The organism is Massilia scottii (assembly GCF_030846495.1).
In the GTDB taxonomy this organism is placed as follows: domain Bacteria; phylum Pseudomonadota; class Gammaproteobacteria; order Burkholderiales; family Burkholderiaceae_D; genus Telluria_A; species Telluria_A violaceinigra.
In genome coordinates this window covers 1-57,671 of record NZ_JAVCWM010000020.1, presented here as the reverse complement: position 1 = coordinate 57,671, position 57,671 = coordinate 1, and the positions used below count along the sequence as shown (strand labels likewise).

The window sequence follows — 57,671 nt, the reverse complement described above, 5'->3', positions numbered from 1 at the left end:
CCGCCGCCACGCGCCCGGGCCATGGCGCCGCCAGCGGGCACAGGAAACTATTGAGCTTTTGCCACGTTGTGCGTAAAGTGGAAAACTTGTTAAATACTCACTTCGCGTCAGACAGGGAAAACAGCATCCATTATTTACCCAGACGACCTGCCAGCCGGGCCTGCCCAGACGCCCCGCGCCGTGCAGTTGCCGCCGCAATGGCCGCCGCAGCGTTGACGCAGGGGCCGGACGCCGTCCGCCCGCCTGCACCGCAATCCCCTTATCCCCACGGAGCCTCCAGCATGCGCAAGCCCTATCGCCAGTATTGTCATCCCCTCCCCGTTTCGCGCCTGACGCGCGCCGTCCGGCTGGCGCTCCACGCGGGCGCCGCCGCCGGCCTGCTGGCCCATGGCGCCGCCTCGGCCCAGATGCCCGAGGCGCCGATGCCGAAGGTGGAGATCACCGGTTCGGCCATCAAGCGCATCGAGACCGACACCCCGCTGCCGGTGCAGATCGTCACGCGCGAAGAGATTGAAAAAGCCGGCGTGACCACCGCCGCCGAACTGATGGCGCGCATCTCGTCGAACGTGGGCGGCCTGACCGACGGCGCCAGCATCAACGTGGGCGGCGACCAGCGCGGCTTCAACAGCGCCAACCTGCGCGGCATCGGCACCTCGTCCACCCTGGTGCTGCTCAACGGCCGCCGCATGGCCAACTTCGCCTCGCCCGGCGACGATACCGGCGTCGACCTGAACAACATCCCGGCGGCCGCCATCCAGCGCGTCGAGGTGCTGCTCGACGGTGCCTCGGCCCTGTACGGCACCGACGCGGTCGGCGGCGTGATCAACTTCATCACGCGCAAGGATTTCCGCGGGGTGGAAGCGAACGCCTATGCGCTCGGCACCAGGGAAGGCGGCGCCGGCAAGCGCGCCGCCACCCTGAGCCTGGGCACGGGCGAGCTGGAAAAGGATGGCTACAACGTCTTCGCCGTGCTCGACGTACAGGGCACCGAGCGCCTCAACACGTCGCAGCGCAAGTTCGTGAGCGAGCTGCGGATCCCGCAGCGGCTCGGCCATCTGCTGTCGAGCTTTACCAGCCCGGCGAATATCCGCCTGACCCCGGCCCAGCGCGACCACCTGCAGGAAACCGGCTTCCTGCTCAACGGCCGGCCGATCACCAACCGCCAGATCAACCTGTCGATCCCGGCCTGCGCGCCGCCGGCCAATCTGTACCTGCCCGATGGCACCGGCGGCGTCGATGCCTGCACCTACGACTACATGGGCGACACCGAGCTGTATCCGAAGTCGACCAAGCAGAACCTGCTCAGCCGCGGTGTGATCAAGCTCGGCGCCGATACCCAGGCGTATGCCGAAGTGGCGCTGAGCCGCTCGCGCACCAACTACGTCGGCTCGTCGGCGCGCGTGATCGGCTACATCGATTACCGCAAGATTGCGGCCCTGGCCAATACCGGCCTGGACCAGCTCGATGACGACACGCCCGGCGAAATCCAGCTGCGCATGCGCCTGAACGAAGCCGGCATGCGCACCAGTGAGCTGACCAGCGAAAGCCAGCGCTACGTGGTCGGCGTTTCCGGCGTGGCGGCCGGCTGGGATTACGACGCTGGCTACAACCACAGCGTGAACACGGTCAAGGACAGGGACACGCACGGCTACGTACTGCGCGACCAGCTGATGGCCGGCATCGCCGACGGCAGGATCAATCCGTTCGGCCCGTCCAGCGCCGAAGGCGTGGCGCTACTCAATAGCATCCAGGTCAACGATGTGGTGCGGCGCGCGCGCGGCACCATGGATTCGCTCGACTTCAAGGCCTCGCGCTCGCTCATGACCATGGCCGGCGGCGACCTGGGCGTGGCGGTGGGCGCCGAAGCGCGCCGCGAACGCACCGATTTCCGTCCATCGGCATTGCTGATGAGCGACAACATCAATAACGACGACGCGCCCGAAGGCGGCAGAGCGACCAGCGACCAGCGCAAGGTGGTCGCCGTGTTCGGCGAACTGCTGGCGCCGTTCACCAGGGAATGGCAGGGCCAGCTCTCGGCCCGCTACGACCGCTACCAGCAGGTCGGCGGCGCCCTGAGTCCGAAAATCGGCATGGCCTACACCCCGAACAAGGCGCTCACGGTGCGTGCCTCGGCCGGCAAGGGCTTCCGCGCCCCATCGATGTCCGACCTGTACCGCCCGACCGTTTACGGCCTCACCGCCATCCTGCCCGACCCGGTCTACTGCGCCACCGTCGAGAACAATTACGCCGACTGCGCCGACGCCTGGGATACGCGGCGCTACAGCAATGTGAACCTGAAACCGGAAAGCAGCCGCCAGTTCTCGGCCGGCCTGGTGGTCGAACCGGGCAAGCACTGGAATGCCAGCCTGGACTACTGGAAGATCAAGCGCACCGATCTGATCAGCGAGATCGGCGACGACATCATCCTCGGCAACCTGGGCAAATACGGCAACCTGGTGCACCGCGATGAAGATGGCGACATCGACTACATCGAGCTGCACAAGGAAAACCGCGGCGCCCAGCTGGCCAGCGGCCTCGATCTGGTGGTCAACCTGCGCAGCGTCAACACCGGCATGGGCCGCTTCGGCGCGCGCCTGAACGGCACCTACGTGCTCGATTCGAGCATCCAGACCAGCCCGGGCGACGCCTACATCAGCAACCTGGGCAAGTTCGTTACCGACGGCGTGGTGCAGCGCTGGCGCCACACGGTCAGCATGGACTGGGAACAGGGCCCGCTGTCGGCGACCTTGTCGAATACGTTTTCGGCATCCTACGACGACCAGAACTCGGCCATCAACATCGACGACGGCAGCGTGGTCGCGCCCAACCGCGTGAAAGCGTACTCGCTGTGGGACATGTCGCTGTCCTACGGATGGAACAAGAACCTGAAACTGCGCGCCGGCGTGCAGAACATGTTCGACAAGGCGCCGCCTTACTCGAACCAGGCCAACTTCTTCATTTCCGGCTACGATCCGACCTACACCGACCCGCGCGGCCGGCGCTTGTATGCGAGCGTGAATTACGCGTTCCGCTAGGAGCGCGAGGCGGCGCCGCTGCTTCCGGCGCGCCGCCTCAGCGTTTTCTCGTCAGGTACTGATAAATGAAGGCGCACACGAAAAACACCACGCCGATGGCGGCGCCGATTTCCGGCGCCAGGCTGGCGTCGAACGGGTCGCCGTACTTGCGCGACAGCGCGGCAATCATCACGCCGCACACATAGCCGCCGGCGGCGCTGAGCGCGCCGCCGAACGCGACCAGCAGGGCCGGCAGCATAGTCAGGCCAGCGAGCAGGACGCTGGTGGGCACGCGGCGCCGGGAAGGTGGAGTCTGGTCTTCTTCTGTCATGGAACGGTCCTTGAAAATACCGTTATCATACGGCACCCGTGCGACGCTCCACACGAACAGAAGCAGCATGATTCAAACGCCCCCCCTTCGCCAGCCTGTTCGTGGCCAGACTCCTTCCCCATCAACAAATATTTCCACGTGGACATATTATTCAGCTACACTTTCATCAATCTTAATATTGATGGAAGTGAATTTAATGAGCGATGTGAACGCTGCAGCCGCAACCCAGGCGTCCCGATTCTGGAAAATCTCTCATGGAAAAGCCGCGGTTCTGGCGAACCGCGATCACGCGTGGCTGATGGAGAACCATTACGTGGCGATCGGTTATGCGCCGGACGACAAGGAAGGGAAAGGCCAGGGACAGAAATTCGCCGGCATTCGGCAAGGCGACTATCTGTATCTGGTCCGCAATCAGAACATTGTGCTGTTCGGCCGTTTCACGACATCGCAAGCGGAACCGGTATCTCCACAATTGCCGACCCTGTCCGGATGGTGGGCGCGGCCTATCGAAGTCATCAGGAATATCTCGGCTACCCCTTACCCGTCGTCCCATATCCACGGCGGAGACGGATGGAAGCCCATGGCAAATACCACTGTGGCGGTGGTGCCGGACGACCAGCTGACGCAGTTCGCGGCGACCATACTCAAGCCCGCATTCGACCTCGATTTGATGGAACTGAACACATCGGGCAAGCAGGCCGCCTCCGTCCGGGCAGATAGCGCGCCGCTGAACAGCATCCTGTATGGTCCGCCCGGAACCGGAAAAACCTTTCACACCGTTACCCATGCGGTGCGGATCATCGACGGCACGCCGGCGCCTGAAACTGACGCGCAGTATCAGGAACAAAAGATCCGTTTCGACGCATTGCGGCGCGAAGGACGCATCGCCTTCATCACCTTTCACCAAAGCTTCAGCTATGAGGACTTCATTGAAGGCATTCGCGCCGAGGCGGCAGACGGGCAGCTTCGCTATGAGATCAAGGACGGTATTTTCAAACAGATGGCGATCGCCGCCATGTACAGCAAATTACGTGGACAGCCGTCCGGCATGCAAGCGCCGGGAGAGATCAATTTCGGCGATCTTTTTTCCGCGTTCATGGCTTGGATTGAAGACAATCCCGACGTATCGATGACGTCGGCAACCGGAAAAAAACTATCCTTCAAACCGACCTCTTCCGAAGACACCTTGTACGTCTCGCATGGGGCCAGTGAAAAAAGACATCCGGCGGGGCGTGAACGGCTCAGCAAACTCTACAAAAAATATCCTTCCCTGAGCGCGATGGACACGCTCAAGAACAAGGACATCATCACCGAGATTGGCGGCGCCAACACGACAGCCTACTGGGCAGTCCTGAAGGCTTTGCTCAAATACAAAGAGGAGCATCTGCCGGACTTGAAAGCCGCACGCGAAGAGCTCGCGCCCGAGGCGAATATCGACTACAAAGAGAAAAAGGCACGCGTGCGCGAGGCCGATGCTTCCGACTTCGGCGCCGGCCTGCCTTATGTGCTGATCATCGATGAAATCAATCGCGGCAATACCTCGCGCGTGTTCGGCGAGCTGATCACGCTGATCGAGGACACCAAGCGCGCCGGCGGCAGCGAGCAGGCGGAGGTCATTCTCCCGTACTCCAACGACAGCTTTTCCGTGCCAGACAATTTGTACCTGATCGGCACCATGAATACCGCCGACCGCTCGCTGGCCACGATCGATACCGCGCTGCGCCGCCGTTTCGACTTCACCGAAATGATGCCGGACCCGGACCAGTTATCCTCGAACGTCAGTGGCGTCGACCTGAAAGCCATGCTGCGTGCAATGAACGACCGTATCGAACAACTCTATGACCGTGAACATACGATCGGCCATGCGTTTTTCATGCGGCTCGATGCCAATTCCAAGGTCGGCGATCTCGCCCGCATATTCAACAACAAGATCCTGCCGCTGCTGGAAGAGTACTTTTTTGAAGACTGGGAAAAGATCGCCAATGTGCTGGGCAAGGCGACGATCTATACCATCAAGACGAGCGTTCATCTGGGATTCGAGGCCAAGAACAAGGTCTACCGCCGGGACGCGGCCGCTTTGCTTGACCCACAGACCTACCGCCGTATTTACCAATGAACGCGATCTGCATCCGCGAATTCGGACTGCTGATCCAGGGAGAAGCCGCCGGTCACGGGCTGGAGGTGGGCGGCATCGCAAGTTCGGCCGCGTGGGCTTTTCTCGAAAATCTGGCATTTTCCAACGAGAAGAAGAATCGCTTCATCGAGACAGCCGCGTTCAAAGGCCGCAAGGCTTTACGTGTGCTCAATTTCGTCGGCGTGATCACAACGCCCGACGGTACCCAGATCGAAATCCTGCCCAAGACCAGCGAGTACGAGCAAGACGTCAAGGACACCCGCCAACTGCTCTGGAAAATGCTGTGCCGGACAGAGAACCTGACCTACCTGGAAAGTACGGACGCGCAGCTGATGCTGCGCGAGCAGCGATTGCCGGAGGCGCTGATCTCCATTTTTCTTCACCATTGCGCCGCACTGGTGCGACGTGGCATACACAAGGATTACGAACGCATTGCGTCGGAAGAACCATTCTTGCGCGGCCGCCTGAACCTCACGTGCCAGCTACGTCAAGCGCCCGGCAGAGGGCACATGTTCCAGATCGAGTACGACATTTTTTCCGAAAACCGCGCGGAAAACCGGTTACTGCATGCGGCACTCCGGCAAATCCTCGGATGGAACACGTCGGAATGCCATCAACGGCTGGCGCGCGAACTGCGTGACGCGTTCGACCGGGTCCCGGTCTCAAGCGATCATGCCGGCGATTTCCACCGCTGGCGTACCGGCAGGGACATGATTCACTACCAGCCTGTGCTGCCGTGGATCCGGCTCATCCTGAACATGCAAAGTCCTTTTGCGATCAAGGACCAGCATGCCGGCATATCGCTGCTTTTCCCGATGGAGCAACTGTTTGAAAAATATGTAGCGCATATGCTGCGGGCCCAGCTGGCATCCCGGAATTTGCTGTTGAGAACCCAGTTGCGGGACCACCACCTGTCGCTGTCGCCGCTCGTATTTCTGCTCAAGCCGGACATGGGCATTTACTCGGACAAGCAGCTTGCGTGCATCCTCGATACGAAGTGGAAGCTGATCGATCAGGAAATCACCTACCGCAATGGCAGCACGGATCCGAAGTCCGGGATCAACCAGCCGGACATGTATCAACTGTATGCATACGGCCAACGTTACCTTGGCGGAAAAGGCCCGATGGCCTTGATCTATCCAAAATGGACCAGGTTCGATGCGCCGTTAACACCATTCGATCTTGGCGGCGGCCTCACGCTCTCGGTGCTGCCCTATGACATGCAAAGCGACGTATGCGATGGCTTGATGGCGCTGCTTTAGCCGGTTGGCGCTCCGCGTCGTCACCGCTGCGGCCGCGGCTCGCGTGAGGCGCCACCTGATGGGGGCACTTGCGCCGCAACTACCGCCCGCATGCCCGCCGGCGGCACGATCCCACCTTGTCGCTTCACCTTGTTCACGCAATCTCCTCTCGTGCGCGAGGTAGATTGCTATAATAATCGTCCGCGGTTTCCCACCCTGCCGCACCGCTTATTTATGGAAGATCCGGCATGCGCATTCAAAGCCGCAACAACGTCAAGGTGTGCGGGCGCGGCCCGGTGACGCTGGTGTTCGCCCACGGCTTCGGCTGCGACCAATCCATGTGGCGCTTCCTCGTGCCCTCGTTTGTAGAGCAGTACCGCATCGTGTCATTCGACTCCGTCGGCAGCGGCGCATCCGACCCGGCCGCTTACGACCGCACCAAGTACAACACCTTGCACGGCTACGCCGACGACCTGATCGAGATCGTTACCGAGTTCGGTTCCGGCCCGGTCGTGTTCGTCGGTCATTCGGTCGCGGCCATGGTCGGCGTGCTTGCCACCATCAAGGCGCCCGAACTGTTCGCCGCCCAGGTCATGGTCAGTCCATCGCCCTCGTACATCAACGATGGCGACTACATCGGCGGCTTTTCACGCGAGGATATCGACGATCTGCTCCAGACCTTGCAGGACAACTATCTCGGCTGGTCGAGCAATATGGCCCCGGCCATCATGGGCGCGCCCGACCAGCCCGAACTGAGCGAGGAACTGACCAACAGCTTCTGCCGCAACGACCCGGATATCGCCGCCCATTTCGCGCGCGTCACCTTCCTGTCCGACCACCGCGCGGATTTGCCGAAGTCGTCCACGCCGGCGCTGATTCTCCAGTGTACCGACGACATCATCGCGCCCGTGGCCGTGGGCGAGTACATGCACCGCACCCTGCCGTCGAGCGTGCTGTCGCTGATCGACAATATCGGGCATTGCCCGCACATGAGCGCGCCCAGCGCCAGTACGCATGCGATCACGGCGTTCCTGGCCAGGGCGCTGGCCTGACGCCGATGCGTGAGCGCACCCTCCCCTCGCCGGAGGAAGCCTTTGCCCAGGCGGCCTGCGGGCTGATGCTCACTGACGTTGCCGGCAACATCCTGCGCACCAACCAGACGCTGGCGGCCTGGCTCGGGTTCACCGACGCCGAAATGACGGCCGGCATGCGCCTGCAGGACTTGCTCAGTGTCGGTGGCCGCCTGTTTCACCAGACGCACTGCGCGCCGCTGCTGCAACTGCAGGGATCGGTAAGCGAGGTCCAGGTCGACCTGGTCCGCAAGGACCGCAGCCGGGTTCCCGCCCTGCTCAATATCGCCAGGCGCCGCTCGGGCGACGGCTTGGTCGATCAGGTGGCGGTCTTCATTGCCAACGACCGCCGCGCGTACGAGCGTGAACTGCTGCGCGCGCGCAGCGCCGCCGAAACCGCACTGGCGGCGCAAACGGGGGCCGAAGCCAGGCTGCGCCAGGCCAACGAACAATTGTCGCTGGCCGACCGCCGCAAGGATGAATTCCTGGCGACCCTGGCGCATGAGCTGAGGAACCCGCTGGCCCCGATGCGCAGCGGCGTCGACTTGCTCAAGATGCAGTTGCCGGACCACGCGCCGCAGCGGCGCATCGTGGACATGTTCGACCGCCAGCTGCGCCAGATGTCCCATCTGGTCGACGACCTGATGGAAGTGTCGCGCATCAGCCAGGGCAAGCTGGTCCTGCGCACCGAACCGGTCTGCCTGGCCGCCATCATCCAGGGCGCCGTGGGCGACATGCAGGCCCAGATCGCGGCCGCCGGCCATACGCTGAGCGTCACCTTGCCGGCGCAGCCGCTCACGGCGCAGGGCGACCCGACCAGGCTGACGCAGATGCTGGTCAACCTCCTGACCAACGCCTGCAAATACACGCCGGCGGGCGGACGCATTGCGCTGGACATGCGCGATGAAGGTGGCGCTGCCGTCATCTCGATCAGCGACAGCGGCATCGGCATCCCGCGCGAGGCGCTGGAAAGCGTGTTCGAGATGTTCTCGCAACTGGAACCCGCGCTGCAGCGCGCGCACGGCGGCCTGGGCATCGGCCTGGCGCTGGTCAAGGGCTTGGTCGAGCTGCATGGCGGCACCATCGGCGCCGCCAGCGAGGGGCCGGGACAAGGCAGCACGTTCACGGTCCGCCTGCCGCTCGTGCAGCAGGCGGCGGCCACGCCGCACGCGCAGACGGCGCCGCGCGCCGGCGCGCCGCTGCGGGTACTGCTGGTGGACGACAACCGCGACGCCGCGCAGATGCTCCAGGCCATGCTCGACCTGAGCGGCTATCCGACCGCCGTCGCTTTTTGCGGGGAGGACGCCACCGCCTGCCTGCGGGAGCATGAAGCACAGGCCTGCATCATGGATATCGGCCTTCCCGATATTAATGGCTACGAGCTGGCACGGCGGATTCGCGCGATGCCGCTGGCCAGGCAACCGGTCCTGATCGCCCTGACCGGCTGGGGGCAGCCAGCCGATATCGACGCTGCCCTGGCCGCCGGCTTCGATCATCATCTGGCCAAGCCGGTCGAGTTCGCGACATTGCAGCACCTGCTGGCCGGCGTGGCGCCGGGGTGACATCCGCGCTGGCGCAGTTCAAGCCGGCATCAGCCAGGCGGACACCGGCATCGCAATCGCCGCTCCCAGGCCGATACCGGCCAGCACGTCGCTGGGATAGTGATGCGCAGCGATCAGGCGGCACACCGCCAGCAGCGCCAGCGCGCCGGCGGCGATGGGGATGGTGGCGGGCGCCGCATGGGCAATCGGCACCAGCGCGGTGGTCAGGGTCATGCAGTGCCCGCTCGGGAAGGAATACTTGTCCAGCACCTTGGTGAGCGATTGCAGCGTCGGGTCCCGGTCGAACGGACGCAGGCGCGCCACGCTGCGCTTGAGCGTCCGGTAAAACAGGTGTCCGATCAGGGTGGACAGCAGCGCCGCCTGCAGCACAGCGACCGGATTGCGGATCTGCGAGAAGAAAATGGCGGCGGCCAGCGGCGCATACACCCACCCGTTACCTAGCAGATTGATGATGTTCGTTGTAAAGCGGACGATGCGGTAGCGCGCAACCGGCGCGATGCGTTGTACAATAATTAACTCCAGCCGCCCTGCCCGCACCAGGGTGCAGCGCCAGCGGCTGGCAGGCTCCAGCACGATTGTTTCCGAAGTTTGCGATTGCTTAGGTCGACGAAAAGGAAGAGACATTTTGATGCATCCTCACAAAGAAATGGAACTGCCAGACGCTCCCGGGAACGCCTCATCCGATCCCGCCAGCCGGGTCTACAGCCAGCGCTTCCACATCGCCCTGGACGGTAACGGCGCCAACGGCCTGGAAGGCATGGCCGGCGTGTGCCTGTTTCTGTTCGACGAAGTGTCGCAAGGCTACGCGTACAAGATTCGTTACTACGACGGCATCGCCGCCGGTCACGCGGTGTCGGTCAACCCGTCCGGCACCATCGGTTTCCTGGGCAACGCCGGCCAGCACCTGCTGTTCTACGACGCCCACACGCTCGACGAGATCGGGCGCGTGTCGACCCTGCGCTACGAATGTCCGCCCTCCTCGCTGCAGGGATCGACCCATCTGGTATGGATGTCGGACAAGGAATTCATCACCGTCATCGGCGCCCACTTCTACCGCTTTTCCGTCGATGCGCTGGAGCACGGCGAACGCCTGTGCGCGCACAAGCTCAAGCTGCCGCACGGCATGAAGCGCAGCGCATCGGGCCGCTACATCGTGTACGGCTCGATGGACAGCCCGCACGACGGCCGCCGTGGCGAAGCCTGCCACGTCGCCATCCTGGACCTCGAATCGATGACGGTGCGCGTGGTCGATCTGCCGGCCACCTGCTGGCACGTGGCCGCGCATCCGGCCGAGGACCGGTTCTACGGCGTCTCGTTCCGGGTGCTGCCGCAGGATCATGTCGATTATCACGAGTGGGCCATGGCCTTTCTGAAAGAATATGCCTTTGAAATCGATGCGGCCAGCGGCCAGGTGCTGCGCCACTGGGCGGCCGGGCGCGAGATCCCGGCGCACATCAATTCCGATGTCTGCCTGTCCGATAGCGAGCTGATTTTCTGCAACGGCGGTAGCCAGAACGTGATCGCCATTGACCTGGCCACCTTCGCCAGCTACCGCCAGCTGGTCGACGAACGCCCGGACGCCGCGGCGCAGCTGAACCGGGCGCGCGAGGTGGGGTCCCAGGTCGCTGACGTTTTCACGCGTGGCAATTTCTTTTCAAACAGCCAGCACTTCCTGGGTGCGCTGCAAGTGTCCCGCAAGTCCTTGCTCGATTCCATTTATGGCTGCCAGTTGTCGGCCGGCCAGTCGCTGCTGTTTACCGCCAACCGCGGACTGAACCACATCACGATCTACGACTACCCTACCGGAACCTTGCGCCTGCGCGTTGAGATGCCCCCGCTGCAGACGTATTTTTCGTGGATGTCGCCGCTGGCCGATCCGCGCCTGGGCTTTCACCACGCCTGGCTGCTAGGGTGACGCCGGCGGCGCCAGGGCCTGGCCCGGCGCTGGCGCACCGCTGAACCCGGCGGCGGCATTGATGGCCTTGGACAAATTGCGAGGGATCAGGGTCGAGACGATGTTTTCGACCAGGCTCAGAATCGCCGGTTCGAACGCGGCCGGCAGGCGGTTCAAAAATCCCGGCTTGAGCGTGAAGCTGCCGTCGAAGGTCACGCGGGTGCCGCGTCCCGCCATGGCCGGCTCGTAGCGCGTGCTGCCGCGGCATGCGATGTGCTCGGGCAGCACCGACGGCGTGATCGCCCATTCGCAGACGTGCGCGGCGTCGTCCCATTGCGCCCGGTCGACCCAGGAAATGAGCTCGCCCCCCAGCGCACCGCGCAGCATCGCCGGAATGGTTTGCCGGGCTTGCCAGCGGTTCACCAGCAGCAGGCGGCCATCGCTGCCGGTGCTGCGTTCGAGCTGCACGATGGAATCGAGATCGTCCAGCTGGACTGCCAGCTCGGCCAGATGATCGCGCATCACCAGCCAGATCTGGTCGACCGGACGCTTGACCATGGTAAAGCTATGAAAAGGTGTCATTGCAGCTCCTGGGTGGATGGCATGCCGGCGCGTGCACGGTGCGCGTCGTCGGCCAGGGTCATCGAGGTGCGCACTTCGCGGCTGATGTGCGGGCTGGCCGCCAGCCAGGCGCATGCTTCGGCCAGCGCGGCGCGGGCCGGCATGGGTGCGTAGCCGAGCTGCGCGATCTTCGCGTGCGCATACCAGTAATAGCGGCCGATCATGCGCGCCTGCTCGCGGCTGGTCAGCGGGGCGCGCCCTTGCAGGCGGGCACGCACTTCCTCGTACGACGCCGCCAGATAGGCCGCCGTGTGATTGACTTCCAGGCGCGGACTGTCGACGCCGCACAGGGCGGCAATGGCGGCATGGATCGCATTCCATTCCAGGTTTTCGGATCCGAGGATGTAGCTTTCGCCCGGCGTGCCGCGCGTGGCGATCAGCCAGTGGCCGTGCGCCACATCGCGCACCGACACGATGTTGCAGCCGCCCGGATAGGTCAGGCGCAGCGGATCGTTGAGGTAGGCCACGATGACGCCGTTCGACGGCCCCAGCACGGTCGCGTGCGGGCCGACCGACATGGTCGGACAGGCCAGCAGAATGTCGACACCGCGTTCGCGGCCAAGGGCGATGGCCAGCCGGTCCTGTTTGATTTTCGACTGGATGTAGGGCGGCTCCACAAACCCGTCATCCGGGCCGCCGCGCTCGTCGCGTACCAGTGGCGCCGTCGACGAACCGAACACGACGGACGACGAGGTGATCACCACGCGCCCCACCCCGGCCAGCGCGGCGGCTTCGATCATGTTGCTGGTACCGGTCAGGGCCGTACGGTCGAGTTCTGCCGCGCTGATGCCGCTGTAGGCGAAGCGCGCCGCCGCGTGAAAGACCACGTCGCAGCCGGCGCACAAGGCCGCCAGGCTGGCGGGCGTATCGAAAATGTCGCCCTCGACGTGTTCCACGGCCAGGCCGTGCAAGGCGCGCCTGTCGCTGCCGATGCGGGTCATGGCGCGCACCGCGCACTCGCGCAGCAGCAGTTCGCGGCACAGATTAGCGCCGATCAGGCCGTTCGCTCCCGTCACCAGTGCGCGCATATGCCCTCCCCTCAGGTGCGCGGCCAGAGCGCTTGCACGCTCTTGCCGAGATCGCGGGCGACAGCCTCGCCATAGCCCTGCCAGAAGCTGCCCACCCATGCGGTGAGCGCGTTCTGCGGCGCCGATGCGGCGGCGGGCGCCTCGAAATGGGCAAAGCCATCGTGGTCGATGTGCGCCTTGCCCGGCGCCGCCCCGGGCTGCAGCACGCCCTCGAACAGGGTGGCGGCAAGGTCGCCCAGGGTGGTCGCCAGCTCGGCGAGCGCGTCCACAGGGCGCGGCGCGCTGTCGTGCGGCGTGGACGGGACATGCCGGGCCATGCCGATGGCAATCTCGCGCCCTTCCAGCAAGGCTTCGAAATTGGAAAAGGTGCGGGCGAAAAAGGTGGAGTAAGCGTGTTCGGTCAGGCGGTCCCTGAGTTCCGGATAGCGTTCGAGCTGCAAGCTTTCCAGCAAGGGCGGCAGGGCAAACAGCTGGCGCCCGAAAATGCTCACGCGGGTACCGCCGCCGGTCGCGGAAAAAGTGATGATGCCGTCGTCGAACACTGCCGACGCGTTCTCGGAATGCACCGTTTTCCAGACCATGCGCTGTTCGTCATCCTTGTAGTGCACGCTCTCGATCTTGGAAACGTCGATTTCCTTGCCGCCCCACCAGGCGACGTAGTTCGGCTGCGGCAGGTAGACGTTGCGCTCGGCCTGGTGCAGCGGCCTGCCCTGCGCGTCGCGCGTGAGCACGCGCAGTTCGCCGCCGATGTAATCGTTCATGTACTCGATCGAGCGGGCGATGTCGACGCGGCTGGCAAAGTCGGCCAGCGGCACGGGAAACGCGCGCTGGTATTCGAACAGCACCGCCTGCTCGATGCGGCGCCAGCGCAGGGGGCCGGCGACCTCAGGCGGCGTGGCCAGCCAGCCGCGCAATTCGTCGAGCTCGCGCTCCATGGCGAGGAAATCGGCATCGCTGCAAGCGAGCGTGGCGGCGCAGAGGCGCGCGTCCTTGCGCAGGAGCCGGTCCTTGGCGCCACCGATGCGCGCCGCTTCCACCGCCGCCGCCCATGCCCCCAGGGCCCAGTTGGCGTAGACCAGCAGCGCCCTGGCGGACGGGTCGTCGTCCAGGCGACCCAGGCGCGGCGCGATGGCCTGGTTGCATTTGGCGTCGAGCGGATGCTTGAAGGGAAACAAGGCGGTGTCGACCTGCTGCAGCCACGGCGCGCTCAGGCGCATCAAGGTGGGCGAGCGCTGGCGCTGGCGCGTGGCATCGACCAGCATGGGATCGGGCAACAGAAAGCCGGGAAACGGGGCCAGCGAGCCGACCAGGCCCGACAGGGAGGGACGGCCCAGGCGCGCGATCAGTGCCGCGATCAGCGGCGAACTGGCGGGATCGGCGCCCATCTTGATGGCGGTGGCGCAGTCGACCGCCAGCACATCGTTGCCGGCGATAATGGCGTGCGTGGCCAGCGCACGCGGCGCCTGCAATCCGCCCGAGCCATGGACGGCGCCGCAGGCATCGACGATGGCGACGTGCGGCGCGCTGGTCTCCAGCAAGGGCAGCAGCGCCAGCCAGGGATCGGTGCGCAGCCGGTAATGATCATCCTTGTCGGCCAGCGGCAGCGCGTACAGCAAGGTATTCATGCACAGCGCCACGTTATCGTGCTGGTCGGTGCGGCACTTGGCGAAGACGATGCGCAGGTCCGCTTCGGTCCAGGCGCGCGAGAGGCGCCCGGCCCACTGGTCGTGGCCGGCGGCCGCCGGCACGTCTGGCAGCTGCTCGGACAGGTCGATGACATCGTACGGCGTGCCGCTGCCGGTCACGTACTGGTAGCCGAGCAAGTCCGCGAGCACGGCGACGTCGCGGTTCCCGAGCCAGGTGCTGGCGCTGTCGGCGCTGGAGGCAATGGCGAGGCTGGTCCAGCCATCGGCGGCGAGCAGGTCGAGCAGCGCTTCGACCAGCTCGCGGCGCACCACCACCGGGCTGTCGGACGCGAACGCGGCGAGGTCGAGCAGAACGATGGCACTGTTCCTGTTCGCGTCCGGCATGGCCGGCAGGCAACCCGCCTGCCGCAGCGCCAGGCGCAGCAGGTCGGCCGGGCTGGCGGCGGCATCGTCGGCAACGGCCACCGCCGGCCCGGCACGGACGGGGGCGCGATTGTTTGCCATCGCCGCGTTACTTTTTGCGGCCGGCTGATGCCGCTGCCGGCGCGTCGGACGCCCCGGCATCCGGCGCGACTCCGGCCGCAGGCAGCGGCTGGCCGACGCCGACCAGCGCACAGGCCCAGTTCATATACGCGGTGCCGAAGCGGATGGTGTCGTCCACGGCGCCCATCGCGCCGCGCAGCGCCAGCTCCACGCCGGTTTTTGCCACATCGCCGGCACCGACGCTGCCGCTGCCGAAATCGAGCAGGACTTGACCATATTCGACGGCGGAACGCCCATAGCGGTTGGCGGATGTCTGCAGCGACGTTTTTGCGGCATTCTTAATTTCATCAAGAGCGACGGCCATGATGCTCTCCAATATCAAAAGGGTGACCTGATGGAAGTGAAGTGTTAATTCGGGGCAATAGGGATGCACTGCTTACATGCTATCGGAAATAAGGCAGCCCAATCGCCAGCGACTGATGTCGATGAACAAGCATTGATCTGTGTCAAATTCTGCTGTCAGGCAAGCTGCGGATAGCCACACGCACGCGCCTCGTGGGCGAGCGCGCCGATGCGGGCGTAGTGGTCGTCGCCGCACTGCGCGAAGGCGCGGATCGACACAGCCGCCATCAGGCTGGCGAGTTCCGCCGACGGCGTCAGCAGAGCCCTTTGCAGGCACTGGCGCACGCAGTGCGGCACGGCGGCGCCGGTCACGAACGGCAAGGCGGGCGATGGCGCCGAATGGCACAGGATGGCTAAGCCATCGAGGCTGGACGGCTCTTCCCGGCGCAGATAGCCGAGCGTCACGCAATCGATGGCCGCCAGGTCGGCCTCGCCGGTCTGCACCAGCGACAGGCTGGCGCGGTGGCTGCCCGACCACCTGAGCGCGCCGAAAAACCGCCCGTCGCGTGCCAGCGGCGCCACGGCATGGCGCAGCGCGTTCATGCCGCTGTGGGAATCGATATCGTTAGCGGCGGCGACGCAGCCGCGCGCGTCGGCCAGCGCCCCGATGGCGCCGTCGGCGCGCACCACGATGGCGCTGGAATAACCGCTGCCCTCGCAGCCGGGAAACGCATACGCGGGCGTGGCGACCAATCCGACATGAGCGCGCAGCCCGGTGACGTAAGGATAGCCGCACGTCTGGCTGAGCAGCATGTCGGGACGCTTCCAGAAGTGCGGCAACGCGGGCGCGCGTTCGAGTTCGACGGCGCCGCGGAAGCCGTCCGCGCGCAGCACGTCGACCAGCGCCGCGCACAGGGCTTCGTACCCTGCCCTGACGCCGGCCGACACGTTATACATGGGGAAAGCGGCTTTCCACGTCATGGACTGACTCCGGCATATGAGGATGAACTGGCGGGTCGACCGGCGCCACGCCGAAGCGGCGCATCAGTTCGCCGTACCCGCGCACATAAAACCCGCCGCTGCGGGCGATATACGCATCGCGCCGCGCGTGATACACCCGCCCCAGCAGGTACCAGGGCAGCGACGGAAAATCGTGGTGCACCAGATGAAAATTATTGTTCAAGAATAACAGGCGGAAGACAAGCCCCGCTTCATTGAGCACGATGCGCTGCTTGTGCTCTTCGGCCGGACGATGCTCGTAAAACGAGCGGATCATCACCAGCGACTGGGCCGGATAGGAAATCGCCAGCACATAATAGAGTGCCGACACGCCGAACACCGCATCCACCGACCACAGCATGGCCGCGAGCATGCCCAGATGGCGCAGCCACATCGGCACGTTGCTCCAGTCCCCCCGCAGCGGCTCGCGCACGGCCTGCGCCCACGCACCGGCAATCGCGATGGCCGGCCCCACCAGCATCCGTCCCCAGAAGGTCTTGTTCAACCACAGCAGCGCCTGCATCGGCCTGCCCAGGCCGGCCCAGGTAGCCGGCGACACATAATAGCTTTCGGTATCGAGCGCCGGCATGGTCAGGTGGAAATCGACGTGATGGCGCAGATGGCTGTCCCGATACAGGCGGTAGGGATACCACACGGCCAGCGGCATGGTGCCGAACAGGCGGTTGAGCGCGGGCCAGCGGGTGGGATGGCCGTGGATCAATTCATGCTGAAGCGACATGTACCACGCGCACCACCAGACCATCAGCCCGGTGGCGGCGGCCGTACCCAGCTCGCGCCAGAACGCCAGCGTGGCCAGCCAGCCGCCGTGGATGACGGCAATCAGCAGCCAGGTCGGCCACTGCGCCCACCACAGCAGGCGCGCGCGTTCGCCGCGAATTTGCCCCTGCTGCGCCGCATCCATGTAGTTCGAGCGCGCCTGCCGTTCCAGTCGTGATTGCATAAGTCATCCTTGGTTGCTCACACTGGAATTGTGGGTGGCTGCGGCAGGTCAGATGTTGACCTGCCGCATCACCGACCCGCGCGCGGCGGCGCCGTGCGATCAGAACCGCGATTTGACGCGCAGGCCGACCGTGCGCGGACGCGCCATGAACAAGGTATCGCCGGGCTGGATGGCGATGCTGCTGGTCGTGACGTCGCTCACCTTGTTGCCGTTCGTGAGATTGGTGCCGAACAGCCCCACTTCGATGCCGCGCGTGAGGTAGGTCACGGTGGCGTTGAGCGTGTTCGATGATGGTATTTCCGCATAGCTTCCCTGGGCGGCGGCAAAATTGGTGTAGGCGCGGCCCTTGTAGGCATAGCTGGCCGCCAGGGCGATCGCATCGCTGCCGGCCAGCGGAATGCGGTAGCTGGCGCTGACGCTGGCCGCCACGCGCGGGGCGTACGGGGTGCGCGCACCGGCCGGGATATTCTGCGCCGCGATACCGGTGATCACGGCATCCCTGGCGTAGGCGTGGTTGTAGGCGGCATTCAAGCCGATACTGGCGTGCCGGGTCAGCTTGACGGACGTTTCCAGCTCCACGCCTTCGCTGCGGATCTTGCCGGCGTTTTGGGTGAAGTAATATGTGCATGGCAACTTGTTAAACACCTGCACATCGTTCCAGTTGGTGAGGTAGGCGTTCACATTGAGCGTCATGCGCTGCCCGAACAGCGTATTCTTGGAGCCGGCTTCGTAGCTCCACAGGCTGTCCGGCGCAAACGTGGCCGGCGCGTTCACGCCGCAAAAGTTGAACGGCACCGGCTGGTTGTTGCCGCCGTAGCGGAAACCCTTGCCCACATTCGCGTACAGCATGTGTTGCCGGTCGATGTGATAGGCGGCCGCGAAGCGCGGATTGGCGCCCTGGGCGGTGGCGCTGCTGCTGCTCGTTTCCGGGCTGCCGACCGGCGCACCGGGCGTCGCGCCCACCAGATTGCCGAACAGGCCGCTGAAGTGCAGGTCGAAATCCTGCTTGCCCTTGAACAGGCGCAGCCCGGCGGTCAGGTCGAGCTTGTCGAACACGGTGTAGGTGCCTTCGGCAAACAGCGCGACCTGATGCGAACGGGTATCTTGCCGGCCCGAGAAGTAGTTGTCGGGCGTGCTGGCCAGGTCGTTGGCCTGCGAGCTGTAGCCGGGGAAATTGCGGGTCTCGCCGAAGCGCGCGTCGAAGCCGGCGGTGGGCTGTTCCTGGCGCAGCTTGCGCTTGCCGGTTTCAAAAAACGCGCCCGCGGTCCACTTCAAGGGGCCGCCATGGCGCGAGTTCAGGCGCAGTTCCTGGGCCAGGCCGGTGATGGCATTGTCGATCGCATAAGCCGACGCCATCAGGGGATTCTTGCCGCTGAAGATGAAGGCGGTGGCCGGATACTGGGCCGACGTGGCGTACTGCGTATCGCGGTGCAGATACGAGGTCGACGACACCAGCTGGGCGCTGCCCAGATCGTAGTTCACGGCCAGGTTGTACAGCTGCAGCGCATCGTTGCTCTTTTGCGGCAGCAGCGCATAGGTGGTGAACGGCGCCAGCCTGGCGTAGGCATCGTTGATGCCGCCCTTGATGTTGGAGGCGGTGACGCTGGCGTCGACCACCAGGCCGGGCTGGGCGCGGATGCGCAAGGCGGCGCGGCCCTGGTTGGTCGAGACGGCGTTGGTGGTGGCGCCATTGAAAGCGTTGCGGATGTAGCCCGAATCGGCGCCGGTGTAGGCCGTCAGGCGCAGGCCCGCCACCTCGTCCCTGAGCGGCACGTTGAGCATGCCGCGCAGGTTGTGGTTGTTGCCGCCGAAGCCGGAGGTACGCGACCCGACCGCTTCCACCGAGCCGAACAGGTCGTTGGCATCGGGCTTCCGGGTAATCTGGCGCACCGCCCCGGCCATGGCGCTGGCGCCGAACAGCGTGCCCTGCGGGCCTTGCAGCACTTCGATGCGCTCCAGGTCCAGCACCCGCAGATCGGGGTTGCCCGATTTGAGCGTCACCGGCATGTCATCCACATACACCGCCACCAGCGACGAATCCTGGATTTCGGACGGCACGATCCCGCGCACCACCAGAGCGCGCATGGTGATGTTGTTCACGCCCGGCCCCTGCTCCTGCACGCTCATGGCGGGCACCAGGCTGGAGATATCGCTCAGGTTGCCCAGCCCGAATCTGGCCAGGCTTTCCGGCTGCAGCACCGTGATCGCTGCCGCCACCTGCTGCACGTCGACCGCGTTGACGGCGCGCGTGGCGGTGATCTCGACGCGGTCGATCTTGTCGGAATCGCTGGTCCCGGCGGCCTGGCGCGCGGCGGCGCGCTGCGCGGCGTCCCCGCTCACCTGCTGCGCCTGTGCCGTGGCGATAAGACCCAGCGACAACAGCGCCAGCGCTCCGTGTGCAATCAACTGCTTCCTCATCACTCTGTTCCAATCCGTTTATTGATACTGCAGGCAAAAAAAGTGTATCGACGCCATCCATGCCTGACCACGAAGATTACCGACTTTGCTTATCTGGAAATGTTAGCCAGGACCGGCGAGGCGGGCCCGGCCGCAGGCGAGCATCGCGGCGACGACTGTCGCTTGGAGGACCTGGAAAGGCGGGGGCATCGTCAAGGCGGGTCGGGCAGGAGGCAGGAACGGGCAACCGCTGCGCGTGCCGTTGCCTCCGGTCGTGGTCGAGGCGCCGGAATGATCGAACATTTCGACAACAATGTCAATTTTCACATTGTTCGTCGACGCCTCTCAAGCCTCGTCCGCACCGCTCCCGATGCGCCGGGCGGACGCCGGCAAGACGTGCGCACGGGTAGAATACAGCGATCGCTGCGCGCCGGACGGCCCGCAGCGGCCAAGGAGAAACGCGCGCAATGCACATCAGCCAGCACCCCACCCATACCCTCGACCTGCGCGTGCGCGAGCTGCGCCAGCTGTTTAACTCGCTCGATCCGGCGCCCTTCCTGAACAAGGACCTCGACCGTGCGTGCGAGGCCTACATCGAGAACTGGGCGCTGTCGCTGCCGCACGACTGCCACCTGCACCTGACCATCCATGTCGAACAGCTGCCGTCCGCGAGCGAAGCGGGCACGCTGGTGGGCGACGCCATCCACAACTATTACGGTTACAAGATCGAACTGGTGCGCGGCGAGCTCAGGCAACTGCTGCGGCTGGGCCGCCTCAGCCTGGGCGTCGGCCTGGTCTTCGTCGCCGCCTGCCTGCTGCTGGCCGAAGCCATCACCAGCTTCATGCCCGGTCCCGCCGCGAAAATCGCCCGCGAAAGCCTGACCATCATCGGCTGGGTGGCGATGTGGCGCCCGGTCCAGATTTTCCTGTACGACTGGTGGCCGCTCAAGGGGCGCATCAAGGTATTTGAAAACTTGCGGTTTGCCCGCGTGAGTGTGATCCAAGCCTGAGCCATGGCAACGCCTGGCTTATTTAACATGCAACTAATGTTGTGAATGCGCATCAAACCAGACCCCCGATTGCAACAAGAGTGGCAGCAATGCGGGCAATTTGATTCATAATCGACTATCCGTTTCCAGCGGCCGCCGGCAGCCTTGCCGGCGTGCCCATGCCCGGCATTGCTCCGCCACCGCCTCCATGTGGCCTTGCTGCCACCCACGACTTTCGGGTTGTTATGCCGCTTTTCTCCCGCCTCTTCCTGTGCCTTGTCCTCACTACCTGCCTGCCGGCCACGGCGCAGGCCGCATCGTCCGGGGATGAACGCATCCACGCCGAACTGGCGGCGATCCGCACGCTCTCGCGCACCTCGACGGCCGATGCCCTGCGCCGGCTCGACGCCCTGCGCGCGAGCGTCGGCAAGGACACGCCCTACCCGCTGCGCCGCGAACTACTGCGCACCGAAGTGTGGCTGCACGAGGACGCCGGCCAGCTCGAGCGCTCGTACGAGGCCGAACGGCAGGCGCTGCAACTGGCGCTCGAGAACAACGATCCGGCCTTCGCCGCGCGGGCCCGGCTCGGCGCCGTACGCCAGTTGCTCGACCAGAACCGTTCCAGCGAAGCACTGCTAGCCCTGGCCGGGATCCGCGCTGCCGTACCGGTCGACGCCCCGGTCGCCGTGCGCCACGCGCTCGAACACGTCCAGGGCGACGCCTACAACGGCAAGGGGCAGTTCGACAAGGCACTGGCAGCCTATCTGAAGTCGCTCAAGCTGCTGCAGGATGAGCCGGACGAGAGCGAAGGCCGCGCCACCGCCATGGCGCGCATCGCCCGGGTCTACAACAACATCGACAATCCGGCCAAGGCCATCGAGACAACCCGGCAGGCGCTGCTGGAGCGCAACGTGCCGATGCGCACCGTGGGGCGGCTGCAGTTCACGCAGGGCATCGCCTTGCTCAAGCTAAACCGGGGCAAGGAAGGCATCGCCGCGTTCAACAACGCGCTCGCAACCGCCAAACGCGGCAAACTGACCGGCCTGGAAGCCGAGGTGCGCGGCAACATCGCCGATTATTTCCTGCGCCAGCACGACTACGTGCGCGCCGAACAGGAGGCGCTGCTGGCCATGAAAGCGTCCGAGCGGGTGACCGACGTGAACATGATCCTCATGGCCAGGGCCAACCTCGGTTTCGCCCTGATGGGCCAGAAGCGTTTTGCCGAAGGCCTGCCCTACATCGATGGCGTGATTGCCGATCTGGACAAGGCCGGCGCCACGGCCGACCTCTACGCCATGCTCGACGAAAAGGGCCGCATGCAGGAACAGGCCGGCCTGTACAAGGAAGCGCTGGCGACCGTGCGCAAGCAGCAGGCGGCGCAGCAAGCCGATGCCCGCGCCGCGCGCGACCGCGCCGTGGCCGCCTTGCAGGAAGAATACGAGGCCGGCCAGCGCACGCGCCAGATCGACCTGCTGCGCCGCGAAAACCTGGTCAAGGATGCCGACCTGCGCAGCCGCCGCATGCTGCAGCTGCTCACCACCTTCGCCGCCCTGCTGACCGTGGCGGCGGGCGCCTTCGTGTATGTGCTGTACCGGCGCTCGGCGGGCAGCAATGTGCGCCTGAACCAGCTCAATACCCAGCTCACCTACCATTCGCAGCACGACGCCCTGACCGGCCTGTACAACCGGCGCTCGTTCCTGGAAAAGATGGCGGCGCGCCCCGCGCACGACGAGCGCGGGCGGCGCAACGATGCCCTGCAAGGCGTCGACTGCATCGTCCTGATGGACATCGACCACTTCAAGCACATCAACGACCGCTGGGGCCATGGCGTGGGCGACACGGTCCTGGTGGAGGTCGCGCGGCGGCTGAGCGCGGCGGTGCGCGATAGCGACATGGTGATCCGCTGGGGCGGCGAGGAATTCCTCATTTACGCGCCCGGGGCCGACCCGGCGCACATCGCCGACATCGTCTCGCGCGTGCTGCATGGCACCGGCGCCACGCCGGTCGAGGCCGGCACCTGCAGCGTGCCGGTGACGCTGAGCGCCGGCGTGGTCACGCTGCCGTTGGCCGGCGTCGTCCACAGCGGCTTCGACTGGGAACGCGCCATCCGCCTGGCCGACTGGGCGCTCTATCACGGCAAAGCCAATGGGCGTAACCAGGCGCGCATCGTCACCCGCCTGTCGGCACCGCTCGAGACGGTGCTGGCGGCCCTGGACGGCGCCGCCGGCGCCGAAGGGCTGATCGACATGGATTGCGTACGCGGTCCCGCGCAACCGGCGGCGTGAATCGTGCGGCCCACGATGGGCGGCCCACGATGGGCGGCCTGCGCCGGCTTCCCGTCAAAAAAGTTGTAAAAACCGACAAATAGAAAAATATTCAACTAGTCAATTTGCAACGCCCGCGTGCCGGTTTATAATGCTTTCCAGCAAACAACAATTTGTTGTGAGAACGATTGAATCCACGTGGAGAAACACTTGAAAGCCAGATTACTGCACACTGCCGCATTGTTCATGTTGACCCTGCCCGCGAGCGCGGCCAGCGCCGCCCCGGCGGAAGAGCCGGCGGAACTGTACACGCGCCTCGAGCGCTATCACGTCAAGTATTCGCTCAACGACGATTACACGAGCGCCGAAACGCACGACTGGGCGATGAAAGTGCTCAAGGAAAAAGCCCTGTCCAATGCCAAGGAAGCGTCGATCTCGTACAGCACCAGCATTGAAAAAGCCGAAGTGCTGAGCGCCTACACCATCAAGGCCGACGGCCGCCGCATCGAGGCGCCCAAATCGAATTACCAGGTGGTCACCAACACCGGCAACGACAAGGATGCGCCGGTGTATTCCGACCGGACCACGCTCACGGTGGTGTTCCCGGAAGTGGCGGTCGGCGACACCGTCGGTTTTTCGTACAGGCTGACGCAGACCGAACCGATGTTCCCCAAGCACTACTCGATCGTCCAGTACTTCCACCGCGGCACCGCCTACGACGACGTCAAGATCACGCTCGACTATCCGGCCGCGCTCGCGGCCCAGCTCGACGTGCGCGAACTGACCCCGGTCGCCAGCACCGAAAAGAACGGCCGCAAGGAACTGTCGTGGAGTTTCACCAACAAGGTACCGCTCAAGAACAAGCGCCGCGATTATTCCGTGTACGACGTCGACACCCTGCCGGGACTGGCGTTTTCGACCTTCAAATCGTATGCGGACATTGCCCAGGCCTATGGCGCGCGCGCCACGCCGAAAGCGGCCGTGACCGAGGAAGTCCAGGCCCTGGCGGACCAGATCGCCAAAGACCAGAAGACGCCGCGCGACACCGCCCGCGCCCTGTACGACTGGGTGGCCACCAACATCACCTACGCCGGCAACTGCATCGGCACCGGTGCCGTGGTCCCGCACGACATTTCCTTCATCCTGAAAAACAAGATGGGCGATTGCAAGGACCACGCAACGCTGCTGCAAGCGCTGCTGGCGGCCAAGAAGATCGAGAGCACCCAAGCGCTGATCAACGCGGGCAGCAGTTTCAAGCTGGCCAAGGTGCCGGTGGTATCGCGCGTCAATCACGTGATCAATTACCTGCCGGCGTTCGACCTGTTCGTCGACTCGACGTCGGACTCCACGCCCTTCGGCATGCTGCCCTACAGTTCGCAGGACAAACCGGCTTTGCTGGTCGACGGCTTCAAGGAAGGACTCAAGACCCCGGCCTCGCAGCCTGGATCGAATGCCCAGACCATGAAAACGCGCATCAAGATCAACGATGACGGTTCGGTGACCGGCAGCGTGGACGTGGCGACCAAGGGCCAGTATGCCCTCGGCCCGCGCAGCGGCCTGCGCGGCGCCGGCAAGGAAATCATGGATGACATGGTCAAGAACGTGCTCAAGAACATGGGCTATACCGGCACCGGCAAGTTTGAAAGCGACGACCCGACCGCCTTGACCGATACCTTGAACTACAAGGCCAGTTTCGAGTTCAAGAATTTCACCCAGTTTCCCGGCGCGGGCGCCTTTGTCATTCATCCGCTGTTCACCAGCAGCTCGCCCGTTGCGGGCTTCATGCTGGGTGGATCGGACGACGACGAAACGCTGACCGAATTTTCCTGCTCCAACGGGGCCAGCCTGGAAGAATATGTGTTCACCTTCCCGAAGAAGATGAAAGTGCTGGCCGTGCCCGATAACATGACGGTCAAGTCGGCCAACGTGAGCTACAAGGCGACTTATCGCTTGAAGGGAACCCAGCTGACGGTCACGCGCGAGATCGACGACCGCACCCGCGGCAACGTCTGCGCCCCGGCCATTGCGGCCGAGTACAAGGCGTTTTCCAAAAAGGTGCTGACCAACCTGAAAGCGCAAGTCGTCTATAAATAAGCGACTTTGGCATTCCCGAAAAAGCTCACCGCCAGCAATGGCGGTGAGCTTTTTTTGGCCTGTACTTTGCCCACATCAGCATGGCGGATGCGCCAGGAAGAACGCCTGTTCACTGGCATCACTGATCTGTCTTCAGATGATGTCCCTCGCCCGGCGCGAATTGACCTATCACATTTGATAATTACCGGAAAACAACGTTAGCGGAGAACCGGAGCTGGCATTCATGACACCGCCACCGCCGGGCGAGGTGTGCGCCGCCGAAACGCCGGCCGTGCGCCGCGTGGTTTTTTTGCCGAACCCATCAGAAACGTATCGAAAGTCATAAACGATCTTGTATAGTCGCTCAACTGTCTCGGAAAACACACATTTTTGAGCGCTACCTTGTTGCCAGAGCCGCCAAAAGGCGCTCCCGGCCGGCTGCCCTGGCGATGTAAGGGGATGCTTGGGCCGTACCAGACGCGTGACCAACGCAGCGCTCAACGTCACGAAAGGCAACGGTGTTGACATTCGCACAGCTTCAACGATTGCTTGGGGTGCTGTTGTTGCTTCTGGGCGCAAGCGTGATCGCCGGCTGGGTCCTGCGCTCGCAGCAGCTGGTGCAGATTGTGCCGGGTGCGGTCGCGATGGTGTTCAATACCGCGCTGTGTTTCGTGTTTGCCGGTGCCGCCCTGACCGTCTCCGAACGGCGGCCGCGGCCGGCGCGCACGGCGCGCACATGGGCGTGCCTCGCCATGCTTGCCGTGAGCGGCGTGGTGGCGCTGCAAGACGTTCTGGGCATCGATCTGCGTATCGACGAGCTGTTCGTCGATGTCTGGCTGGCCGACCCCAACCCCCATCCAGGACGCATGTCGCCGCTGACCTGCGGCGGCTTCTGGCTGGCCGCCGCCTGCATCCTGCTGCAGGACAGGCAGAGCGCCGACGGCAACGCCGGCTGGCTGATCCAGCTGCTGTGCCTGGCGCTGGTGTCGCTTGGCATCCTCGGCGTGACCGGCCATTCGCTCAAGCTCGAACTGCTCTATGAGTGGTACCAGTTGGTTTGGATGGCGCCGCATACGGCCGTCGGCTTTCTGTTGCTGGGCAGTGCTTTATGGCTGCGCTGGTATCAGGCCGTCAAAGCAAGCAGCGCCAGCCATGAACGCGGCGACAAGCGCATCACCGCGATCGCGACGATTATCCTGCTGTCGATGGCGCTGACGGCCGGGATGGTCAGCTCGGTCATGTCGGCCCACCGCACCGAAGCGGCCTTGCACCTGAATATGCGTGCGGCGCATTCCAATCGCGCCCAGCTGTTGGATTTTGTGTTGGAAAACACGATCTTGCAGGCGCGCTCGCTCGCGAGCGACCCTGCCCTGCTCAAGGAATACGCCAGCTTGCCCCCAGTTTCCGATCACATCGCCATTGAGACCGCGCTGGAACGGCATTTGCTCAGCGATGGTTATTCCTCGGTGGCCGCGGCCAGCCAGAATGGGACCATGCTGCTGCGCGCCGGCGCGCCCACCACCGGCGCGCCGATCACCCTGCGCCTGAACGATGCCCAGGAACTGCTCTGGTCGAATGTACCGATACTGAAGATCGCGGTGCCGGTGCGAAACGGCGACGTCGCCATCGGCACCATCCTGGCCGAGCGCGAGCTGCCCATCGTGCAAACCCTGCTGGCCGATGCCGCGCTACTGGGGAAAAGCGGCGACATTGCGATTTGCGCCGCAACCGGCAACGATCGCATGAATTGCCTGCCGACCCGCCTGAACCCGCGTGGTTTTACCGGCTTGCCACGCATGCGCGACGGGGCGAGGCTGCCGATGAGCAATGCCCTCGATGGCAAGACCGGACTGACCGTGGCGAAGGATTACCGCGGGCGGGTGGTCGTCGCCGCCTACGGGCCGATCGGCTCCAGCGGCCTGGGCCTGGTGCTCAAGGAAGACGCGGTCGAACTGTATGAGCCGATCCGCACGCAAATATCGACCATGGCGGCGGTACTGGCTGTGCTGTTCATTTGCGGGATGCTGCTCTTGCACTGGCAAGTCTCCCCGCTCGTTGCCGCACTGCTGGCAGCCAGGCAAAAGGCGCGCTCGGGCGAAGCCAAGATCCAGGCGGTGCTCGACAATATGGCCGAAGGCCTGCTGACCATCGACGAGAACGGCAAAGTCAGATCGATCAATCCGGCCGCGGCCGCCATGTTCGGCTATGCGGCGCCAGAGCTCCTCGATACCTCCCTGACCCGGCTGATCCCGGGGTGCCCGCCGCAGGCCGGCGAGCCTGCGCAGCCCGGCACAGCGCACGCGGGGCAAGTGAACGGACAACGCAAGGATGGCAGTCTGTTCCCCCTGCACATCGCGGTGCGCGAGGCGCTCCACGACGGTGGCCGCATGTCGGTGGCGATCCTGCGCGATATCAGCGACGAACGCAAGGCGTCCGAAGTCAGTTCGCGTTTTAGCGCCTTCCTCGACGCCACCCCGAATCTGGTGGCGTTCGTCTCCGGCGAGCAGCAAATCCTGTATCTCAACGGCGCCGGCCGCGGCTTGCTGGGCATTGCGGCGCACGAAGACGGCATCGGCCTCTCCATGAAAGAGTTTGCCTGCCCCGACACCGATATCGGTTTCCTGGGAGGCATTTTCATGGAAGCATCGCTTGCGGCCTGGCGCGGCGAATTCGCCTTGTGCAACCGCGCCGGCGGCATGGTCCCGTTTTTGTTTTCAGTGGTCCGTATCGAACATGAGGAGGGCGAGCCCAGTTCGTATGCGATGGTGGGGGTCGATGTCAGCGAGCGCAGGCGCGCCGAGGACGACCTGCGCAAGACGCTGGACCGTTTCAACCTGGTCGCGCGCGCCACCAACGACACGGTATGGGACTGGGAATTCGGGACCGACCAGATCTGGTGGAACGCCGGCATTGCGCACACCTTCGGCCACGACATGGCCAATAGCGCGGCACCGGCCCAGTGGTGGGTCGACCAGATCCATCCCGACGACCGCGACTGGGTCCTGCGCGAGGTCGACCATGAAATTCACTCTGGCGGCCAGTACTGGACCGGCGAATACCGCTTCCAGTGCGCGGACGGCACGTTTGCATACGTGCATGATCGCGGCTACATCATCCACGACGACAAGGGGGAGGCGGTGCGCATGATCGGCGCCATGATGAACATTACCGAGCGCAAAAATGTCGAAGAACGCATGCGCCAGCTGGAAGAACGTTTCTCCAAGATTTTCAGTATGAGTCCGGTTGCCATCACCGTCAGCAGCATGGCCGATGGCCACTTTCTGGAGGTCAACGATGCATTTTGCGCACTGATCGGGCACGAGCGCAGCCTGCTGCTGGCGCGGCCCGCCTCCCCGCCCGATTACTGGCTTGCGCCCGAAGCCCATCTGTCGATGATGGCGCGGCTGCGCGAGGAAGGCTCGATCAGCGACTTTGAAGCGGCCATGCGCACGGCCGACGGCGCCGTGATCAGCGTTCTGCTGTCAGCCGACGTGGTGGAACTGTCGGGCGTGCCCCATCTGCTGTGCTTGTACAACGACATCACCCATCGCAAACAGACCGAAGATCAACTCCGCCTGAGCGAGGAAAAATTCCGCTCGATCGTCGAGACCACCAAGGACTGGATATGGTCGCTCGACAGCGAGGGTTGCATCCGCTATTCCAACCCGGCGGTCCAGGCCATGCTCGGCCACCAGCCCGATGAACTGACGGGCAAGACGATGCTGCGCTACGTGCACCCGGACGAACAGGCTATCGTGGCCGACAGGTTAAGCCAGCTGCAGCGGCGCGGCGAGGGCTGGAGCGGCTGGCTGATACGCTGGCGCCACCGCGACGGCAGCGATCGCTATCTGGAATCGTCGGCGGTGCCGGTGTTCGACCGCGACGGCACCCTGACCGGCTATCGCGGCACCGACCATGACGTTACCGCAATTAAAAAGTTTGAAATTCAGTTGCAGGAAGCCAAACACAAAGCGGAATCGGCGAACGAAGCCAAGAGCGAGTTTCTGGCCAATATGAGCCATGAAATCCGCACGCCGATGAATTGCATCATCGGCTTCACCCGGCTGCTGCTGAAAACCGAACTGTCTTCTCAGCAACATGAGTACATGGAACTGATCGACACGTCCGCCGACTCCTTGCTGCGTCTGTTAAACGATATCCTCGATTTTTCCAAGATGGAGGCAAAGAAACTTGTCCTGGAAAAAACCGCGTTCGATCTGCGCGAAGAAATCGCCAATGTGTTCCGGACCCTGGCGGCCGGGGCGGCGGAAAAGCACCTGGAGCTGGCGTTCGACGTCGCGCCCGAGGTCCCGCGCATCATCGTCGCCGACAAGGGCCGGCTGGCACAGATACTGATCAACCTGGCCAGCAACGCCATCAAGTTCACCGCGCGCGGCGAAGTCGTGCTGACGGTCAGCCAGCGCGCGCGCCAGGCTGACAGCGCCGAGCTGCGCTTCAGCGTGCGCGACACGGGTATCGGCATTTCACGCCAGCAGCAAGAGCATATTTTCGAGTCGTTCGTCCAGGCCGATGCCTCCACCACCCGCGAATACGGCGGCACCGGCCTGGGGCTGGCAATCGTCTCCCAGCTGGTCGCGCTGATGGGCGGGCAGCTGTGGGTCGACAGCGAGCCGGGGGTGGGCACACAGTTCCATTTCGCAGTTCCGGTCCAGCTTGCGCAGAGTACGGCGGCGCCGGACAAGAGCCCGCGCGACGCCGGACTGCAACACAAGGCCGTGCTGGTGATCGACGATAACGCCACCTCCGGCCAGATTGTCGTGAACCTGCTGCGCAGCTGGAAAATGCGCCCGCTGCTGGTGCAAGACGGCGCCGAACTGGCACGCCGGCTGCAGGGCGGCGCTGCGCCCGCCGGCCCGTTTTGCGCGGCCATCTGCGGCGCCTCGTTCCTCAGCGAGGGCGCCAGCGCGCTCGGCGTCGCCCTCGGCGCTGCCGGGCTGCCGGCGACATCGATCGTCGTCATGCTGCCGCTGCAGGACGACGGCGCCACGCTGCAAGCCGGCCTGGCGGCAGGGTTGACGGCGTTTATCAAGAAGCCCATCAGGCATTCCGAGCTGTTCAACGTGCTGATGGGGATCGTCGAGGGCCGTGCCGATAGCCCGCTCCGGGCCGGCGTGGAAACGAGCGCGCCGCCGCCCGCGCTGTCCCTGCAAAAACGCCTGCGCGTGCTGGTCGCCGACGACCATCCGGTCAACCAGATGCTGATCGCCGAGCTCCTGCGCAGCCGCGGGCACACCTTCACCATGGTCGGCAATGGCGTCGAGGTGCTGCGGATGCTGGAGCAGGAGTCGTTCGACGTCATCCTGATGGATGGCCAGATGCCCGAAATGGACGGCTATCAGACCACCGCCGAGATCCGCCGGCGCGAGGCTGCTTCCGGTGCCCATATCCATATCGTTGCGGTGACCGCCCACGCGATGTCGGGCGACCGCCAGACCTGCCTTGAGGCGGGCATGGATGACTATCTCTCGAAACCGATCGAACCGCTCGATCTGTATGCCTGTCTCGAACGCCCCTGGTCGGACCCGCACACGCCGCCCGCGCCAATGCAGCCGGAGCCCGAGCCCGAGCCCGGGCCGGCCGCCGGCACGCCGGCCCGCTCGTTCATCTTCGACCCCGACCTGGCGCTCGAACGGGCACGCGGAAAGCGCAATTTATTGATTCTCATGGCAAAATCGTTCATCGATACCGCGCCCGAGCTGGTGCGCCAGTTGCACAGCGCCCGCGCGAGGCCCGATCCCCTGCTGCTCGAACGCGCGGCGCACCGCGTCAAAGGGGCGGCGGCGACGCTGGCCGGCGACGCCACCACGCAAGCGGCGGGCGCGCTCGAGGCCATGGCGCGCCGCGGCAATGACGCCAGCCACGACGACCTGGACAGTGCAGCACGCTACCTCGCACTGCGCATCGATGAACTGGCCGCCACGCTGGCCACGACTTTGGATTTGAACCAATGAAAGTACTTGTCGCCGATGACGATCCGATTTCCGTTCTATACCTGCAGGACGTGCTCGCCGAGTGGGGCTACGAGGTCGTCGTCGCCGCCGATGGCTTGAGCGCCGAAGCGATCCTGCGGGAAGAAAATGGTCCCTTGCTGGCGGTGCTGGACTGGATGATGCCGGGGCTGGACGGCATCGATGTCTGCCACAACATCCGCCAGGCCGGCATGGAGCGGTATGTGTACATGATCATGCTGACCTCGCGCACCGAGACCGAATTCATCGTCGCGGCCATGAACGCCGGGGCCGACGACTACATCGCCAAGCCCTTCATCGCCGAAGAGATGCGGGTGCGCGTGCGCGCCGGGCGCCGCATCGTCGACCTGGAACAGGAACTGCGCAGGCAGGCCACGCGCGACGCCCTGACCGGCATCTTCAATCGCGGCGCGATCCTCGACGTGCTGCAAAAGGAGATTGCACGGCATGCCAGGACAGCGAATTTCCTGTCCGTGATCTTCGCCGATCTCGATCACTTCAAGGCCATCAACGATACCTACGGCCACCTGGCTGGCGACGAGGTGCTGCGCGAAGCGACGCGCCGCATGGACTCGACGCTGAGAAACTACGATTCTTTCGGGCGCTATGGCGGCGAGGAGCTGCTCGCCGTGCTCCCCAACTGCGACCCCGAAGGCGCCCTCGCCGTCGCCGAACGGATGCGCGCAGCCATGGCCGATACCACCGTGCATACCCCGTACGGCGACATTGCCGTCACGGTCAGCATCGGCATCGCATCGGTGAGCAACGCCGATGCGGCCGATATGACCGCCCTGCTGCACCGCGCCGATGGCGCCCTGTATGCGGCCAAACTGCTGGGGCGCAATTGCGTCACCGCGGCACCGTGACTGAACATACGCAAGCGGCGCCACGCACATCGGCAGCGGCGGGGCCGCGATGATGCTGTCCGCGACTGGCGTGGCAATCCACCCGCGCGTCTAGTTCGCGCCGCCGGCGCTCAGCGCTGCTGCGAGCACAGCCTCGATATCGATCCGCTTCAAGCCCTCGTTGACAATCGCGCGCACCCGCGCGCCCTCGGCGTTGGGACGAAAGCAAATATAGAGTTGCTTGTCTTCCAGCAGGCGCGGATGGAAACGCAAGGTCGGCGCCAGCGGGCGCAGGTCGGCGTCGTTGCGAATCAGATGGTCGTACACGCGCCGGTCGATCAGCACCAGCGGCACGCGCCTGGCGGCGAGCTTGCGCAGGTTTTGCTTGTCGTTCACCGCGGCATCGACCATTTGCTTGCCCTGACGCACCCGCGTGTCGAACTCATCGGTATTGACATAGCCTTCCACGACGCCGATCCGGTATGTCGACAGGTCGGCCATGCTGCCCCATTGAACCGGTGCTGCGGCGTGGTAGGCAAAGCCGAGCGGACCGCTGCCGATCGGGTCGGAAATGAGAAACTCGCGTGCCAGCCCGGCCGAGAAGTATTCGGGGTAATACCCGGCAAAGGGAGAATTGTGTTTGATCAGGGCCGTGGCCCGGGTCCATGGAAAGTATTGAACTTCCAGGCGGTAGCCCATGCTGGCCAGCGCGGCGGCGATCACCGCCGTTATGGCGCCTTGCCGCGGCAGCGACGCTCCCGTGTAAGGTGGCCATTCGAGCGAGGAGAGCCGTATGATGCGGGTGCTGTCGGCAGGCACGGGGCTCGCGGAGCCAGCCAATGCCGCGCTGGAACCGAACAGCATGGCCAGGCCACAAGCCCACGCCGAAAGAAAATGGACGCCCGGTCGCATAGTTGGAATCACTGATCAGGACAACGTTCTGTCGATACGAAATCATACACCCAAACAGCGATATTTGCCCCAGGGAAATGATATTATCCAGCCATTCGTGCGCGCGCTGAGCAGAGGAAAACGCTGGCTGTCGAGCCATCATCATAATGAGATAAGCTTGGTTTCCTGCTCATATTTCCCATCTCGCCCCGCCCAGCCCCGCCGGGTTCGGGCACGCCGCTTGGTGTCCAAGGAACAAGGACTTAGGTCATCGCCTGTTTTTTCGCCGCTTGAGCCCGCTCAATCGCCCTACAATTCGCACACCATTGGCCCGCTTGATGGCGCGATCAGCTACACTCGGCAGCATACGCGCCCTACACTGGAATAATAAATAATGAGAAATCTCGCAGCCGCCATGGCCATTGCCGCCCTTGGATTCATGACGGGTTGCGCCACGCCGCCGCCGGGCGAGCCGCAGCTGATGACGATTGATAGTTCGCGCTTACCGCCGGCAAACATCAGCCTGACGATTCCCGGCCTGAGCCAGTGCACCGACAGTGGCGACCTCACCCTGAAACTGAACGCCCAGCAGCCGGTCACCGTGCTGGTGCATGGCTGTTTCAGCTCGGCCGGGCGCTACCGCGGCATGGCCCAGGTGCTGGCCTTTCACGGCCAGCAGACCGTGTGCTTCAGCTACAACGACCGCGACAGCCTGGTGGCCAGTGCCGGCCAGCTCGATACGGCGCTCAATCAGTTGAGCCAGAAATTGGATAACAAGCACATGACCGTCATGGGTCACAGCCAGGGAGCCCTGATCGCCCGCAAGGCGATGTCGGTGACCAAGCCCGCCGCCATCGAGGGCGGGGATGTAACAATGCGCCTGGTGACCGTGTCCGGACCGTTCGGCGGCATTGCGGCGGCGCGCCATTGCGGCAACCCGCTGTGGAGGACGCTGTCGCTCGGACTGGTTGCGCCGATCTGCCAGATTGTCACAGGCGATAAATGGTCGGAAATTACCTACACGTCACCGTTCATCGTCGAGCCCGGCGCACTCGATCCGCGCGTGAAGGACTTTCTCAAGATCGTCACCGATGAAGGTGGCAGCTGCCGGCGCATGAGCAACGGCGCCTGCGTGGAATCGGATGCGATCTTTTCCCTGGCGGAGCAGCGCAACCCGGCCGTTGACCGTGACCCGCTGGTCAACATCGTGGAAGTGAAGGCAGGCCATGTCGAGATTGTGGGCAACAATCGCACCGGGCCGGTCAAGCTGATCACCGTTTTGCAGGAACACGGGGTGATCAAGCCGACCGAGCCGGATCGGAGGGAGAAGTTTGGCCAATTGCTGACGCGCTTGTTTGGAGATGCAGCCCAGTAAGGCCGCGCAGCGCGTCAACGGGGTTTGGCGCGCTCCATTAAATGGCAGCTGCCGCGGCGAACAGGATGGTCGCCACAAAATCTATTTCCGCGTCGGTAATGATCAATGGTGGCAGCAGCCGGACCGTGGCGCCGTGCCTGCCGCCCAATTCGAGGATCAGGCCGCGCTGCAGGCATGCCTGCTGGAATTGCCTGGCGCGGGCCGTGTGGACCGGCGGATGCCCCTGCCCGTCCGGTTCGCCGTCGCGGTCGACAATCTCCATGCCCAGCATCAGGCCGCGGCCGCGCACATCGCCGATCCAGCCGAATGCGCTCTGCAGCTTGAGCAGATGGGAGCGCAGCCGTTCGCCCACCTGGAGCGCATGGTCCGCCACCGCATGCTGCTTGAGGTAGCGCAGCGTGGCCGTGCCGGCCGCCATCGCCAGCTGGTTGCCGCGGAAGGTGCCGGCGTGCGCGCCCGGTTGCCAGACGTCGAGCTCTTCGCGATAGACCACCACGGCCAGCGGCAAACCGCCGCCGATGGCCTTGGACAGTGGCATGATGTCCGGAATGATGTCGGCATGCTCGAAGGCGAACATCTTGCCGGTGCGCGCGATGCCGCATTGAATCTCGTCGACGATCAGCGCAATGCCGCGCTCCTGCGTGATGCGGCGCAGGCCCTGCAGCCAGCGGTCGGGCGCGGCGATGACGCCACCCTCCCCCTGCACCGGTTCCAGGATCATGGCGCTCGGCGCCGTGATGCCGCTTTCAGGGTCGGACAGCAACTGCTCGATATAGCGCAGGTTCAAATCGATCGCCTGTTCTCCGCCGGTACCGAAGGGGCAACGGTAGTTGTGCGGATACGGCAGCATCTGTACGCCGGACAGCAAGCTGCCCAGGGCATTCTTGGGCCCGAGGTTGCCGCTGATCGACATCGTGCCGAGCGTCATTCCATGATAGGCGCCCTGGAAGGCCAGCACGTTCTGGCGCCCGCTGGTGGTGCGCGCCAGCTTGAGCGAGGCCTCGACAGCGTCGGCGCCGCTGGGGCCGCAAAACTGAGGCTGTCCTGAACGTAAATCCCGCTCGCGCGTTCCAGTACCAAGGGAATCCGGCGCGGATAGCTGCGCGCATTCGACTCCTGGCGGCTCTGCCTGTCGAGCACAGGTGTGCTGTCAAGGCAATACAGGGCATCGAGGCCGGTATGGCTCCGGCGCAGCCGGGTAGCCAGGTCCATCCCTCTTTCAGGCGCATTCATGTCGATCCTCTCACTCGGTTGGTCGCTGCGAACGCAGCGCTTAAAGGTCGTAACGCAGTGCAACGCCGACGGTGCGCGGCGCCGATACGTCAAGCACCCTGCCGGACTGGTTGTTGGCAATGTACTGGCGGTCGAAAACATTCTTTACATAAGCGCTGACGGTGGCCTTGCCGAAGCGGTAGGCCAGGTTGGCGTTGACCAGGGCCGCGTCGTCGCTGCGCCGCACGCTGCTGACCTTGCCGCTGGCATCGGTCAGGTAGGCCGACGCGCTGCCATCCTGATAAATCGCGTCGGCGCTGGCCGTCAGCGCGCTGTCGATACGATATACCATGCCAAGGTTGACTTTGCGGCGCGGCGCGCCAATGAACGATTGCCCGCTCAGCGTATCTCCGTAGGCGACAAAATCCACATAGCGCGTATGGCTGTACGACGCGCCCGCCAGCAGCTGCAGTGCCGGGCTCAGGCGGTACTCGGCGCCCAGTTCCACGCCCTTCACGCGGCTGTGGCCCGCGTTCGCCACTTGCAATTCCTCATCGGCGTCAAGCAGCGCCACCTGCTGGTCCTTCCAGTCGGTGAAATACACATTGGCCGTGGTGCGCAGTTTCTTGTCGAGCCAGGCGGCGCGGTGCGACAGCTCGACGGTATTGGTGTACTCGGGATCGTAAGCGCGGTGCGCGGTGCCGACCCGCACGTTGACGCCGCCGCTGCGGTAACCGCGCTGGACGAAAGCGCCGAACAATTGATCGGGCCCCAGGCGGTAGTTCAAGCCCAGCTTCGGCAGCAAGGCGCTGAAGGTCTTGCGCTGGTTCACCGACGGCTCGGAGGCCAGCCCATCTTCCAGCACCGTTTTGTTGCGTTCGCGCTCGTAGCGCAGGCCGCCCACCAATTGCCAGTTCGGCACGACATCCCAATTAACTTCGCCAAACACGCTGCGGCTGGCGACGCGGGTCGTGCCGGTGACGCTGCCCACGGTCACGCCGCTGTAATTGAGGCGGTCATCCATGTCGTTGCCGACGGTGCCGTAATACACGCCTGCCTGCGCCTGCAGGCCGGGAACCTTGTATGCCAGCCTGGCTTCCTGGTTGAACAGCTTGTTCTTGTGGACCCGCAGCACTTCCTGGGTGCGGTCGGCGCGCTGGTCGAAGTCGAGCAGCGAATCGTAGGTGCCGCGCGAGGACGAGGTAATGCTGGTCAGGGTCAGGGCCGGATTGAGCACGTAATCGGCGCGCAGGGTCGCGCTGTCCTGGTCGAGCTGGTCGAACTCCCCGGTGTTATAGCTCACCGTATAGTATTGAGGCCCCTGGTTGACGGCCTGGATCCCGCGCCGGTTGCGCGCGTGCGAGAGCGTCAACAGCAGGTCGAGGCCATCGATTGGTTCAAGCAGCAGTTTGCCGCGCAGGTTGACGTTGCGCTGGGGATTGGCATCCTTGCCCAGGGTGTCGTTGCGAATGTAACCGTCGCCGCTCTGCACATCGGCGGCGAAACGGGCCGCCAGCTTGCCATCGACGATCGCGCCGCCACCGGCCACGGAAGCGCCGCGCTGGCCAACATTGCCGCCATTGATGCGCGCCGACAGCGACGGCGTGTAGCCCGGGTTCCTGGTCTGGAACACGACCGCGCCGGCCAGCGCGTTGCGGCCCTGCATGGTCGACTGGGAGCCGCGGTACACCTCGATCTGCTCCACGTCCCACAGCGGTAAGGGGCTCAAGGTCAGCATCCGGTGCGGCTGCAATGCATCGTCCACATATACCGACACCGCGCCATTGCTGGTAGCCGGTCCCTGCTCGTCGAAGCCTGCCACCGGCACGCCGCGAATGCCCCAGGTTTCGTTGCCCGACTGGGTATTCACGCCAGGCAGGCGCGCCATGATGTCGGTCAGCGAGGCATCGGCATGGTCGGCGATATCGCGCGCCGTCACCACCGCCACGCTGGCCACCGTGTCGCGCACATGCATCGAATCGCAAGCAAGCGCAAGTGTTTATCGACGCCACCCACGCTGACGCCTGGCGTCACGCCGTGGTTGGGCGATTTATACACCGGTCCGCCCGCTGCCGCTTGCGAAGTGTTCAATCTGCGTACCGGAACGCAGCCGGATCGCAGGCAATCCAACACCCCGGCCAGCGGCTTGGTTGCCCAAGCCATTCTCCTGCGTAGAACAGACGGATACGCGGCAGCTCGCGCGCTGCTGCAACGCGCCCAGGTAGCGCCATCCGTCATACGGCGCGTCCTCACCAAAGCCGTCCACCGCCGGCGCAGTTGCGATCCCTAGCAGCAAGGCGCGAAGCAGGCACCATTGAAGCGCTGCGGGCCATACAAGCACATCGCATCCGTCCGAGCGGCGTGGCCCGGGGAGCAACTGGCAAAGCCCACGGCAACACCGGCCGGCCCGGCAGAAGAACAAACAGACAAATAGGCATTCTCATGAACAAAGAAAATATGCTGTGCCGGCGCGGCGATTCTTCGCTGGCCCGCGTTATCGAGGTCGCCATCGCCTATCAGGAAGCGCTGGGATATCCGAGTGCCAAGGTCTACCTGATGGAGCAAGGCGTGCCCAAGGAGATCATCCAGCGCGTGCTGACGACAAACGGCCGGCGGCGCGCCGCGGCCGCACTGCACACAGCCAGCTAGTCCTTCCTCGCGCTCCTTAGCGTTTTCTTCGCGCGCAGCCAGTCTGGCCGCGCGCAGCCTTGTATGTCACTATAATAAAGATCACTTATGCGCGCTTTGCCAAGCACTCAGGATTTTCCCATTGTCGGCATCGGCGCGTCCGCCGGCGGCCTTCAAGCGCTTCTGGCATTTTTCCAAAACACCGCGCCCGATCTGTCCATGGCCGTCGTCGTGGTCATGCATTTGTCTCCTACGCACGAGAGCAACGCCAGTGCCCTGATACAGGCGCGCACGTCCATGAAAGTGCTGGAAGTCACACAAGCGACCCATATCGAGGCCCGGCATGTGTACGTTATTGCACCCAACAAACAGTTGGAAATGATTGATGGCTATCTTCGTGTCAAAGAGCGAGCGCCGCTGTCCGGCTGGCCGATCGCCATCGATGTGTTTTTTCGTACGCTCGCGCTCGCCCATCAGTCGCGAGCGGTCGCGATCTTGCTTTCCGGGACAGGACGCGATGGCGTGGCCGGCTTGAGAGCGATTAAAGACAATGGCGGCATGGTGTTCGCCCAAGATCCGGACGACGCGGAATTTGCCGGCATGCCGCGCGCCGCCATCGAGACCGGCGCCGTCGACTTCGTGTTGCCGGTTGCTGACATGCCGTGTCGACTGGCGGCCCTGTGGAACAGTGCAAGGCAAATTTCGCTGCCCCCGGAAACCGGCGAACACGCGGCGCTCGCCGGCGCCGACGGCCGTGCGTCCTCTGGCGCTGATGAAGAGTCCTTGCGTGACATTATTTCGATCTTGCGCAAGCGCACCGGGCACGACTTTACCAAGTACAAACGCGCGACCGTGTTGCGGCGTATCGAGCGCCGCCTCCAGGTGAGGCAAAAGACCAGCTTGACGCAATATTGCGCCTTGCTGCGCGAGGATCGCAGCGAGAGCGACGCCTTATTGCGAGACATGCTGATCGGCGTTACCCAATTTTTTCGCGACCCCGAGGCCTTTGAGCTCCTCGCACGCGAGGTACTGCCCCAGATGTTCGGCGGCGACGAACCGAATGCGGTCCGGCGTATCTGGTGCGCCGGCTGCTCCACTGGAGAAGAAGCCTATTCGCTTGGCATACTGATGACTGAACATATTGGCAGGAGCGGAACGGGGTGCGATTTTCAACTGTTCGGTTCGGATATCGACGAACGCGCTATCGCTGTCGCCAGGGCCGGCGTGTACGGCGCCGCGCTCGTCCGCGATCTCTCCAGCACACGGCTGGCCGAGCATTTCATCAGGGAAGAGGGCCGCTATCGCATCAAAAAGAGCATACGCGACAAAATCTTGTTCGCCAATCAGAACCTGTTGCGCGATCCGCCGTTTTCCGCGCTCGATCTGATCAGTTGCCGCAACTTGCTGATCTACCTGAATCGCGAAGCTCATGCCGCAGTCCTGGAAATGTTTCACTTCGTACTCAAGCCAGGCGGCTTTCTCTTCCTTGGCAGTTCGGAATCTGCGGAGGCGCTGACCGAGTTCTTCGTACCGGTCGACAAAAAACATCGGATCTACCGCGCCAAAACCGCGTCCAGGCTGCCGCGCTCGTCCATTCCGATGCGGACACCGCACATGGCCACGACAGCAGTAAGCTACCCGGAACGCTCGGCCAGCGATAAACCCTCCTTTGCCGGGGTCCATCAGCGTGTCCTGGCGGAGTATGCCCCGCCGAGCGTGCTGATCGATCAGCAATCGAATATCGTGCATTTGTCCGAAGGCAGCCATCAATTCTTGCGGCATGTCGCCGGAGAGCCATCTCGCAACTTGATCGCCCTGGTGGAACCGGAATTGCGCCTGGAGTTGCGCGCCGCCATCTTCAACGCCATCCAGAGCGGTAAAAGTGTGGAGACGCGGGGCATCCGCTTCGAACGCGGCACCAAGGTCTTCATTGTCAACATCGTGGTCCGGCCGTTTTACGATGCCAGCACCCTCGCCGATTTCATTCTGGTACTGTTTCACAAGATCGAGCAGGCGGTGGAAGAGGCGCGTAGCGCCGATATCGTGCTCGCTCCGGACGCCATCGTGACGGGACTCGAACTGGAGTTGCAGCGCACCCGGGTGCAGTTGCAAGATACGATAGAACACTCGGAAACGTCCACCGAGGAACTGAAGGCCGCCAATGAAGAGTTACAGGCGATCAATGAAGAATTGCGCTCGGCGACGGAAGAACTCGAGACCAGCAAGGAAGAGCTTCAATCGGTCAATGAGGAGCTGATGACGGTCAACGTCGAGCTCAAAAACAAGGTCGAGGAAACCGGCAAGGTCAACGACGACCTGCAAAACCTGATTGCCTCGACCGACCTGGCCACCATTTTTGTCGACCGCGACATGCGCATCAAGCGCTATACGCCGCACGCCTGCGATCTGTTCAATCTCATCGCCAGCGATATCGGCCGTCCCTTGCATGACATCACCCACAAGCTGCGCTATCCCGAGCTGGCCAAGGATGCGGCAGCGACATTCGGCTCGCTGCGCCCGGTCGAGCGCGAAGTGGCCAGCGAGGATGGGCGCTGGCTCATCGCACGCCTGCTGCCCTACCGCACCGGTCACGATCGGATCGACGGTGCCGTCCTGACCTTCATCGACATCACGACGCGCCGCAATGCCGAGGAACGCGCGCGCGCGGGCGAAGAAAGGATGCGCCTGGTGGCCGACAGCACCAAGGACTATGCGATCATCACCATGGACCGCGACGGGCTTATCACCAGTTTCAACAGCGGCGCCGAGCGCATGTTCGGCTATCGCGAGGAGGATATTCTCGGACGATCGGACGAGCTCATCTTCACGCCAGAGGACCGCGCGGCGGGCGTGCCGCCCGACGAAAAACGTCGCGCCCGCGATGAAGGGCGCGCCGAGGACGAGCGCTGGCACTTGCGCAAGGATGGCAGCCGGTTCTTCTGCAGCGGTGTCATGACTCCCTTGCTTGACAACCAGCTCAATGGCTATGCGAAGATCGGACGCGGCCTCACCGGGCGCCAGGAAGCGGAAAAGGGGCGGGCCGAACAGCTACAGCGCGAGAAAAAGCGCAGCTCCCAGGCGCAGCTTGACAATGCCCAGAAAGACCAATTTTCGGCCATCATGTCGCACGAACTCAAAAACCCCCTGAACCTGATCCACATGCACGCGGAAGTACTGATGCGCCAGCCTGCCGTCAATGCGGCGCCGCCGCTTCAGAAAGCGGTGACGGCGATTCGCTCAGCCACCATCAGCCAGTCCAAGATCATCAACGACCTGCTGGATCTGTCGCGCGTGTCGACCGAAAAAATGGAGTTGAACCGGACCCGCGTCGATCTGTGCGCGCTGGTCGGCATGATCGTCGACGCCATCGGTACCGGGCCAGCCGGACCGAAGCTGGTGGTGCAATTGCCGAACGATCGAGGCGTGACAGTCTATGCGGACGAAGTGAGACTGGAGCAGGTCGTATGGAATTTGCTGAGCAACGCCGTCAAATTCACTCCGCCCGAGGGGACGGTAAGCATTGACATGAAGGCGGACAAGGAGGCGGCCCACTTGTGCGTGCGCGATACCGGACAAGGCATCCGCGCCGAAGCTCTGCCAACAATTTTTGATATTTTCAAGCAAGATACGGTCAATAATTTCCGTGGCAGCAAAGGACTCGGCATCGGCCTGGCGCTGGTGCAGCAGATCGTTCAACTGCACGGCGGGCAAGTCCGGGCCGAATCGCCCGGACCCGGCCAGGGGGCCAGTTTTACCGTGACGCTTCCGCTGGCGCCGGAGCTGCCGGGACATAACGATATCAAGGCACCACAAGCGCGCGCATTGGAGAACTTGCGCGTGCTGCTGGTCGACGACAACGACGATGCGCTGACGGTATTTACCATGCTGCTCGAGATGGATGGTGCCAAGGTTGCGGCAAGCAATTCCGCACGCGAGGCGCTCGGAATGCTGGACAGCGCGTCCTTCGATCTGGTGCTTTCCGACATTCATATGCCCGACATGGACGGCCTCAGCTTCATCATGGAGATACGCAAGCACCCGGGCTACCACGCCGTTCCCGCCATCGCGATCACCGGCATGGGCCGCCAGCAAGACATCGATGAAGCCCTTGCCGCCGGATATTCGGGCTACCTCGGCAAGCCCGTCGATATGACCGATCTGGCGCGCCAGGTCGAGCGCTTGCTCGGCAATCCATCGGAACGCCGGCAAAGCGCCGTCCGCCACCACGATGAAAAGGAAAAGACATGAACAACCTGATTGTGATCGGTGCCTCGGCCGGTGGCGTGGAGGCCTTGACCCGGATGCTCTCGGACATACCGCAGGGGTTTCCTGCCGCCATACTGATCGTCATGCATATCGGCCAGCATCCCAGCATCCTGCCCCAGATACTGGCGCGGCGCTGCGCGCTGCCGGTCAGCCACGCGCGCCATCATGAAGAGCTCAAGGCGGGCATGGTCCTGATTGCGCCGCCGGACCGCCATCTGCTGGTCGAACAGCATGGAACGGCATGGCGCACTGTGGTGACCCGGGGTCCCAAGGAAAACCATACGCGCCCTGCCATCGATACCTTGTTCCGCTCAGCCGCCCTGAGCGGCGGCAAGCATGTCATCGGTGTCATTTTGACGGGCTACCTCGATGACGGTACCGCCGGTCTGCAAGCGATCAAGGCGCGCGGCGGCAAGGCCATGGTGCAGGACCCGGCAGACGCCATCGTGCCGGACATGCCGCGCCACGCCTTGCATCAAGTCGCCGTGGACATGAGCGTGCCGCTGGCAGGAATGGCGGGGGCGCTGGTCGCCCTGGTGGAGGCCAGCGCTGCGCCGATGACGCCACAAGCTGCGCCGGCACCGGATTGGATCGATATAGAAAACAATTTTGCGATGGGCCTGGGCAACATGGATCAACTCAAACATATAGCGACGCCGTCGCAGTACAGCTGTCCCGAATGCGGCGGCGCCCTGTTTCAGCTCAACATCAGGCAACCCTGCCGCTTCCGCTGCCACACCGGGCATAGCTATACCTTGCTGGCATTGGTCGAACAGCAGGATGCCGCAGTCGAAGCGGCCCTGTCGTCGGCTTTACGCGCACTGCAAGAAAAGGAGAGTCTGGCCGAGCAACTCGCTGCGGAGTTGATCGGCCGCAGCATGTTTCCCGAACCCGGCTATGCGGCCCTGGCGCGCCAGGCCCGCACCGACGCCGGCATATTACGGGAAGTGTTATCCCGCCAGCAGGGCGGCAGCGATGGCTCGGAGGATTGAGCCGGAAGCGCCCGGCGCCGGCAGACGCGTGCAATCCGCACAGTACGGTGTGCGTCGGACGTGTCCAGTTCACTGGCCGGGCGGTCGCCGCGGGCAGCACCGCTGTGCGCACAGTGCGCGGCGATTACGCAAGCAAGGCTGCAAGTTTTTGTTCGTCAGACATATACCGGTCGATCTCGTCGTTGGCGCCAGCCAAGACCCGCCATCCCATGAAGACGCCGTAAGCGCGCTCGCGCAAGCGACGTGCCTCGTCTTTAGCGACGCCATGCGACTGCGCCATGCAAGATGACATCTCGGCAAAGCAATGGGATGTAAACATTGCGTAAGTCATGCGCATCAATCGATTCCCCCTTGAATATGGTTCGCCGCGCTTTGTGCCGGCCGCTTGCGCGGAGCCGCCGAGGTGTACGACTGCCCTGCTATCGACAATTGTGCGCCGCATCTTTTCGACTTTCAGTATCGTTTTGGTATGAGCTCAAAAATCGCAGATGCCGAGAAAACCAATTTCAGCAATCGCCTGAAGACTTCGCTGGAAGCGGCGGGGGTCCCGATAAAATATAGTCAATTCGTCCGTGCCTACAACGCCCGTGCAGATGGCGCAGCGGTCAGCGTGCACGCTGCCCGCAAATGGCTTCAAGGCGAGGCGGTTCCCAGCCACGAAAAAGTGGTGGTGCTTGCGACCTGGTTAGGCGTCAATGCCGCGTGGCTGCGCTTTGGCGACGACAACGACGAGCCCTTGATAGAAGGGGTGATTCCTGAAACAAGCATATCGACACCCATCCTGGTGCTAATGAACGACATCATGTCGCTACCACCAAAGGTGCAAAAGTCGATTCGGGAAATTGTCGATGTTTTTCTACGAAACTTCGACCACGAAAACAAAAAACGCTGAGCCGATCGCGTAGCCGCATGGCATTGCGCCGACGGAAGCAGATGTGCGGCGAGCAGATGGCGCCACGTTGACAAACCGGCCAAACCAGACTGCACAGAACTGCGCAAACATCATGCTGCCTTCGGTAAAATTCTGGGCGTTCGGCATGACGGCGGACTGCGGATTACGTGCCGGATTGTGCACAATACCGGGTTACCAGGTCTGCTGCACCGATTCACATTGGCGATAGTGCCGCAGTGCGCGGCGCGGCATCAGGCAAATCCGAAAAATCCGGTTTGCGCTTTTTGAAGAGCGCTGTGAACGCTTCCTTCGCTTGGGGTGCCAGCAGCACCACGCGGACCAAGGTGGCCGGCAGCGCCACCCGTTTGCGCCCGCTTGGCGCGCCGCACACGGTCTTGCAGTAACACTTTTTCCTTGTTGGTGAAACGACGAGGCACCGTGTCAATGAAGCATAGAGTTCCTACCGGGAACCAGAGGGCGATGAGCTTGCCCGCCTGTTGCGCTCGATGTCCACTTTTGTTTTACCACCATTGGCGGCAGCCAGGGCCGCGTTCTCTGCTGTATAGCTTGCGAAGCCGCGCTTGAGAAGCCCGGAGCGGGTTCGCTAGACGGATCTGCGGACGGCGTCGGCAGACCCAGCCGATCCACCTTGCTAACGCGCCGTGTCGGTGCCTGATTGTGTTCGGAGACAGGTTGTCGATATGCTTCATCCCGCGAATCCACGTTTCGGCGCACTCATAGTTCAGGTCATTGGTATCGACGTCGGCTACGCCTGCCCGAATGGTGTCAAGCAACTTCTTCTGGGAGACAGGCACGGACTGGTTGCGCAGATACTTTGAGATGATGACTGTATGCAACTGCCTGCTGCCTCGTATCGAAGGTGGCATAGAACGGTTTGGGAAGGAGAGTGCTGACGACACGGATCTGAAACGCTCCGCTTGCCAGGGCTTTGATCGTGGTCATGGACCAATCATGATCCGAGCATATCGGGAGGGAAACAACGTCAGGCCGTTTTCAGGCCGTTTTGAATTGTGGCCGACCTCCGTTTTGACGGAGGTCGAACCCTGTTTGGACTGGCGATATATTCGCTAAGTCCTTGATTTTCTGGAGGCGAGGACGGGAATCGAACCCGTCTAAACGGCTTTGCAGGCCGCTGCATAACCTCTTTGCTACCTCGCCAGAGACTTGCTGCGCAACCCCCGGGAGGGTTACAAAAAAAGGAAGCGATGCTTCCCTTTCGAATTCTGGAGCGGGAGAAGAGTCTCGAACTCTCGACCTCAACCTTGGCAAGGTTGCGCTCTACCAACTGAGCTACTCCCGCATTGGAGCTATCATCTTACTATTTACTGCCGGATCCATAACAACTGGAGCGGGAGAAGAGTCTCGAACTCTCGACCTCAACCTTGGCAAGGTTGCGCTCTACCAACTGAGCTACTCCCGCATTGGAGTCCTGCATTCTACTACTTACCGCCACTTAAAGCCAGATCCAGAAACTGGAGCGGGAGAAGAGTCTCGAACTCTCGACCTCAACCTTGGCAAGGTTGCGCTCTACCAACTGAGCTACTCCCGCATTTTTTCAAGACCATGATTATCGCAGAAACAAAGCAACATTTCAAGGATAACCTGACGACGTTTTCTCCAAGTATCTGGAGCGGGAGAAGAGTCTCGAACTCTCGACCTCAACCTTGGCAAGGTTGCGCTCTACCAACTGAGCTACTCCCGCTTGGTTTCAACATCGTTACAACATCGTCACAACAGGGCGGCATTATAGATGATCTGGACAGCCTGTCAAGGTTCGACAGGCCATTACTTCCATCAATCCATCATGCCGCCCTTTTCCTTGATCAGCGGCCACGCCAGGCGCATGTAGTAGAACATCGACCAGACGGTCAGCACGGCGGCCAGGTACATCAGGTATTCGCCCAGGCGCTGGGTGTCGACGACGCGGAACAGCATGTCGTGCCACAGCAGCAGCGGAATGGCGGTCATCTGCGCGGCGGTCTTGATCTTGCCGATCGAGCTGACCGCCACCGAACGCGATGCGCCGATCTGCGCCATCCATTCGCGCAGGGCCGAAATGGCGATCTCGCGGCCGATGATGATGAAGGCGATGAAGTGTTCGACCCGGTCCAGGTGCACCAGCACCAGCAGCGCGCCGGCCACCATCAGCTTGTCGGCCACCGGATCGAGAAAGGCGCCGAAGGCCGAGGTCTGGTTCCAGCGCCGCGCCAGGAAGCCGTCGAACCAGTCGGTGATGGCGGCGATGACGAACACCAGGGTGGCGGCCGTGTCCTGGTCGGAGCGCGGCAGCCAGTGGGCGGGCAGGTAGTACACGCCCACAACGAGGGGAATCAGGGCTACACGTAACCAGGTCAGGAGAATCGGGATATTAAAGGGCATAGAGGCGGGCGCACTGGTTAAGCGTTGATAGATGCTTGCGCCGCTAGTCTACCTTGCTAATGATCTTTTAACCAGTTTGGACCGTGCGCGGGCATGCCGCGCACGGTCGCGTCATGCCGGTCAATGCAGCTGCTTGTAAATCTCTTCGGCCAGCTGGGTCGAAATGCCTTCCACCGACATCAGGTCTTCGACGCTGGCGTCGACCACGCCACGCAGGCCGCCAAAGCGCGCCAGCAGCTTCTGGCGGCGCTTGGCCCCGATGCCCTCGATCTCTTCCAGGCGCGAGGTCTGGCGCGTCTTGGCGCGCTTGGCGCGCATGCCGGTGATGGCAAAGCGGTGCGCCTCGTCGCGGATCAGGGCGACCAGCATCAGCGCCGCCGATTCCTTGCCCAGCTCCTGCGCGGCGCGCCCGTCGACGAACATCAGCGTCTCCAGGCCGACCCGGCGCCCCTCCCCTTTGGCCACGCCGACGATCAGCGAGATATCCAGGCCCAGTTCGGCGAACACCTGGCGCGCCATTTCGATCTGGCCCTTGCCGCCGTCGATCAGCACCACGTCGGGCATGACGCCATCGCCGTTGGCGACCTTTTCGTAACGGCGCATCAAGACCTGGCGCATGGCCGCGTAATCGTCGCCCGGCGTGATGCCGTTGATGTTGTAGCGCCGGTATTCGCCGTTCTGCATGGCGTGGTGATGGAACACCACGCACGAGGCCTGGGTCGCCTCGCCCTGCGTGTGGCTGATGTCGAAGCACTCGATGCGCAGGGCATCGAGGTCGGTCGCATCGAGTGCCAGCGCTTCGGCCAGCGCGCGCGTGCGCGATTGCTGCGAACCCTGCTCGGACAGCAGGCGCGCCAGCGAAATCTCGGCGCCCTTGTGCGCCATTTCCAGCCACTGGCGGCGCTGCCCCTGCGGCTGGAAAATCAGGTTGATGCGGTGCCCGCACTGCTCGGTGAGCGCCACCATCAACGCCGGCTGGTCGAATTCGATATTCAGGATCAGCACCCCGGGGATGAATTTTTCGCTGTAGTGCTGCGCCAGAAAGGCCGCCAGCACTTCGACTTCGATCGAGCCTTCGGCAATCGCGGCGGCGTCGCTGACCTGGGTCGGAAAGTAGGCGCGGTCGCCCAGGTGGCGCCCGCCGCGCACCATCGCCAGGTTGACGCAGGCGCGCCCGCCCTGCACCACCACGGCGATGATGTCGACGTCGGCGTCGCCGCCGGTTTCCATGCTTTGCTGGTGCAGCACGCGCGCCAGCGACTGGATCTGGTTGCGCACCGCGGCGGCCTGCTCGAATTTGAGTTCGCCCGCGAACGCGTGCATCTTCGCTTCCAGGTCGGCCATCACTTCACTCTGGCGCCCGCGCAGGAATTTGGCGGCGTTGTCGACGTCGATCTTGTAGTCGTCGCGCGTGATCAGGTCCACGCAGGGACCGCTGCAGCGGCCGATCTGGTGCAGCAGGCAGGGGCGCGTACGGTTCGAGTACACGCTGTCCTCGCAGGTGCGCAGCATGAACACCTTCTGCAGGATCTGCATCGATTCCTTGACCGCCCAGGCGCTCGGGAAGGGGCCGAAATACTGGTTCTTCTTGTCGACCGCGCCGCGGTAGTAAGCCATGCGCGGCACATCCTGCCCGGTGATCTTCAGGTAGGGATACGACTTATCGTCGCGGAACAGGATGTTAAAACGCGGCTTGAGCGTCTTGATCAGGTTATTTTCGAGGATCAGCGCTTCGGCCTCGCTGTGCGTGACGGTGGTTTCGAGGCGCGCGATGCGCTCGACCATCATGGCGATGCGCGGGCTGGCCAGGTTCTTCTGGAAGTAGCTCGACACGCGCTTCTTGAGGTCGCGCGCCTTGCCCACGTACAGGACCGCATCAACGGCGTCGAAATAACGGTACACGCCCGGCAGGTTGGGCAGCTTGGCGACGGTGGCGAGCACCTGTTCGCGCGCGGCGGCGGCCGCACCCGGGTCGGGCGGTGGAGCCGGAACGGGGTTTGCGTTGGAAATTACATCGGTCATTGCAGCATCAATCCGGGTCAATTAAATCAGGCTTGCCGGGTGACGATCACGAAGGCGACGCCGTACTCGGCTTCATCGCTCACCGTCACCTGGGCACTGAGCCCATTTTGCCGCATAAAGGCATCGAGCGCGCCACTGCACACCATGACGGGCTGGCCGGCGGGCGTGTTGAGCATCTGCGCGCTGCGCCAGGCCATCGGCAGGCACAGGCCCAGGCCGATCGCTTTCGAGAACGCTTCCTTGGCTGCGAAGCGCGTGGCCAGGTAGCGCACGCCGCGTACCGCGTTCTGCTCGCGGCGCTGGCGGAACACCGCCAGTTCGTCCTCGCCCAAAATTTTTGTGGCGAAGCGCTCGCTGCGCGCCAGCGCCGCCTCGATGCGCGCGATCTGCACGATGTCGGTGCCGATCCCGTAGATCATCGGCGGCGCCGGTTATGCCGCCACGCGCGCGGCCAGGCGCGCGGCGACCATGATGGCCTTCATCTCGCGCACGGCGTTTTCGAAACCGGCAAACAGCGCATGGGCGACGATCGCGTGGCCGATATTGAGTTCGCCGATATCGGCGATGGCCGCGATGGCCTGCACGTTCTGGTAGTGCAGGCCGTGGCCGGCATTGACCTTCAGGCCGCGCGAGACGCCAAAGCGGGCCCCGAGCCGGATGCGCTCAAGTTCATGCGCCAGTTCGCCATCGCCCGCTTCGGCATAGCGCCCGGTGTGCAGTTCGATCACCGGCACGCCCATGTCGGCGGCGGCGCCGATCTGCGCTTGGTCGGCGTCGATGAACAGGCTCACGCGAATGCCCTCCCCTTGCAGCTGCTTGACGGCCGCTTCGACTTGCCGGTAGTAGCGGATCACATCGAGGCCGCCTTCGGTGGTCACTTCCTCGCGCCGCTCGGGCACCAGGCATACGTCCTGGGGCCGCACGGCGCAGGCGAAGTCGATCATCTCGCGCGTGACGGCCGCTTCCAGGTTCATGCGCGTCATCAGCTGCGGGCGCAGGGCGATCACGTCGGCGTCCTTGATGTGGCGCCGGTCTTCGCGCAGATGCAGGGTGATCACGTCGGCGCCGGCCTGCTCGGCCAGCATGGCCGCGCGCAGCGGGTCCGGATAGACGGTGCCGCGCGCATTGCGCAGGGTCGCCACATGGTCGATATTCACGCCCAGGTCGATGACCGGGCCATTCGGTTGAAGGAAGCTCATGATGGTTGTCGGTTGCGTGGTTAATTTATAGCTGCATCAGGTCGATCAGGATCTGGCGCGTGTTCAGGGGCGATCCGCCCAGCTGGTGGGCCAGCAAGAAGCGCATCAGCACCTTGCTCTGCGCCTGGGTGACGGGGTCGCTGTAATCTTCGCGTTCCATGTCGAGCAGCGTTTTGCCGCTCACCGCCGGCCAGCTGTCCGATTCGCGCGCCAAGCGCGCGCCGCGCTCGGGGTCGACCACGTACTGGCCATCCGGCTCGACCGCCGTGCGGGTGCTGGTGCAGCGCGTCAGGTCGGCGGCCACGCCTGTCTCTTTAAGTAAGGCCCGTTCGAATTTTCGCAAGACGATAGTCGCCGGTTCGTTGTGGGCCAGCTGGTTCAGGGTCGAGACATAGTGGTCGAACAGGGCCGGGTGCGGGTCGTCGCGCGCGATCAGCTTGACCAGCAGTTCGTTGAGGTAGAAGCCGCACAGCAGCGCGGTCTTCTCCAGGGGGAGCATGCCGCCCACCCACTCGGCGTCGATCAGGGTGCGCAGTTCGGACTTGCCGCTCCACGCGGCCTGCAGCGGCTGGAAGGTCTGCAGCACGCCGCGCAGTTTCGACAGCGGCCGCTTGGCGCCCTTGGCGACCAGTCCCACGCGGCCGAAGTCGCGCGTGAACATGTCGACGATCAGGCTCGTTTCCTTGTACGGATAACTGTGCAGCACGAACGATGGCTGGTCGCCGACCCGCTCGCCGCGCTGGGGGACGCGCCGCCTGGCCACTGGGGAAGGCGCCGCCGCGGCAGGAGCCGCGCTGGCCGCTACGGCGACGGTCAGGTCGGCCTCGTTGGTGGGCATGCGGGTGGCGCTGCTCCGCGCTTACTCGTAGCCGTAGGCGCGCAAGCCGGCTTCATTGTCGGCCCAGCCGGATTTGACCTTGACCCAGATCTCCAGGTACACCGGGCCGCCGAACAGCTTTTCCATGTCGAGCCGCGACTGGGTCGATACTTCCTTCAGGCGCGCGCCCTTGTTGCCGATGACCATCGACTTGTGCGTGTCGCGCTCGACCAGGATGGCGGCGAACACGCGCCGCAGGTCGCCTTCCTGCTCGAATTTTTCGATCAGGACGGTGCTGGTGTACGGCAGTTCGTCGCCGACGAGGCGGAACAGCTTTTCGCGCACGATTTCGGAAGCGAGGAATTTTTCGCTGCGGTCGGTGATGTCGTCCGGGCCGAACACGGGCGCGTTCTCGGGCAGCAGGCGCTTGATCTCGTTTTGCAGGCCGTCGAGCTGGAACTTGAGCTTGGCCGAGACAGGCACGATGGCGGCAAAATCATGCTTGGCCGCGATCTGCTGGGCGAACGGCATCAGGGCCGCCTTGTCCTTGACCCGGTCCGACTTGTTGATGACCAGGATGCACGGCACGTCCGTGGGCAGCAGGTCGATCACCTGCTGGTCGGCCGGGCCGAAGGTGCCCGCCTCGATCAGGTACAGGATCACATCGGCCGAAATGAGCGTATTGGTGACGGTCTTGTTGAGCGTCTTGTTGAGCGCATTCGAGTGGCGCGTCTGGAAGCCCGGCGTGTCCACGTAGATGAACTGGGCGTCGTCCACGGTCTGGATGCCGGTGATGCGGTGGCGCGTGGTCTGGGCCTTGCGCGAGGTGATCGAGACCTTGGCGCCGATCAGCACGTTCATCAGGGTCGATTTGCCCACGTTGGGGCGGCCGACGATGGCGATATAGCCACAACGGAAGTTTTCTGGGGTAGTTGTGGCGTTCATGCTGATTTCGTTTCTGGATGCGGGTGTTTAGGGGTTTTGGCGTCGACCGGCAGCGTGCTGTCGTCGTCGGCGTCGGGCTCGGCGTCGCTCTGGATGGTGGCGATGCCGGCCAGCTTGAGCTGGGCGGCGCGCGGCTTGGCCTTGCGGCCGGCCGGCGGGGTTTTCAGCAAGGCTTGCTCGGCCACTTCGAGCGCGAGCTTGGCGGCGGCCTGTTCGCCGGCGCGGCGGCTGCCGCCACGGCCGTAGACCTGGATGCCGAGCTTGGGCACCAGGCATTCGATCTCGAATTCCTGGCTGTGCGCGGCGCCATGGGTGGCCACCACGTTATAGGTCGGCAGCGAGATCTTTTTACTTTGCAAAAATTCCTGGAGCAAGGTCTTGGCATCCTTGCCGAGCGTGCGCGGGTCGACCGAGTCGAGAATCGGGATGTAGAAGGCGCGGATCACGTCGCGCGCGGCATTGAAGCCGGCGTCGAGGAAAATCGCGCCCAGCAGCGCTTCGAGCGTGTCGGCCAGGATCGAGGGCCGGCGAAAGCCGCCGGACTTGAGCTCACCCTCGCCCAGGCGCAAAAATTGCGACAATTCCAGCTTCTGGGCGATCTCGTAGAGCGACTGCTGCTTGACCAGGTTGGCGCGCAGGCGCGACAGGTCGCCCTCGTCGATGGCGGTAAAACGCTCGTACAGCACCGACGCCACCACGCAGTTCAGGATCGAATCGCCGAGAAACTCGAGGCGCTCGTTATGCAAACTGCTGTGGCTGCGGTGCGTCAAGGCTTGCTGCAACAGGCCAGCATCCTGGAACGTATACCCTAAGCGCGTTTGCAATAACTGAAGATTCATGTGTCGGATTTCTTGGTTGGACTGCCTTAACGGATGGGGTCTGCTGGTTTTTCAGGAATGACGCCGCTCGGGTCGGTGGTGCCCGAGTAATCGATCAGCAGCGTGACATTGGTGATCAGCGGAATGCGCGAGGTGTAGGCAAATGCCACCTGGGTCTCGCCGGTTTCCTTGGTGATGATCAGGTCGGTGCCCTTGATCGTTTTGATGCTGTTGATGTCGGCGTGCTTGTCGAAGGACAGCTGGATGTCGCGCACCGTGCCGTCGATCTTCTTGGCGGCGATGATGCCGGCCTTGACCGAGCGGTATTCCAGAAAGGTCGGAAAGACTTTCATGGCGAACATGGCAATAAAGGTAATGATTGCCAGCAAGAAAATCAAGCCTGACAAGGATACGCCCTGCTGTTTCGCCAGATTGACGGGTTTCGATCCGTACATAGTAAATCCTTTTGACTTTAATGAATGCTGCCGATGCGGCCAAGACTACCCAGGTTCATCCAGACAAAAAACGCCTTGCCCACGATATTCTTATTCGGGACGAATCCCCAATAACGGCTGTCGGAGCTATTGTCCCGATTATCGCCCATCATAAAGTAATTGCCTGGAGGTACGATACACGTAAATTTATCGACGGTATAGGTGCAGCCTTCCCGGTGCGGGAAGTTTTTGACCTGGTCGATGTTGATCACCGCCTTGCCCTCATCGTTGAGGATGCGGTGCGGCACGCCGGTCAGGTCTTCCATGTATTGCTTATGGTAAACGGGCGACTCTTCGTCGAGGAAATCGGGCAGCGCCGTATACTTTATTTCCTGGCCGTTGACGGTCAGGCGCTTGTTTTCATACGTGATTTTATCACCGGGAATGCCGACCACCCGCTTGATGTAATCCTGCGCCATATCGTCGGGATATTTGAACACCATCACGTCGCCGCGCTGGGGGTCGTTGACGTCGATGATTTTCTGGTTCAGCACCGGCAGGCGGATGCCGTAGGTGAACTTGTTCACCAGGATCAGGTCGCCGATGACCAGGGTCGGCACCATCGAACCCGAGGGAATCTTGAACGGCTCGTACAGGAAGGAGCGCAGGATGAACACCAGCGCAATCACCGGGAAGAAGCTGCCCGAGTACTCGATCCAGGTCGGCTGGCGCAGGATGGCCGCTTCGATCGAGTGGCGGCTGGTGTTGTCGACCTTGATGCCCTCGGTGCTCAGCTTGGCATTGCGTGCGTCGAAGGCGGCCAGGGCCGCATCGGCCGCGGCACGCCGCTGGCGCGCGAAGTAAAACACATCCAGGCACCAGACGATGCCCGTGAGCACCATCAACACGAACAGGATCAGTGCAAAATTCCCTAAGATAAACTGCAGGTTCATTTATCGTCCACTTGTAAAATTGCCAGGAAGGCTTCTTGCGGAATTTCCACCGAGCCCACCTGCTTCATGCGCTTCTTGCCGGCCTTCTGCTTCTCGAGCAATTTCTTCTTGCGGCTGATATCGCCGCCGTAGCACTTGGCCAGCACGTTCTTGCGCAGCGCCTTGACGTTTTCGCGCGAAATGACGGTCGCGCCGATGGCGGCCTGGATCGCCACGTCGAACATCTGGCGTGGAATCAGTTCGCGCATCTTGGCGGCGACCTGGCGGCCGCGGAACTGGCTGTTGGCGCGGTGCACGATGATGGCCAGCGCATCGACTTTTTCGCTGTTGATCAGCATATCGACCTTGACCACGTCCGCGGCCCGGTATTCCTTGAACTCGTAATCCATCGAGGCATAGCCGCGCGAGGTCGACTTGAGGCGGTCGAAGAAGTCGAGAACGATCTCGGCCATCGGCATTTCGTAGATCAGCTTGACCTGGCGGCCGTGGTAGCTCATGTCCATCTGCACGCCGCGCTTGCCGATGCACAGGGTGATGACCGAGCCCACGTATTCCTGCGGCATGTACAGGTTGACCGTGACGATCGGCTCGCGCACTTCCTCGATCTTGGACGGGTCCGGCATCTTGGATGGATTGTCGACCCGGATCAGGGAGCCGTCGCGCATGATCACTTCGTACACCACGGTCGGCGCCGTGGTGATCAGGTCCATGTCGAATTCGCGCTCCAGGCGTTCCTGCACGATTTCCATGTGCAGCAGGCCCAGGAAGCCGCAGCGGAAGCCAAAGCCCAGCGCCTGCGACACTTCCGGCTCGTACATCAGGGCCGCATCGTTGAGCTTGAGCTTTTCGAGCGAGTCGCGCAGCGCATCGTACTGGTTCGCCTCGACCGGGAACAGGCCGGCGAACACCTGCGGCTGGACTTCCTTGAAGCCCGGCAGGGGCGAGCTAGCCGGCTTGGCGGCGTGGGTCACCGTGTCGCCGACCTTGGCGGCCTTGAGTTCCTTGATGCCGGCGATGACGAAGCCGACCTGGCCGGCGGAAATCTGCGGCAAGGATTGCGATTTCGGGCTGAACACGCCCACGCTCTCGACCAGCTGCACCGATTCGGACGCCATCAGCAGGATTTTTTCTTTCGGCTTCAGGGTGCCGTTGATCACGCGCACCAGCATCACCACGCCGACGTAGTTATCGAACCACGAGTCGACGATCAGCGCCTGCAGCGGCGCGTCCGGATCGCCCTTTGGCGGCGGGACCCGGGCGATCAGCGATTCGAGCACGTCTTCCACGCCCAGGCCGCTCTTGGCCGAACACTTGACGGCGTCGGTCGCATCGATCCCGATCACGTCTTCGATCTCGGCGATGGCATTGGCCGGATCGGCGTGCGGCAAGTCGATCTTGTTGAGAACCGGCACCACTTCCACGCCCAGGTCGAGCGCGGTGTAGCAGTTCGCCACCGTCTGCGCTTCCACGCCCTGGGAAGCATCGACCACCAGCAGCGCGCCTTCGCACGCCGACAGCGAGCGCGACACTTCATAGCTGAAGTCGACGTGGCCCGGCGTATCGATCAGGTTCAGGTTGTACACCTGGCCGTCGCGCGCCTTGTAATGCAGGGCCGCGGTCTGGGCCTTGATGGTGATGCCGCGCTCGCGTTCCAGGTCCATCGAATCGAGCACCTGGGCTTCCATGTCGCGGTCGGACAAGCCGCCGCAGATCTGGATGATGCGGTCGGCGAGGGTCGATTTGCCGTGATCGATGTGGGCGATGATGGAGAAGTTACGTATGTTGTTCATTAATGCAATTCAAAACCAAGTAGGGAAGGACGACATTCGGGGTGGTCGCGCGGGCTTTGCTGCTCCAGCTTGCTGCGTCAGCTTGCTGCTCCAGCTTGCTGCGTCGGCTTGCCGTATCGGAGCGACGCCGCCCCATACGAAAAAAGCGCTCCGTGGGGGCATGGCTATCCCCAGGCGAGCGCCTTGTCAAGCGAGAGAAGCTGTCAAGCTCAGAACAGAAGCTGATTCCGACCCCGCATTTTACCGGATTTCAGGGTAGAAAGCCGGTCTATTGCCGAATTCCGTGTAAACATTGTTAAATCGACACAGGCGATGCCGCCAGGTAGGCACGTACGGCCGCTTCGTCGAGGAAGTAGTGGCACAGCTCGGGGCCGGCCGGGTCGCCGAACAACACCGGCACCAGTTCGTCGAAGCGCTCGACCAGGGCCGGGTCGGCATCGACGTCGATCACCTCGACGGCGAAGCGCACGGTCTCGGTTTGCAGGGCATTGAGGGCGTCGAGCAAGTCGTCGCACAGGTGGCAGTAGCTGCGGGAATACAGGGTGAATCGGATCATGGCAATCATGTTATCAAAAAGGAAAAGCCGGCGGCCAGGGGGCGCCGGCGATGGCTGGTTGGCCGGGGGCTCAACTTGTTTTGGGATGGATCACCACGTACTGGGCGGTGTCGTCGCGCCGCACCAGCACCAGGGCATTTTTGCGGGTATCGAGCCGGGCGACCATGGCGTTGAACTGTTTGGCATCCCTGATTTCGATATTGTTCAGTTGCAGGATCAGGTCGCCGGGACGCAGGCCGGCACGCGCCGCCAGCGCTTCGCTGGCGTCGACCAGCACGCCGCCGTCGATCTGCAACTCCTTGCGCTGCGCCTCGCTCAGGTCCGACACATGCAAGCCCAGCGCGTTGGGGCGCTGCTCGGGACCCGGCTTTTTGGGACCCGGCTTGCGCGCGGCCTTGTCGTCGTCGAGCGTGACGATGTTGACCGGAATATCTTTCTGCTGGCCCTGGCGCCAGACCGTGACCACGGCCTTGCTGCCCACGGCCGTGGCGCCCACCAGGCGCGGCAAATCGCCGCTGCGCTCGATTTCCTTGCCGTTGAACTTGAGGATGATGTCGCCGACCTTGATGCCATCCTTGTCGGCCGGACCGCCCGCCTCCACCCGCACCACTTCGACGCCGCGCGCCTGGCCCAGGCCCAGCGCCTCGGCCACGTCCTTGGTCAGTTCGTCGATCTCGACCCCGAGGCGCCCGCGCGTGACCTTGCCGCTCTTCTTGAGCTGGTCGGCAACGCGCATCACTTCATCGATCGGCACGGCAAAGGAAATGCCGTTGTAGCCGCCGGAGAGGGTCGCGATCTGGGAATTGATGCCGATGACTTCGCCGCGCATATTGATCAGGGGGCCGCCCGAGTTGCCGGGATTGACCGCCACATCGCTCTGGATCAGGGGCAGGAAGTCGCCGGTATCGCGCGACTTGGCCGAAATGATGCCGGCCGTGACGGTATTGTTCAGGTTAAAGGGCGAGCCGATGGCGATCACCCATTCGCCCACGCGGATCTTGCCGGAGTCGCCGATGGTCAGGCTGGGCAACTGTTGGGCGTCGAGCTTGAGCAGGGCCACGTCCGAGCGCTTGTCGGAACCGAGCACGCGGGCCTTGAATTCGCGCCGGTCGGTCAGGGTGACCAGCACTTCGTCGGCGCCGTCGACCACATGGGCGTTGGTGAGCACAAAGCCGTCGGCCGAAATGAGAAAACCGGACCCGACGCCGCGCTGCAGCTCGTCTTCCTGGGACGGGGCCTGGGGCGGCAGCTGGGGAGCGCGCCTGCCGCGCGGGTCCTGCGCGCCGTAGAAGCGGCGCAGCAGGTCCAGCACTTCTTCCTCGGTGGGCGCGCGCTCGCCCGGCTTGAGCTTTTCGGTGGTGCGGATATCGACCACCGCCGGCCCGACCTTGTCGATCAGGTCGGTGAAATCGGGCAAGCCGGTGACCAGCGGCGCGCCCACCGGTGTGGCGGCCCCGGCCTGCGGGGCGGCGCCCAGGGCGGCAGCGGCGATGAACAAAGCGGAGAAGAGCTTGCTGCCAACGGAAAGTGTCATGGTGATCGGGTAGGGGGAATCGGATAAAGATTGACGTTATGGTAAGCCAAAACGCCCTCCTTG

Annotated in this window: 42 protein-coding genes and 5 tRNA genes; 16 read left to right on the top strand and 31 right to left on the bottom strand. The window is 63.4% G+C overall.

The window, feature by feature from the left end; translation table 11 throughout:
- Window positions 1-281: 281 nt before the first annotated feature.
- Entirely contained in the window at window positions 282-3,035 is a 2,754-nt protein-coding gene (locus RBA41_RS23855; protein WP_306626727.1) for a TonB-dependent receptor, read from the top strand.
- A 37-nt stretch (window positions 3,036-3,072) separates the two neighbouring features.
- Here the strand turns inward: RBA41_RS23855 and RBA41_RS23850 are convergent, their stop codons facing one another.
- Window positions 3,073-3,345 (bottom strand): hypothetical protein, encoded by a 273-nt coding sequence (locus RBA41_RS23850; protein ID WP_306626726.1) that lies wholly within the window; start codon window positions 3,343-3,345, stop codon window positions 3,073-3,075.
- Window positions 3,346-3,541: 196 nt separating this feature from the next.
- Here RBA41_RS23850 and RBA41_RS23845 point away from each other — a divergent pair, with 196 nt between their 5' ends.
- The 4 genes from RBA41_RS23845 to RBA41_RS23830 all read left to right on the top strand — a co-directional run bounded on the left by RBA41_RS23845 (window position 3,542) and on the right by RBA41_RS23830 (window position 9,352).
- Window positions 3,542-5,461 (top strand): McrB family protein, encoded by a 1,920-nt coding sequence (locus tag RBA41_RS23845; protein WP_306626725.1) that lies wholly within the window; start codon window positions 3,542-3,544, stop codon window positions 5,459-5,461.
- On the top strand, window positions 5,458-6,741 hold the full coding sequence (locus tag RBA41_RS23840) for an McrC family protein (RefSeq protein WP_306626724.1): 1,284 nt from the start codon (window positions 5,458-5,460) through the stop codon (window positions 6,739-6,741). The genes RBA41_RS23845 and RBA41_RS23840 overlap by 4 nt, the downstream gene beginning before the upstream one ends.
- Window positions 6,742-6,968: 227 nt before the next feature.
- Complete coding sequence (locus RBA41_RS23835) at window positions 6,969-7,772, top strand: alpha/beta fold hydrolase (RefSeq protein ID WP_306626723.1); 804 nt, start codon at window positions 6,969-6,971, stop codon at window positions 7,770-7,772.
- Between the two features lie 5 nt (window positions 7,773-7,777).
- The gene (locus RBA41_RS23830) at window positions 7,778-9,352 is read left to right on the top strand and encodes a hybrid sensor histidine kinase/response regulator (RefSeq protein WP_306626722.1); all 1,575 of its coding nucleotides are present in this window, start codon (window positions 7,778-7,780) and stop codon (window positions 9,350-9,352) included.
- Between the two features lie 18 nt (window positions 9,353-9,370).
- On the opposite strand, the gene RBA41_RS23825 is transcribed toward RBA41_RS23830, so the two are convergent.
- Complete coding sequence (locus RBA41_RS23825) at window positions 9,371-9,925, bottom strand: phosphatase PAP2 family protein (protein ID WP_306626721.1); 555 nt, start codon at window positions 9,923-9,925, stop codon at window positions 9,371-9,373.
- A 55-nt stretch (window positions 9,926-9,980) separates the two neighbouring features.
- Between RBA41_RS23825 and RBA41_RS23820 the strand changes: the two genes are divergently transcribed.
- Window positions 9,981-11,267, top strand: coding sequence for a hypothetical protein (locus tag RBA41_RS23820; RefSeq protein ID WP_306626720.1), 1,287 nt, complete (start codon window positions 9,981-9,983; stop codon window positions 11,265-11,267).
- On the opposite strand, the gene RBA41_RS23815 is transcribed toward RBA41_RS23820, so the two are convergent.
- The 7 genes from RBA41_RS23815 to RBA41_RS23785 all read right to left on the bottom strand — a co-directional run bounded on the left by RBA41_RS23815 (window position 11,259) and on the right by RBA41_RS23785 (window position 19,732).
- The gene (locus RBA41_RS23815; protein WP_306626719.1) at window positions 11,259-11,828 is read right to left on the bottom strand and encodes an SRPBCC family protein; all 570 of its coding nucleotides are present in this window, start codon (window positions 11,826-11,828) and stop codon (window positions 11,259-11,261) included. The genes RBA41_RS23820 and RBA41_RS23815 overlap by 9 nt on opposite strands.
- Entirely contained in the window at window positions 11,825-12,895 is a 1,071-nt protein-coding gene (locus RBA41_RS23810; protein ID WP_306626718.1) for an NAD-dependent epimerase/dehydratase family protein, read from the bottom strand. The genes RBA41_RS23815 and RBA41_RS23810 overlap by 4 nt, the downstream gene beginning before the upstream one ends.
- Window positions 12,896-12,906: 11 nt before the next feature.
- On the bottom strand, window positions 12,907-15,045 hold the full coding sequence (locus RBA41_RS23805) for a DUF362 domain-containing protein (RefSeq protein WP_306626717.1): 2,139 nt from the start codon (window positions 15,043-15,045) through the stop codon (window positions 12,907-12,909).
- A gap of 7 nt (window positions 15,046-15,052) precedes the next feature.
- Entirely contained in the window at window positions 15,053-15,457 is a 405-nt protein-coding gene (locus RBA41_RS23800; protein WP_306626716.1) for a hypothetical protein, read from the bottom strand.
- 86 nt (window positions 15,458-15,543) lie between these two features.
- Window positions 15,544-16,347 (bottom strand): phosphate/phosphite/phosphonate ABC transporter substrate-binding protein, encoded by an 804-nt coding sequence (locus RBA41_RS23795; RefSeq protein ID WP_306626715.1) that lies wholly within the window; start codon window positions 16,345-16,347, stop codon window positions 15,544-15,546.
- Window positions 16,316-17,326, bottom strand: a complete 1,011-nt coding sequence (locus RBA41_RS23790; protein ID WP_306626714.1) for a fatty acid desaturase — start codon at window positions 17,324-17,326, stop codon at window positions 16,316-16,318. The genes RBA41_RS23795 and RBA41_RS23790 overlap by 32 nt, the downstream gene beginning before the upstream one ends.
- A 99-nt stretch (window positions 17,327-17,425) precedes the next feature.
- Entirely contained in the window at window positions 17,426-19,732 is a 2,307-nt protein-coding gene (locus RBA41_RS23785) for a TonB-dependent receptor (RefSeq protein ID WP_306626713.1), read from the bottom strand.
- A 458-nt stretch (window positions 19,733-20,190) separates the two neighbouring features.
- On the opposite strand from RBA41_RS23785, the gene RBA41_RS23780 reads away from it, so the two are divergent.
- The 5 genes from RBA41_RS23780 (at window position 20,191) to RBA41_RS23760 (ending at window position 31,905) form a co-directional block, all read left to right on the top strand.
- Complete coding sequence (locus RBA41_RS23780) at window positions 20,191-20,733, top strand: hypothetical protein (protein WP_306626712.1); 543 nt, start codon at window positions 20,191-20,193, stop codon at window positions 20,731-20,733.
- A 224-nt stretch (window positions 20,734-20,957) separates the two neighbouring features.
- A complete protein-coding gene (locus tag RBA41_RS23775) occupies window positions 20,958-22,997 on the top strand; it encodes a GGDEF domain-containing protein (protein ID WP_306626711.1) in 2,040 nt (679 codons plus the stop codon).
- A 189-nt stretch (window positions 22,998-23,186) separates the two neighbouring features.
- Window positions 23,187-25,070, top strand: a complete 1,884-nt coding sequence (locus tag RBA41_RS23770; protein ID WP_306626710.1) for a DUF3857 domain-containing transglutaminase family protein — start codon at window positions 23,187-23,189, stop codon at window positions 25,068-25,070.
- Window positions 25,071-25,603: 533 nt separating this feature from the next.
- Window positions 25,604-31,021, top strand: coding sequence for a PAS domain S-box protein (locus RBA41_RS23765; protein ID WP_306626709.1), 5,418 nt, complete (start codon window positions 25,604-25,606; stop codon window positions 31,019-31,021).
- On the top strand, window positions 31,018-31,905 hold the full coding sequence (locus RBA41_RS23760) for a GGDEF domain-containing protein (RefSeq protein ID WP_306626708.1): 888 nt from the start codon (window positions 31,018-31,020) through the stop codon (window positions 31,903-31,905). Before RBA41_RS23765 ends, RBA41_RS23760 begins: the two co-directional genes overlap by 4 nt.
- 90 nt (window positions 31,906-31,995) lie before the next feature.
- Here RBA41_RS23760 and RBA41_RS23755 read toward each other — a convergent pair whose 3' ends face one another.
- Entirely contained in the window at window positions 31,996-32,748 is a 753-nt protein-coding gene (locus RBA41_RS23755) for a substrate-binding periplasmic protein (RefSeq protein WP_306626707.1), read from the bottom strand.
- A gap of 421 nt (window positions 32,749-33,169) precedes the next feature.
- Between RBA41_RS23755 and RBA41_RS23750 the strand changes: the two genes are divergently transcribed.
- Window positions 33,170-34,150: an esterase/lipase family protein gene (locus tag RBA41_RS23750; RefSeq protein ID WP_306626706.1), complete on the top strand. Its 981-nt coding sequence runs from the start codon at window positions 33,170-33,172 to the stop codon at window positions 34,148-34,150.
- 37 nt (window positions 34,151-34,187) lie between these two features.
- Here RBA41_RS23750 and RBA41_RS23745 read toward each other — a convergent pair whose 3' ends face one another.
- Complete coding sequence (locus tag RBA41_RS23745; protein ID WP_306626783.1) at window positions 34,188-35,138, bottom strand: aminotransferase class III-fold pyridoxal phosphate-dependent enzyme; 951 nt, start codon at window positions 35,136-35,138, stop codon at window positions 34,188-34,190.
- Window positions 35,139-35,423: 285 nt separating this feature from the next.
- Window positions 35,424-37,337, bottom strand: coding sequence for a TonB-dependent receptor (locus RBA41_RS23740; protein ID WP_306626705.1), 1,914 nt, complete (start codon window positions 37,335-37,337; stop codon window positions 35,424-35,426).
- A gap of 467 nt (window positions 37,338-37,804) precedes the next feature.
- Between RBA41_RS23740 and RBA41_RS23735 the strand changes: the two genes are divergently transcribed.
- From RBA41_RS23735 to RBA41_RS23725, 3 genes are all read left to right on the top strand, one after another.
- Window positions 37,805-38,011 (top strand): hypothetical protein, encoded by a 207-nt coding sequence (locus RBA41_RS23735; RefSeq protein WP_306626704.1) that lies wholly within the window; start codon window positions 37,805-37,807, stop codon window positions 38,009-38,011.
- An 87-nt stretch (window positions 38,012-38,098) separates the two neighbouring features.
- A complete protein-coding gene (locus tag RBA41_RS23730) occupies window positions 38,099-42,238 on the top strand; it encodes a chemotaxis protein CheB (RefSeq protein WP_306626703.1) in 4,140 nt (1,379 codons plus the stop codon).
- The gene (locus RBA41_RS23725) at window positions 42,235-43,248 is read left to right on the top strand and encodes a chemotaxis protein CheB (RefSeq protein ID WP_306626702.1); all 1,014 of its coding nucleotides are present in this window, start codon (window positions 42,235-42,237) and stop codon (window positions 43,246-43,248) included. The genes RBA41_RS23730 and RBA41_RS23725 overlap by 4 nt, the downstream gene beginning before the upstream one ends.
- A 124-nt stretch (window positions 43,249-43,372) precedes the next feature.
- On the opposite strand, the gene RBA41_RS23720 is transcribed toward RBA41_RS23725, so the two are convergent.
- On the bottom strand, window positions 43,373-43,585 hold the full coding sequence (locus tag RBA41_RS23720; RefSeq protein ID WP_306626701.1) for a hypothetical protein: 213 nt from the start codon (window positions 43,583-43,585) through the stop codon (window positions 43,373-43,375).
- 66 nt (window positions 43,586-43,651) lie between these two features.
- Between RBA41_RS23720 and RBA41_RS23715 the strand changes: the two genes are divergently transcribed.
- Entirely contained in the window at window positions 43,652-44,140 is a 489-nt protein-coding gene (locus RBA41_RS23715; protein ID WP_306626700.1) for a hypothetical protein, read from the top strand.
- 786 nt (window positions 44,141-44,926) lie between these two features.
- On the opposite strand, the gene RBA41_RS23710 is transcribed toward RBA41_RS23715, so the two are convergent.
- From RBA41_RS23710 to RBA41_RS23625, 18 genes are all read right to left on the bottom strand, one after another.
- Window positions 44,927-45,103 carry a hypothetical protein gene (locus tag RBA41_RS23710; protein WP_306626699.1) on the bottom strand — a complete coding sequence of 59 codons (177 nt, stop codon included), beginning with the start codon at window positions 45,101-45,103 and terminating at the stop codon, window positions 44,927-44,929.
- Between the two features lie 142 nt (window positions 45,104-45,245).
- A tRNA-Cys gene (locus RBA41_RS23705) sits at window positions 45,246-45,319 on the bottom strand.
- Between the two features lie 66 nt (window positions 45,320-45,385).
- Window positions 45,386-45,461 (bottom strand) — tRNA-Gly (locus RBA41_RS23700).
- A 44-nt stretch (window positions 45,462-45,505) separates the two neighbouring features.
- Window positions 45,506-45,581 (bottom strand) — tRNA-Gly (locus RBA41_RS23695).
- Window positions 45,582-45,634: 53 nt separating this feature from the next.
- A tRNA-Gly gene (locus RBA41_RS23690) sits at window positions 45,635-45,710 on the bottom strand.
- A 77-nt stretch (window positions 45,711-45,787) separates the two neighbouring features.
- A tRNA-Gly gene (locus RBA41_RS23685) sits at window positions 45,788-45,863 on the bottom strand.
- 92 nt (window positions 45,864-45,955) lie between these two features.
- Window positions 45,956-46,540 (bottom strand): CDP-diacylglycerol--glycerol-3-phosphate 3-phosphatidyltransferase, encoded by a 585-nt coding sequence (pgsA, locus tag RBA41_RS23680; protein ID WP_099877078.1) that lies wholly within the window; start codon window positions 46,538-46,540, stop codon window positions 45,956-45,958.
- Between the two features lie 120 nt (window positions 46,541-46,660).
- Window positions 46,661-48,562 carry an excinuclease ABC subunit UvrC gene (uvrC, locus tag RBA41_RS23675; RefSeq protein ID WP_306626698.1) on the bottom strand — a complete coding sequence of 634 codons (1,902 nt, stop codon included), beginning with the start codon at window positions 48,560-48,562 and terminating at the stop codon, window positions 46,661-46,663.
- A gap of 26 nt (window positions 48,563-48,588) precedes the next feature.
- Window positions 48,589-48,981 (bottom strand): holo-ACP synthase, encoded by a 393-nt coding sequence (gene acpS, locus RBA41_RS23670; protein WP_306626697.1) that lies wholly within the window; start codon window positions 48,979-48,981, stop codon window positions 48,589-48,591.
- Window positions 48,982-48,993: 12 nt separating this feature from the next.
- Window positions 48,994-49,761 carry a pyridoxine 5'-phosphate synthase gene (gene pdxJ, locus RBA41_RS23665; protein WP_306626696.1) on the bottom strand — a complete coding sequence of 256 codons (768 nt, stop codon included), beginning with the start codon at window positions 49,759-49,761 and terminating at the stop codon, window positions 48,994-48,996.
- Window positions 49,762-49,786: 25 nt separating this feature from the next.
- Window positions 49,787-50,599 (bottom strand): DNA repair protein RecO, encoded by an 813-nt coding sequence (gene recO, locus RBA41_RS23660; protein ID WP_306626695.1) that lies wholly within the window; start codon window positions 50,597-50,599, stop codon window positions 49,787-49,789.
- Between the two features lie 21 nt (window positions 50,600-50,620).
- Window positions 50,621-51,523: a GTPase Era gene (era, locus tag RBA41_RS23655; RefSeq protein ID WP_099877067.1), complete on the bottom strand. Its 903-nt coding sequence runs from the start codon at window positions 51,521-51,523 to the stop codon at window positions 50,621-50,623.
- On the bottom strand, window positions 51,520-52,362 hold the full coding sequence (gene rnc / locus RBA41_RS23650) for a ribonuclease III (protein WP_306626694.1): 843 nt from the start codon (window positions 52,360-52,362) through the stop codon (window positions 51,520-51,522). The genes era and rnc overlap by 4 nt, the downstream gene beginning before the upstream one ends.
- A 26-nt stretch (window positions 52,363-52,388) precedes the next feature.
- Window positions 52,389-52,796 (bottom strand): DUF4845 domain-containing protein, encoded by a 408-nt coding sequence (locus RBA41_RS23645; protein ID WP_306626693.1) that lies wholly within the window; start codon window positions 52,794-52,796, stop codon window positions 52,389-52,391.
- Between the two features lie 17 nt (window positions 52,797-52,813).
- Window positions 52,814-53,728 carry a signal peptidase I gene (gene lepB / locus RBA41_RS23640; protein ID WP_306626692.1) on the bottom strand — a complete coding sequence of 305 codons (915 nt, stop codon included), beginning with the start codon at window positions 53,726-53,728 and terminating at the stop codon, window positions 52,814-52,816.
- Complete coding sequence (gene lepA / locus RBA41_RS23635; protein WP_306626691.1) at window positions 53,725-55,518, bottom strand: translation elongation factor 4; 1,794 nt, start codon at window positions 55,516-55,518, stop codon at window positions 53,725-53,727. The genes lepB and lepA overlap by 4 nt, the downstream gene beginning before the upstream one ends.
- Window positions 55,519-55,813: 295 nt before the next feature.
- Window positions 55,814-56,074: a glutaredoxin family protein gene (locus RBA41_RS23630; RefSeq protein WP_099877056.1), complete on the bottom strand. Its 261-nt coding sequence runs from the start codon at window positions 56,072-56,074 to the stop codon at window positions 55,814-55,816.
- A gap of 70 nt (window positions 56,075-56,144) precedes the next feature.
- Window positions 56,145-57,608, bottom strand: coding sequence for a DegQ family serine endoprotease (locus RBA41_RS23625; RefSeq protein WP_306626690.1), 1,464 nt, complete (start codon window positions 57,606-57,608; stop codon window positions 56,145-56,147).
- Window positions 57,609-57,671: the final 63 nt, after the last annotated feature.

What these genes read in the sequence shown, in the direction of transcription:
- RBA41_RS23855 (WP_306626727.1), top strand. Translation starts at nt 282, where the DNA reads ATGCGCAAGCCCTATCGCCAGTATTGTCATCCCCTCCCCGTTTCGCGC.
- RBA41_RS23850 (WP_306626726.1), bottom strand. Translation starts at nt 3,345, where the DNA reads ATGACAGAAGAAGACCAGACTCCACCTTCCCGGCGCCGCGTGCCCACC.
- RBA41_RS23845 (WP_306626725.1), top strand. Translation starts at nt 3,542, where the DNA reads ATGAGCGATGTGAACGCTGCAGCCGCAACCCAGGCGTCCCGATTCTGG.
- RBA41_RS23840 (WP_306626724.1), top strand. Translation starts at nt 5,458, where the DNA reads ATGAACGCGATCTGCATCCGCGAATTCGGACTGCTGATCCAGGGAGAA.
- RBA41_RS23835 (WP_306626723.1), top strand. Translation starts at nt 6,969, where the DNA reads ATGCGCATTCAAAGCCGCAACAACGTCAAGGTGTGCGGGCGCGGCCCG.
- RBA41_RS23830 (WP_306626722.1), top strand. Translation starts at nt 7,778, where the DNA reads ATGCGTGAGCGCACCCTCCCCTCGCCGGAGGAAGCCTTTGCCCAGGCG.
- RBA41_RS23820 (WP_306626720.1), top strand. Translation starts at nt 9,981, where the DNA reads ATGCATCCTCACAAAGAAATGGAACTGCCAGACGCTCCCGGGAACGCC.
- RBA41_RS23815 (WP_306626719.1), bottom strand. Translation starts at nt 11,828, where the DNA reads ATGACACCTTTTCATAGCTTTACCATGGTCAAGCGTCCGGTCGACCAG.
- RBA41_RS23810 (WP_306626718.1), bottom strand. Translation starts at nt 12,895, where the DNA reads ATGCGCGCACTGGTGACGGGAGCGAACGGCCTGATCGGCGCTAATCTG.
- RBA41_RS23805 (WP_306626717.1), bottom strand. Translation starts at nt 15,045, where the DNA reads ATGGCAAACAATCGCGCCCCCGTCCGTGCCGGGCCGGCGGTGGCCGTT.
- RBA41_RS23795 (WP_306626715.1), bottom strand. Translation starts at nt 16,347, where the DNA reads ATGACGTGGAAAGCCGCTTTCCCCATGTATAACGTGTCGGCCGGCGTC.
- RBA41_RS23790 (WP_306626714.1), bottom strand. Translation starts at nt 17,326, where the DNA reads ATGCAATCACGACTGGAACGGCAGGCGCGCTCGAACTACATGGATGCG.
- RBA41_RS23780 (WP_306626712.1), top strand. Translation starts at nt 20,191, where the DNA reads ATGCACATCAGCCAGCACCCCACCCATACCCTCGACCTGCGCGTGCGC.
- RBA41_RS23775 (WP_306626711.1), top strand. Translation starts at nt 20,958, where the DNA reads ATGCCGCTTTTCTCCCGCCTCTTCCTGTGCCTTGTCCTCACTACCTGC.
- RBA41_RS23760 (WP_306626708.1), top strand. Translation starts at nt 31,018, where the DNA reads ATGAAAGTACTTGTCGCCGATGACGATCCGATTTCCGTTCTATACCTG.
- RBA41_RS23755 (WP_306626707.1), bottom strand. Translation starts at nt 32,748, where the DNA reads ATGCTGTTCGGTTCCAGCGCGGCATTGGCTGGCTCCGCGAGCCCCGTG.
- RBA41_RS23750 (WP_306626706.1), top strand. Translation starts at nt 33,170, where the DNA reads ATGAGAAATCTCGCAGCCGCCATGGCCATTGCCGCCCTTGGATTCATG.
- RBA41_RS23740 (WP_306626705.1), bottom strand. Translation starts at nt 37,337, where the DNA reads ATGCATGTGCGCGACACGGTGGCCAGCGTGGCGGTGGTGACGGCGCGC.
- RBA41_RS23735 (WP_306626704.1), top strand. Translation starts at nt 37,805, where the DNA reads ATGAACAAAGAAAATATGCTGTGCCGGCGCGGCGATTCTTCGCTGGCC.
- RBA41_RS23730 (WP_306626703.1), top strand. Translation starts at nt 38,099, where the DNA reads ATGCGCGCTTTGCCAAGCACTCAGGATTTTCCCATTGTCGGCATCGGC.
- RBA41_RS23725 (WP_306626702.1), top strand. Translation starts at nt 42,235, where the DNA reads ATGAACAACCTGATTGTGATCGGTGCCTCGGCCGGTGGCGTGGAGGCC.
- RBA41_RS23720 (WP_306626701.1), bottom strand. Translation starts at nt 43,585, where the DNA reads ATGCGCATGACTTACGCAATGTTTACATCCCATTGCTTTGCCGAGATG.
- RBA41_RS23710 (WP_306626699.1), bottom strand. Translation starts at nt 45,103, where the DNA reads ATGACCACGATCAAAGCCCTGGCAAGCGGAGCGTTTCAGATCCGTGTC.
- pgsA (WP_099877078.1), bottom strand. Translation starts at nt 46,540, where the DNA reads ATGCCCTTTAATATCCCGATTCTCCTGACCTGGTTACGTGTAGCCCTG.
- uvrC (WP_306626698.1), bottom strand. Translation starts at nt 48,562, where the DNA reads ATGACCGATGTAATTTCCAACGCAAACCCCGTTCCGGCTCCACCGCCC.
- acpS (WP_306626697.1), bottom strand. Translation starts at nt 48,981, where the DNA reads ATGATCTACGGGATCGGCACCGACATCGTGCAGATCGCGCGCATCGAG.
- pdxJ (WP_306626696.1), bottom strand. Translation starts at nt 49,761, where the DNA reads ATGAGCTTCCTTCAACCGAATGGCCCGGTCATCGACCTGGGCGTGAAT.
- recO (WP_306626695.1), bottom strand. Translation starts at nt 50,599, where the DNA reads ATGCCCACCAACGAGGCCGACCTGACCGTCGCCGTAGCGGCCAGCGCG.
- era (WP_099877067.1), bottom strand. Translation starts at nt 51,523, where the DNA reads ATGAACGCCACAACTACCCCAGAAAACTTCCGTTGTGGCTATATCGCC.
- rnc (WP_306626694.1), bottom strand. Translation starts at nt 52,362, where the DNA reads ATGAATCTTCAGTTATTGCAAACGCGCTTAGGGTATACGTTCCAGGAT.
- RBA41_RS23645 (WP_306626693.1), bottom strand. Translation starts at nt 52,796, where the DNA reads ATGTACGGATCGAAACCCGTCAATCTGGCGAAACAGCAGGGCGTATCC.
- lepB (WP_306626692.1), bottom strand. Translation starts at nt 53,728, where the DNA reads ATGAACCTGCAGTTTATCTTAGGGAATTTTGCACTGATCCTGTTCGTG.
- lepA (WP_306626691.1), bottom strand. Translation starts at nt 55,518, where the DNA reads ATGAACAACATACGTAACTTCTCCATCATCGCCCACATCGATCACGGC.
- RBA41_RS23630 (WP_099877056.1), bottom strand. Translation starts at nt 56,074, where the DNA reads ATGATCCGATTCACCCTGTATTCCCGCAGCTACTGCCACCTGTGCGAC.
- RBA41_RS23625 (WP_306626690.1), bottom strand. Translation starts at nt 57,608, where the DNA reads ATGACACTTTCCGTTGGCAGCAAGCTCTTCTCCGCTTTGTTCATCGCC.